The sequence below is a fragment of the Cobetia sp. MC34 genome (genome assembly GCF_018340035.1).
GTDB classification, from domain to species: Bacteria; Pseudomonadota; Gammaproteobacteria; order Pseudomonadales; family Halomonadaceae; genus Cobetia; species Cobetia amphilecti.
On sequence record NZ_JADPPY010000015.1, the window covers coordinates 1 to 57,671 of the forward strand.

At 63.6% G+C, this 57,671-nt stretch carries 46 protein-coding genes and 9 tRNA genes (1 of these 55 running past the window's edge); 35 read left to right on the forward strand and 20 right to left on the reverse strand.

Going from position 1 to position 57,671, the window contains the following annotated elements; translation table 11 throughout:
• Positions 1–200 precede the first annotated feature (200 nt).
• Positions 201–656 carry an Lrp/AsnC family transcriptional regulator gene (locus IZU87_RS09820; RefSeq protein ID WP_043334316.1) on the forward strand — a complete coding sequence of 152 codons (456 nt, stop codon included), beginning with the start codon at positions 201–203 and terminating at the stop codon, positions 654–656.
• Positions 657–710: 54 nt separating this feature from the next.
• Here the strand turns inward: IZU87_RS09820 and IZU87_RS09825 are convergent, their stop codons facing one another.
• Positions 711–1,739, reverse strand: a complete 1,029-nt coding sequence (locus IZU87_RS09825; protein WP_213114382.1) for a 2-hydroxyacid dehydrogenase — start codon at positions 1,737–1,739, stop codon at positions 711–713.
• Between the two features lie 444 nt (positions 1,740–2,183).
• Here IZU87_RS09825 and doeA point away from each other — a divergent pair, with 444 nt between their 5' ends.
• The 9 genes from doeA to IZU87_RS09870 all read left to right on the forward strand — a co-directional run bounded on the left by doeA (position 2,184) and on the right by IZU87_RS09870 (position 16,545).
• A complete protein-coding gene (doeA, locus tag IZU87_RS09830; protein ID WP_213114383.1) occupies positions 2,184–3,494 on the forward strand; it encodes an ectoine hydrolase DoeA in 1,311 nt (436 codons plus the stop codon).
• A gap of 45 nt (positions 3,495–3,539) precedes the next feature.
• Complete coding sequence (doeB, locus tag IZU87_RS09835) at positions 3,540–4,625, forward strand: N(2)-acetyl-L-2,4-diaminobutanoate deacetylase DoeB (protein WP_213114384.1); 1,086 nt, start codon at positions 3,540–3,542, stop codon at positions 4,623–4,625.
• On the forward strand, positions 4,622–5,125 hold the full coding sequence (locus IZU87_RS09840) for an Lrp/AsnC family transcriptional regulator (protein WP_213114385.1): 504 nt from the start codon (positions 4,622–4,624) through the stop codon (positions 5,123–5,125). Before doeB ends, IZU87_RS09840 begins: the two co-directional genes overlap by 4 nt.
• 107 nt (positions 5,126–5,232) lie before the next feature.
• Positions 5,233–6,246, forward strand: a complete 1,014-nt coding sequence (locus tag IZU87_RS09845; RefSeq protein ID WP_213114386.1) for a LysR family transcriptional regulator — start codon at positions 5,233–5,235, stop codon at positions 6,244–6,246.
• Positions 6,247–6,319: 73 nt separating this feature from the next.
• Positions 6,320–7,252, forward strand: a complete 933-nt coding sequence (gene murI / locus IZU87_RS09850; protein WP_213114387.1) for a glutamate racemase — start codon at positions 6,320–6,322, stop codon at positions 7,250–7,252.
• A gap of 207 nt (positions 7,253–7,459) precedes the next feature.
• Positions 7,460–8,590, forward strand: a complete 1,131-nt coding sequence (gene trmA / locus IZU87_RS09855; protein WP_213114388.1) for a tRNA (uridine(54)-C5)-methyltransferase TrmA — start codon at positions 7,460–7,462, stop codon at positions 8,588–8,590.
• Between the two features lie 357 nt (positions 8,591–8,947).
• Positions 8,948–13,786 (forward strand): NAD-glutamate dehydrogenase, encoded by a 4,839-nt coding sequence (locus IZU87_RS09860; RefSeq protein ID WP_213114389.1) that lies wholly within the window; start codon positions 8,948–8,950, stop codon positions 13,784–13,786.
• A 338-nt stretch (positions 13,787–14,124) separates the two neighbouring features.
• Positions 14,125–15,270 (forward strand): hypothetical protein, encoded by a 1,146-nt coding sequence (locus IZU87_RS09865; protein WP_213114390.1) that lies wholly within the window; start codon positions 14,125–14,127, stop codon positions 15,268–15,270.
• Between the two features lie 231 nt (positions 15,271–15,501).
• A complete protein-coding gene (locus IZU87_RS09870) occupies positions 15,502–16,545 on the forward strand; it encodes a quinone-dependent dihydroorotate dehydrogenase (RefSeq protein ID WP_213114391.1) in 1,044 nt (347 codons plus the stop codon).
• 833 nt (positions 16,546–17,378) lie between these two features.
• Here the strand turns inward: IZU87_RS09870 and rmf are convergent.
• The gene (rmf, locus tag IZU87_RS09875; RefSeq protein WP_043334308.1) at positions 17,379–17,588 is read right to left on the reverse strand and encodes a ribosome modulation factor; all 210 of its coding nucleotides are present in this window, start codon (positions 17,586–17,588) and stop codon (positions 17,379–17,381) included.
• Positions 17,589–18,075: 487 nt separating this feature from the next.
• Between rmf and rlmKL the strand changes: the two genes are divergently transcribed.
• Positions 18,076–20,292 carry a bifunctional 23S rRNA (guanine(2069)-N(7))-methyltransferase RlmK/23S rRNA (guanine(2445)-N(2))-methyltransferase RlmL gene (rlmKL, locus tag IZU87_RS09880; RefSeq protein ID WP_192837427.1) on the forward strand — a complete coding sequence of 739 codons (2,217 nt, stop codon included), beginning with the start codon at positions 18,076–18,078 and terminating at the stop codon, positions 20,290–20,292.
• Positions 20,293–20,295: 3 nt separating this feature from the next.
• Positions 20,296–20,646, forward strand: a complete 351-nt coding sequence (locus tag IZU87_RS09885) for a glutaredoxin family protein (RefSeq protein WP_213114392.1) — start codon at positions 20,296–20,298, stop codon at positions 20,644–20,646.
• 93 nt (positions 20,647–20,739) lie between these two features.
• Here the strand turns inward: IZU87_RS09885 and IZU87_RS09890 are convergent, their stop codons facing one another.
• Positions 20,740–21,018, reverse strand: coding sequence for a WGR domain-containing protein (locus IZU87_RS09890; protein ID WP_043334304.1), 279 nt, complete (start codon positions 21,016–21,018; stop codon positions 20,740–20,742).
• Positions 21,019–21,229: 211 nt separating this feature from the next.
• Between IZU87_RS09890 and pdxB the strand changes: the two genes are divergently transcribed.
• Positions 21,230–22,408 carry a 4-phosphoerythronate dehydrogenase PdxB gene (pdxB, locus tag IZU87_RS09895; protein WP_192837429.1) on the forward strand — a complete coding sequence of 393 codons (1,179 nt, stop codon included), beginning with the start codon at positions 21,230–21,232 and terminating at the stop codon, positions 22,406–22,408.
• Between the two features lie 303 nt (positions 22,409–22,711).
• Positions 22,712–24,268 (forward strand): Na+/H+ antiporter NhaC, encoded by a 1,557-nt coding sequence (gene nhaC, locus IZU87_RS09900; protein ID WP_064503312.1) that lies wholly within the window; start codon positions 22,712–22,714, stop codon positions 24,266–24,268.
• 98 nt (positions 24,269–24,366) lie between these two features.
• Here the strand turns inward: nhaC and argE are convergent, their stop codons facing one another.
• From argE to IZU87_RS09925, 5 genes are read right to left on the reverse strand one after another with little or no spacing between them, the layout of a single operon-like run.
• Positions 24,367–25,521: an acetylornithine deacetylase gene (gene argE, locus IZU87_RS09905; RefSeq protein ID WP_213114393.1), complete on the reverse strand. Its 1,155-nt coding sequence runs from the start codon at positions 25,519–25,521 to the stop codon at positions 24,367–24,369.
• An 8-nt stretch (positions 25,522–25,529) separates the two neighbouring features.
• Entirely contained in the window at positions 25,530–26,294 is a 765-nt protein-coding gene (locus tag IZU87_RS09910) for an ABC transporter permease (protein ID WP_213114394.1), read from the reverse strand.
• A complete protein-coding gene (locus tag IZU87_RS09915) occupies positions 26,287–27,012 on the reverse strand; it encodes an ABC transporter permease (protein WP_213114395.1) in 726 nt (241 codons plus the stop codon). Before IZU87_RS09915 ends, IZU87_RS09910 begins: the two co-directional genes overlap by 8 nt.
• A 44-nt stretch (positions 27,013–27,056) precedes the next feature.
• The gene (locus IZU87_RS09920; protein WP_213114396.1) at positions 27,057–27,830 is read right to left on the reverse strand and encodes a transporter substrate-binding domain-containing protein; all 774 of its coding nucleotides are present in this window, start codon (positions 27,828–27,830) and stop codon (positions 27,057–27,059) included.
• An 18-nt stretch (positions 27,831–27,848) separates the two neighbouring features.
• Positions 27,849–28,625 carry an ATP-binding cassette domain-containing protein gene (locus IZU87_RS09925; RefSeq protein WP_043334298.1) on the reverse strand — a complete coding sequence of 259 codons (777 nt, stop codon included), beginning with the start codon at positions 28,623–28,625 and terminating at the stop codon, positions 27,849–27,851.
• Positions 28,626–28,831: 206 nt separating this feature from the next.
• Between IZU87_RS09925 and IZU87_RS09930 the strand changes: the two genes are divergently transcribed.
• Together IZU87_RS09930 and IZU87_RS09935 are read left to right on the forward strand one after the other, a co-directional pair.
• Entirely contained in the window at positions 28,832–29,725 is an 894-nt protein-coding gene (locus IZU87_RS09930) for a dimethylarginine dimethylaminohydrolase family protein (RefSeq protein WP_213114397.1), read from the forward strand.
• 10 nt (positions 29,726–29,735) lie between these two features.
• Positions 29,736–30,359: a TetR/AcrR family transcriptional regulator gene (locus IZU87_RS09935; RefSeq protein ID WP_213114398.1), complete on the forward strand. Its 624-nt coding sequence runs from the start codon at positions 29,736–29,738 to the stop codon at positions 30,357–30,359.
• 111 nt (positions 30,360–30,470) lie between these two features.
• On the opposite strand, the gene htpX is transcribed toward IZU87_RS09935, so the two are convergent.
• From htpX to msrB, 4 genes are all read right to left on the reverse strand, one after another.
• On the reverse strand, positions 30,471–31,370 hold the full coding sequence (htpX, locus tag IZU87_RS09940; protein ID WP_107336103.1) for a protease HtpX: 900 nt from the start codon (positions 31,368–31,370) through the stop codon (positions 30,471–30,473).
• A gap of 208 nt (positions 31,371–31,578) precedes the next feature.
• Positions 31,579–32,817, reverse strand: a complete 1,239-nt coding sequence (locus IZU87_RS09945) for a pyridoxal phosphate-dependent aminotransferase (RefSeq protein ID WP_043334294.1) — start codon at positions 32,815–32,817, stop codon at positions 31,579–31,581.
• Between the two features lie 238 nt (positions 32,818–33,055).
• A complete protein-coding gene (ylqF, locus tag IZU87_RS09950; RefSeq protein WP_043334293.1) occupies positions 33,056–34,033 on the reverse strand; it encodes a ribosome biogenesis GTPase YlqF in 978 nt (325 codons plus the stop codon).
• A 232-nt stretch (positions 34,034–34,265) separates the two neighbouring features.
• Entirely contained in the window at positions 34,266–34,688 is a 423-nt protein-coding gene (gene msrB, locus IZU87_RS09955; RefSeq protein WP_043334292.1) for a peptide-methionine (R)-S-oxide reductase MsrB, read from the reverse strand.
• A 268-nt stretch (positions 34,689–34,956) separates the two neighbouring features.
• Between msrB and IZU87_RS09960 the strand changes: the two genes are divergently transcribed.
• From IZU87_RS09960 to IZU87_RS10040, 17 genes are all read left to right on the forward strand, one after another.
• Positions 34,957–35,032 (forward strand) — tRNA-Glu (locus tag IZU87_RS09960).
• A 26-nt stretch (positions 35,033–35,058) separates the two neighbouring features.
• Positions 35,059–35,133 (forward strand) — tRNA-Gly (locus tag IZU87_RS09965).
• A gap of 31 nt (positions 35,134–35,164) precedes the next feature.
• Positions 35,165–35,240: transfer RNA gene (locus IZU87_RS09970), tRNA-Glu, on the forward strand.
• Positions 35,241–35,277: 37 nt separating this feature from the next.
• A tRNA-Gly gene (locus tag IZU87_RS09975) sits at positions 35,278–35,352 on the forward strand.
• A 142-nt stretch (positions 35,353–35,494) separates the two neighbouring features.
• Positions 35,495–35,570: transfer RNA gene (locus IZU87_RS09980), tRNA-Glu, on the forward strand.
• A gap of 70 nt (positions 35,571–35,640) precedes the next feature.
• A tRNA-Gly gene (locus tag IZU87_RS09985) sits at positions 35,641–35,715 on the forward strand.
• A 31-nt stretch (positions 35,716–35,746) separates the two neighbouring features.
• Positions 35,747–35,822 (forward strand) — tRNA-Glu (locus tag IZU87_RS09990).
• 35 nt (positions 35,823–35,857) lie between these two features.
• Positions 35,858–35,932: transfer RNA gene (locus IZU87_RS09995), tRNA-Gly, on the forward strand.
• A gap of 368 nt (positions 35,933–36,300) precedes the next feature.
• Positions 36,301–37,269 (forward strand): ABC transporter ATP-binding protein, encoded by a 969-nt coding sequence (locus IZU87_RS10000; protein WP_213114399.1) that lies wholly within the window; start codon positions 36,301–36,303, stop codon positions 37,267–37,269.
• On the forward strand, positions 37,266–38,039 hold the full coding sequence (locus IZU87_RS10005) for an ABC transporter permease (RefSeq protein WP_213114400.1): 774 nt from the start codon (positions 37,266–37,268) through the stop codon (positions 38,037–38,039). The genes IZU87_RS10000 and IZU87_RS10005 overlap by 4 nt, the downstream gene beginning before the upstream one ends.
• Positions 38,040–38,172: 133 nt before the next feature.
• Positions 38,173–39,051 (forward strand): NADPH-dependent 7-cyano-7-deazaguanine reductase QueF, encoded by an 879-nt coding sequence (queF, locus tag IZU87_RS10010; protein WP_213114401.1) that lies wholly within the window; start codon positions 38,173–38,175, stop codon positions 39,049–39,051.
• A 150-nt stretch (positions 39,052–39,201) separates the two neighbouring features.
• Positions 39,202–39,762 carry an NAD(P)H nitroreductase gene (locus IZU87_RS10015; RefSeq protein WP_192837438.1) on the forward strand — a complete coding sequence of 187 codons (561 nt, stop codon included), beginning with the start codon at positions 39,202–39,204 and terminating at the stop codon, positions 39,760–39,762.
• 94 nt (positions 39,763–39,856) lie between these two features.
• The gene (locus tag IZU87_RS10020; RefSeq protein WP_339927408.1) at positions 39,857–40,444 is read left to right on the forward strand and encodes a YiiD C-terminal domain-containing protein; all 588 of its coding nucleotides are present in this window, start codon (positions 39,857–39,859) and stop codon (positions 40,442–40,444) included.
• Between the two features lie 216 nt (positions 40,445–40,660).
• Positions 40,661–40,748, forward strand: a tRNA-Ser gene (locus IZU87_RS10025).
• Positions 40,749–41,024: 276 nt separating this feature from the next.
• Positions 41,025–41,306: a peptidylprolyl isomerase gene (locus IZU87_RS10030; protein ID WP_043333877.1), complete on the forward strand. Its 282-nt coding sequence runs from the start codon at positions 41,025–41,027 to the stop codon at positions 41,304–41,306.
• A gap of 94 nt (positions 41,307–41,400) precedes the next feature.
• Complete coding sequence (locus IZU87_RS10035) at positions 41,401–42,990, forward strand: ABC-F family ATPase (protein WP_043333876.1); 1,590 nt, start codon at positions 41,401–41,403, stop codon at positions 42,988–42,990.
• Positions 42,991–43,171: 181 nt separating this feature from the next.
• Positions 43,172–44,368 (forward strand): BaiN/RdsA family NAD(P)/FAD-dependent oxidoreductase, encoded by a 1,197-nt coding sequence (locus IZU87_RS10040; RefSeq protein WP_153636450.1) that lies wholly within the window; start codon positions 43,172–43,174, stop codon positions 44,366–44,368.
• A gap of 28 nt (positions 44,369–44,396) precedes the next feature.
• Here IZU87_RS10040 and IZU87_RS10045 read toward each other — a convergent pair whose 3' ends face one another.
• The gene (locus IZU87_RS10045; protein ID WP_213114402.1) at positions 44,397–45,305 is read right to left on the reverse strand and encodes a LysR family transcriptional regulator; all 909 of its coding nucleotides are present in this window, start codon (positions 45,303–45,305) and stop codon (positions 44,397–44,399) included.
• 254 nt (positions 45,306–45,559) lie between these two features.
• Here IZU87_RS10045 and IZU87_RS10050 point away from each other — a divergent pair, with 254 nt between their 5' ends.
• Positions 45,560–46,756, forward strand: coding sequence for an MFS transporter (locus IZU87_RS10050; RefSeq protein ID WP_213114403.1), 1,197 nt, complete (start codon positions 45,560–45,562; stop codon positions 46,754–46,756).
• A 95-nt stretch (positions 46,757–46,851) separates the two neighbouring features.
• Here the strand turns inward: IZU87_RS10050 and IZU87_RS10055 are convergent, their stop codons facing one another.
• The 4 genes from IZU87_RS10055 to IZU87_RS10070 form a co-directional block, all read right to left on the reverse strand.
• A complete protein-coding gene (locus tag IZU87_RS10055; RefSeq protein WP_052384593.1) occupies positions 46,852–47,202 on the reverse strand; it encodes a YqjK-like family protein in 351 nt (116 codons plus the stop codon).
• 34 nt (positions 47,203–47,236) lie between these two features.
• The gene (locus tag IZU87_RS10060; protein WP_043333873.1) at positions 47,237–47,659 is read right to left on the reverse strand and encodes a phage holin family protein; all 423 of its coding nucleotides are present in this window, start codon (positions 47,657–47,659) and stop codon (positions 47,237–47,239) included.
• Positions 47,659–47,997, reverse strand: coding sequence for an ElaB/YgaM/YqjD family protein (locus tag IZU87_RS10065; RefSeq protein ID WP_082388358.1), 339 nt, complete (start codon positions 47,995–47,997; stop codon positions 47,659–47,661). Before IZU87_RS10065 ends, IZU87_RS10060 begins: the two co-directional genes overlap by 1 nt.
• 415 nt (positions 47,998–48,412) lie before the next feature.
• The gene (locus IZU87_RS10070; RefSeq protein WP_249330522.1) at positions 48,413–49,627 is read right to left on the reverse strand and encodes a phospholipase A; all 1,215 of its coding nucleotides are present in this window, start codon (positions 49,625–49,627) and stop codon (positions 48,413–48,415) included.
• A 425-nt stretch (positions 49,628–50,052) separates the two neighbouring features.
• On the opposite strand from IZU87_RS10070, the gene mscK reads away from it, so the two are divergent.
• Positions 50,053–53,598, forward strand: a complete 3,546-nt coding sequence (mscK, locus tag IZU87_RS10075) for a mechanosensitive channel MscK (protein ID WP_349305177.1) — start codon at positions 50,053–50,055, stop codon at positions 53,596–53,598.
• Positions 53,599–53,733: 135 nt separating this feature from the next.
• Here the strand turns inward: mscK and IZU87_RS10080 are convergent, their stop codons facing one another.
• From IZU87_RS10080 to IZU87_RS10090, 3 genes are all read right to left on the reverse strand, one after another.
• A complete protein-coding gene (locus tag IZU87_RS10080) occupies positions 53,734–55,005 on the reverse strand; it encodes an ABC transporter substrate-binding protein (protein ID WP_213114404.1) in 1,272 nt (423 codons plus the stop codon).
• 122 nt (positions 55,006–55,127) lie between these two features.
• Positions 55,128–56,852 carry a sensor histidine kinase gene (locus IZU87_RS10085; RefSeq protein ID WP_225996296.1) on the reverse strand — a complete coding sequence of 575 codons (1,725 nt, stop codon included), beginning with the start codon at positions 56,850–56,852 and terminating at the stop codon, positions 55,128–55,130.
• Positions 56,849–57,671 carry the 3' portion of a response regulator transcription factor gene (locus tag IZU87_RS10090; RefSeq protein WP_213114405.1) on the reverse strand. 11 nt of this gene lie beyond the right edge of the window, so the window shows 823 of its 834 coding nt (coding positions 12–834); its start codon lies beyond the right edge, outside the window; it ends in the stop codon at positions 56,849–56,851. The genes IZU87_RS10085 and IZU87_RS10090 overlap by 4 nt, the downstream gene beginning before the upstream one ends.

Consider the following 57,671-nt stretch of genomic DNA (forward strand, 5'->3'; position numbering starts at 1 on the left):
GTGATTAATTCCTGAACGTTATATAGATACGACAGAAGAGCAGCATTTGGGCATGATTCAGCGGGCCGTTACGGCGTAGATAGCGCCCCTGGTGCGAGAACCCAACGGCCAGCCACTTCAAGCCGCCTGATCAGGGCACTCGTGAATAAGGCGGGTTCATGGCAAGAATTCATTGCGAGGTGAGGGTAATGGAGAAAATAGTGCTCGATGCCACGGACCGCGCCCTGCTGCGGCTGCTGCAGCGCGATGCCAGCCTGTCGTTGGCGGCGCTGGCGGAAGCCGTGCATCTGACCACGTCTCCCTGCTGGAAGCGCCTCAAGCGCCTGGAAGAGTGTGGCGTGATCACCGCACGGGTGGCATTGCTGAATGCCGAGCTGATCGGCATGGGGCTGACGGCCTTCGTGCAGCTCAAGACCCGCGATCACTCGCGGGCCTGGTTCGAGCGTTTCGTGGCCATCGTCGAGGAGATCGAGGAAGTCACCGAGTTCTATCGCATGGCCGGTGACTACGACTATCTCCTCAAGGTGCAGGTCGAGGACATGAACGCCTACGACCGCGTCTACAAGCGGCTGGTCAACACCATCGACGAGCTGAGTGACGTGTCGGCCCGCTTCGCGATGGAGCGCATCAAGACGACCACCGCGCTGCCGCTGTGATGGCTGTCAGGCGGTGACGTCTGATCGCCGGTTGAGCACCGCGCGCCAGCGCGCTCAATAACCGTGCTCGCGGCTGATGCCTGTCAGCACTTCACCCCGCTGAATGCGGCGAATGTTGTCGGCCAGCTGGTCGGCTGCCTCGGCCACCGGGGTCGGCGCGGCGGCATGCGGCGTGATGATCACGCGCGGCTGGTGCCACAGCGGGCTGTCTTCGGCCAGTGGCTCGTGCTGGAAGACATCGAGCAGGGCGCCCCTGAGCTTGCCTTCCTCGAGCGCCGCGACCAGATCCTCCTCGACCACGCTGCTACCACGCCCCGGATTGATCAGCACGGCGTCGTCGGGCAGGGCCTGGAAGGCCTCGGCGTTCAGCACGTCTCTCGTGGCCGGCGTATTGGGCAACAGGTTGATCACCGCCTTGAGGCCGAGCGACTCGTCACCCAGCACTTGCTTGAGCGAGCGGCCGCCTTCGCCGGTCTCATGGTGGCAGGTCACGCCCTGCAACGTGTGGGCGCTGCGGCTGAAGCCATGTACCGGATAGCCGTCTGCCGCCAGTGATTCGGCGATCTGGCTGCCGATGGCGCCGAGCCCGAGTACCGCCACCGGGTACTGATGGGCGCGCACCACGCGGTGCGGGGCCCACTGGGTGTCCGCCTGCTGTCTGGCGTAACGGTCGAAGTCACGCCGAAAGTGCAGCAGGCCGTAGCGCACGTAATCCAGCATGTGGCTGGCCATGCCGGCATCGCTCAGCTTGAGCACCGGCACATCGTCAGGCAGTGCCGGGTTGTCGAGCAGGCTGTCGACGCCCGCGCCCAGATTGAGGATCGCCTTGACGTCGTGATTGCGGTGGCGCTCGAACAGCGCCGCGGGCGGCGCCCACACCACCAGCACATCGCCCAGCATCTCGCCGTCATCGGCAACGATTTCCAGCGGCGCTTGCTTTGCTGACGGTTCCGACGACTCGCCTTGCCGCGACCTCTTGGCGCCGGCGGCATCGCACAAGCGCTGACGCAGAGCATCGCACAAGCGCTGACGCAGAGCATCGCACCAACGTTCGGCGCGTTCATGATGTACCAGTATTCGCATGCTGTTCTCCTCTTCAGGGACGCTGGGTGGCGGGTCGGGATTGCTGCACTCTCCCGGCCTGTTCGCAGGCTCTGTTCGTGGCTCTGTTCAAAGGGTCTGGGGTTGTCACCTTGTCATGCGCCATTGCCTTTCGGGCATGGCCGGCTCGCGGGCGGCAATGGCGCAGGCCTTGCAAGGGCTCAAGCGAAGGGCGACAGTGCCAGAGTCGTCCTTTGACCCGTTGTTGGCAGAGTGACAGACTCGAATCCAGAGGGGAATTCGGATGTACGCATGTACGCCGACCCTGCCGACCCGCAGGGCGCATCGTTCGCTCGCGGCGCAGGCAGGTATTGTCAGCCCGGAGTGGCTGGCAGGTCGGCCACCCGCTGCCTGGCCCTGCGTATGGCCACTGGCTCCACCCCAACGTGCTGCTTGCCTCAAGGCCTGATCGAAAAGGAGCGCTGCATGAGTCAATTCCCGCCCCATACTGGTGCGCCCCAGCCAGCCTTCGCTGGCCTGGCCACCTTGCCCAGCAGCGAGGCACCGGCCACCGAGAGTGACTGGACGCCACGCGCGCTGTCCGCTGGCCGTCAGGCCTTCACCATCGGCGAGTATCGCGCGCGCATCCAGCGGGTGCGTGAGGCCATGGCGCGCGCCGGTATCGATGTGATGGTGATTTCCGACCCCTCCAACATGGCGTGGCTGACCGGCTACGACGGCTGGTCCTTCTATGTGCACCAGTGCGTGCTGCTGGGGCTTTCCGGCGAGCCGGTCTGGTATGGGCGCCGTCAGGACGGCAATGGCGCGCTGCGTACCTGCTGGATGGGCGAGGACAACATCCTGTGGTATCCGGATTACTACGTGCAGAATCCGGACATGCATCCGATGGAGTTTCTCGCCCAGTCCATCCTGCCGCAGCGTGGCTGGCACGATGGGGTCGTCGGGGTCGAGCTCGACAACTATTACTATTCGGCGCGGGCGCATCTGTCGCTGGTCAAGGAGCTGCCCCACGCGCGGCTGGTGGATGCCAACTCGCTGGTCAACTGGTGTCGCGCGATCAAGTCCGAGCAGGAAATCGCCTACATGCGCGTGGCCGGACGCATCGTCGAGCGCATGCATTCGCGCATTCTGGAGATGATCGAGCCGGGCCTGCCCAAGAGTGCGCTGGTCGCGGAGATCTACCGGGTCGGCGTCGAGGGCGTGATCGGCCCCGAGGGCGAGATTCTCGGTGGCGACTATCCGGCCATCGTGCCGCTGCTGCCCACCGGCAGTGATGCCGCCGCGCCGCACCTGACCTGGGATGACACGCCATTTCGCCAGGGCGAGGGCACCTTCTTCGAGCTGGCCGGCTGCTACAGGCGCTATCACGCGCCGCTGTCGCGTACCGTGTTTCTCGGCCGCCCGCCGCGCGATTTCGTGCGTGGTGAGTCTGCCTTGCTGGAAGGCATCGAGAGTGGTCTGGCCATCGCCAAACCGGGCAATCGCTGCTGTGACATCGCGCTGGCGCTGGGCGCGGCGATGGACAAGTACGGCTTCGACCGTGGCGGCGCACGCTGCGGCTATCCCATCGGCATCAGCTATCCGCCGGACTGGGGCGAGCGCACCATGAGTCTGCGCCCCAGTGACGAGACCGTGCTGGAACCGGGCATGACCTTCCACTTCATGCCCGGCATGTGGATGGACGACTGGGGGCTCGAGATCACCGAGTCGATCCTGATCACGGAAAACGGTGCCGAGCCGCTGTGTGATGTGCCGCGCCAGCTGTTCGTCAAATAGCCTGCCGACAAGTGTCAGCAGCCCGCCATAACAAGGAGTGGTGTCATGCGAGAGTCCCCCGTCAGTCTGACCATCGATCTGTTCGCCGATGGCGTTCAGCACGGTTTCTTCAAGCTGCCGATCTCGACTGACGAGTCGGCGTGGGGCGCGGTGATGACCCCGATCAGCGTGATCGCCAATGGTGAGGGGCCGACGGTATTGCTGACCGGCGGCAATCATGGCGACGAGTACGAAGGCATCACCGCGCTCTACAAGCTGGCGGCGCGTCTGACTGCCGAGGACGTGCAGGGCCGCGTCATCATCGTGCCGACCATGAATGCGCTGGCGGCCAAGGCCGGGCGGCGTTGTTCGCCTCTCGATGGCGGCAACCTCAATCGCAGCTTCCCCGGCAGCCCCACCGGCGGCCCGACCGAGCAGATCGCCGACTACTTCACCCGGGTGCTGGTACCGCAGTGCGACTATGCGCTGGACCTGCATTCCGGCGGTCGTACCCTGGATATCCTGCCGTTCGCGGCCGCGCACCGTCTCGACTATCTCGAGGAGTCGCTGGGCGTCGAGCAGTGTCGCCTGCAGGAAGCCGAGAGCCTGGCCGGGGCGCTGGCCTTCGGGGCGCCCTCGGCGATGATGATGTTCGAGCTGGACGCCGAGGCACTCTACGACACGGCGGTGGAACGCCAGGGCAAGGTCTTCGTCACCACGGAGCTGGGCGGTGGCGGTTCCACCACGCCGGAGCGTCAGGCGATCGCCGACCGTGGCGTCGACAACTTCCTCGCCTTCAGTGGTGTGCTGCGCGCGCGCAGTCGCGCGGATCTGGAGCAGGACATCGAGCGCCAGCGTGCCAGCCAGGCGGACGCGCCGCTGTTGATCGACATGCCGGATGCCAGCTGTTACGTGCAGAGTGAGCATGAAGGGCTGCTGGAGCTGTGCGTGGCACTCGGCGAGCAGGTCACGGCGGGGCAATGCGTGGCGCGGGTCTATCCGCTGGGGCGCGCCGGTCAGGCGGCGGTGGAATACCGCGCCGCCCGTGATGGTGTGCTGGTGGCGCGGCGCTTCCCGGCCCAGGTGAGTCTGGGCGACACCCTGGCGGTGATCGCGGAAGTCGTGGACGACCTGGCGCGAGAGGCCTCATGAGCGCGAGCCCCTCCCGCTCGCTGCCAGCGCCGAAACTGGATGCCTTCGATCTCAAGATTCTGGCGATACTTGAGCGTGATGGCCGCATCACCAAGTCGCGGCTGGCCGAGGAGATCAACCTGTCGGTCAGCCCGTGCTGGGAGCGGGTCAGGCGCCTCGAGCAGGCGGGCATCATCGAGGGCTATGCCGCCATCATCAATCAGCAGCGCCTGAGTGATCAGCAGGGTGGCGACTCCCAGGGGGCTGCCCCGCGCACGCCGGTGTGGGTCGAGATCCACCTCAAGCATCATGATGCCGGCAGCTTCCAACGCTTCGAGCGTGCCATGCGAGAGGCGGATGAGGTGATCGAGTGCGTCGCCGTCGGCGGCGGGGTGGACTACCTGCTGCGGCTGGAGACCGCCAGCATCGATGCCTATCAGCGTCTGGTCGATCACTGGCTGGTGTCAGAGCTGGGCATCGATCGCTATTTCACCTACATCGTCACCAAGCAGGTAAAATAGTCGCGCCGGGCGCGGACTTGTCGTCATCTTGCCGTCCCGCTTTTCAGGCTCACTTTCTTGACTCACTTTCCTTGCTCATTGTCCTTGATCGCAAAGGGGATCGCACGATGGATAGACTCACTGCCATGCAGGTGTTTCGCGCCGTGGTAGAGGAGGGCAGTTTTGCGGGCGGTGCTCGTCAGCTGGGGCTATCCAACGGCATGGTCAGCAAGCAGATCTCGCGCCTGGAAGCCGAGCTGGGCGTTCGCCTGCTGATGCGCACCACGCGCAGTCTGCAGCTGACCGCCGAGGGCGAGCATTACCCGGCGGGTGCCTGTCGTGTGCTCAATGACCTTCAGGCGCTGGAAGACAGTCTTGGCGAGCGTCAGGGCGAGGTTCGGGGGCGCTTGAAGATGTCGGCGCCGATGGATTTCAGCATCCAGTGTCTGATGCCGGCCCTGGCGCATTTCCGCCAGACCTACCCCTATGTCGAGCTCGACCTGCGCCTGGAGGATCGCCATGTCGACCTCATGGCCGAGGATTATGATCTGGTGATTCGCGCCGGTGCGCTGTCTGATTCCAGTCTGATCGCGCGCCGGCTGGCGGGCACCCAGGTCGGGGTCTATGCCAGCCCCGGTTACCTGGCCGAGAATGGCACGCCCGAGGTGCCGGAAGACCTGACCCATCACCGCTGCCTGAATTACACCCAGCAGCGCGAAGGGCCGGTGTGGAGTTTCATGGTCGACGGGCGGTCACGCAAGATCCGCCTGTCGCCGACCTTCAGCTGCGACAGCGGGCGCGGGCTGGTCGAGGCCGCTGCCCAGGGCATCGGCATTACCTGCAAACCGGATTTTCTGGTGGCCAATGACGTCGCCAATGGCCGCCTGGTGCCGCTGCTTGTCGACTACTGGTGCGCGCCGGTGGATATCCATCTGGTCTATGCCGAGCGCGACATGCAGCCGGCGCGCCTGCGGGCATTGATCGAGGTGCTGTGTGAGCACTTCGCGCGGATTGGCCATACGATGATGCCCGACGTGCTCGCCACGTCATCGACAGCCGTTCGCGACACCACGGCCGTGAATGATGCCGGGCAGCGCGATCCGTCACCGCTCGAGGCTGTGAAGCCGGGTCTGCGGCCGTGATAGACTCCGCGCCCTTGTCCCGTCTGTTCGAGTCGCCCGTCTCCATGATGATTGTCGCCAGCGGTATCTGCCGATGAGTCCTGCCTGCCCAGGCGACACGCCTGCCTTCGCTTCCCGTTCTTCCGCCCCGGTGCTGGTCTTCGATTCCGGTGTCGGCGGGTTGTCCGTCGCCGCCGAGATCCGCCGTCAGTGGCCGCAGCTGTCGCTGGCCTATGTCTGTGACAACGCCGCGCTACCCTATGGCACCAAGCCGGATGACTGGTTGATACCGCGCATCGTTCAGGTGTGCGTGGCGGCCGTCGAGGCAAGCGGGGCACGGGCGTTGGTGGTCGCCTGCAATACCGCCAGCACTCTGGCGCTGACGGCATTGCGCGAAGCGCTGTCGATTCCGGTGATCGGCACCGTGCCCGCCATCAAGCCGGCGGCGGCGTTGGCACGTGCGCGCCAGAGCGCAGCACGTCGTGAGAAGTGCGAGCCGCCGGTCTTCGCGTTGCTGGCGACATCCGCCACGGTGCGTCGCGCCTACACCGAGCAGCTGATCCGTGATTTTGCTGCCGACTGTCGCGTGATTCGCGTCGCCGCCGATCCGCTGGTCGCTGAGGCCGAGCGGCGTCTGCGCGGTGAGCCGGCGCGCCCCGAGGTGGTGGCGGCCAGTCTGGCTGATCTGGCGGCGGTCGAGGCGCTGGAAGTGGTGATTCTCGGCTGCACGCATTTCCCGCTGCTCGGCGCCGACATCTCGCAGGTGCTGGGCGAGTCTCGGGTGGCGCTGGTGGATTCCGGCGCGGCAATCGCTCGCCGCGTGGCGGAGGTGCTGGCGCTTGGCGCTGCGGCGCAAGCGGCGGATCAGCAAGTCGCCCAAGAGGCTGAACAGCTAGTCGCTCAAGCGGTTCAACCAGCACCGCATGAGCACATGGCGCTGGCGACGGATGCCCGGCAGCCGGGGCTGGCCACGGCGCTGGCCAGTCAGGGTTTCGCCGCGCCGCAGGCGCTGTCGTTCGACGACTGAGGGGCAGGGGCGTTGACTCTCACGGCCCTCTTGCACCTGCCTGCTCCCGCCTTGACCCGCCATTTGGCGCTTGAGCTTCGCGCTGCCGATGGTAGGCTAGCGCGCCCAACCTTTGAATGGACGTGATCGGCATGGTTCACCATGACGTCCCCGCGTCCCTTTGCTCATCGTTTCAGTGCTGCGGTATGCCCGCAGGCAGGAGTCAGTGTGGCCATCGCCGTCGTCGATCCCAGTCAGTATGAACAGCAGCTCGCCGAGAAGGCCGAGCAGACCCGCGCACGTTTCGCTGCCTTCGATGCGCCGGAACTCGAGGTGTTTCCCTCGCCGCCCAGCCATTACCGCATGCGTTGCGAGTTCCGGATCTGGCACGAGGATGATGACCTCTATTACGCGATGTTCGAGGTCGAGTTCGACGACGAGGGCAACAAGAAGAAGACGGTCGTGCGCATGGACGACTTCCCGGTCGCCAGCCAGCGCATCAATGAGTTGATGCCGCTGCTGCGTGAGCGCCTCAAGGCAAGCCCGGTGCTGCGCGAGCATCTGTTCCAGTGCGAGTTCCTCACCACCCTGAGCGGCGAGGCACTGGTCACGCTGATCTACCATCGCAAGCTCGGCGAAGACTGGGAAGCCGAGGCACGCGCGCTGGAAGAAGAGCTCGACATCATGATCATCGGGCGTTCGCGCAAGCAGCATATCGTGCTGACGCGCGATCACGTCTTCGAGCGTCTCGAGGTCGATGGCCGCGAGTACGTCTATCAGCAGGTCGAGAACAGCTTCACCCAGCCCAATGCCGAGATCTGCCGCTCGATGCTCAGCTGGGCACGAGACGTGACCCATCCTGACAAGGCGCAGGCGGAAGGCCGTGAGCAGGGCGATCTGGTCGAGCTCTACTGCGGCAACGGCAACTTCACCATCGCGCTGGCCGAGAACTTCCGCCGCGTGCTGGCCACCGAGATCTCGCGCACTTCCGTGGCCTCGGCGCAGGTCAACCTGGCGGCCAACGCCATCGACAATGCCCAGGTGGCGCGCATGTCGGCCGAGGACTTCTCACTGGCGCTGGCGGGCGAGAAGGCAGGTCGTCGTGTCGCGGAGATGGACCTCGACAACCACGACTTCCGCACCGTGCTGGTCGATCCGCCGCGTGCCGGCCTCGATGCCGACAGCTGCGAGCAGACCGCGCGCTACGAGCGCATCGTCTATATCTCCTGCAACCCGCAGACGCTGATCGACAACCTTGAGGTACTGTGCCGCACGCATCGTATCGAACGCTTCGCGCTGTTCGATCAGTTCCCGTATACCGACCACCTCGAATGCGGTGTCTATCTGGTTCGCAGATAAGCGCATCTTCACACCGACAGCCGATGTCACGCCTGCATGAACGAGGTATCGCGCCAATCGTTTGAAAAACCAGAGCCCCGTCGTCATCTACCTGTCAGGTAGGGGACGACGGGGCTTTTTTGCGCACATGACAGTCACTCGAATTAGACTTTCGTTTCATGTGCGGACCGCCAAGTCAATACCCGATGCACAGATGTAATGCTGCATGACCAATATGGAACAGGCATGGGGCAGAGGCGCAGACTGCGCTAGTCTGTGATGCACTGCATGAGTCTGTGCTGCAACGCCTTTTTGGCCGGCGCAGACTCTCTATGACTATTTTCCCTGATACATCCATCAGGTCAGTCGAGGTGATTGATGCTACACGTGGCGACGGACGGCAAGCAGGAATTTCTTGCGCAGCTCGAAGAGCAGCTGGACAAGCGACTTCCCAAGGACAAGGTGGACGTGATCGCGGCGTTTGCGCGCGACTATCACGCAACGGCCTCCTTCGAGGACATGGCCGAGCGCAAGCTGGATGACCTCTACGGTTCCACCCTGGCCGTATGGCACTTCCTGCAGAGCCTCGAGGCTCCCAAGGTGCGTGCCTACAACCCGGACTTCGAGAAGCATGGCTGGCAGTCGACGCACACCATCATCGAAGTGCTGCACCCGGACATGCCGTTCCTGGTCGATTCCGTGCGTATCGAGCTCAACCGTCGTGGCATCACCGTTCACGCCATCCACAACGCCGTGCTGGCCGTTGCACGTGATGATGCCGGCCAGCTGGAGCGCGTGACGGCACCGCGTGCCGAGAACGCCCCGCAGCACCGCGAGTCGCTGATCTACATCGAGGTCGATCGTCACAACGACGCCGAGACGCTGGAAGACCTCGAGACCAGCCTGCGTGAAGTGCTGGCCGAAGTGCGCGTTGCCGTCGCTGACTTCGACGCCATGCGCAGCCAGGGCGCCCAGGCGCTGCAGGAACTGCGTGACAACCGTCCGCCGACCGTCTCCGAGGCTGACCATCAGGAAGCCTGCGACTTCATGCAGTGGATGGGCAACGACCACTTCACTTTCCTGGGCTATGACGAGTACACCGTCGACGAGCAGGAAGACGGCACGCGCGTGCTGAACAAGGTCGAAGGCTCCGAGCTTGGTGTGCTCAAGCTGGACCTCGAGCGCTATCACGAGCAGTCCCGTCACCAGCAGAGCGTCAACAGCGATCAGTACGTGCTGATTCCGGAACTGCTGTCCTTCGCCAAGAGTGCCTTCCACGCCCGCGTGCACCGTCCGGCCTACCCGGACTACATCACCGTCGAGCGCTTCGATGAAGAAGGCCGCGTGATCGGCGAGCGCCGCTTCCTGGGGCTCTACACCTCCACGGTGTACAACCAGAGCCCGCGCAACGTGCCGATTCTGCGTCGCAAGGTGCAGGACGTCATGGAAGCCGCCGGCGTCAACCCGAAGGGCCACAACGGCAAGCACCTGCTGCAGATTCTGGAAGTCTATCCGCGTGATGACCTCTTCCAGATCTCCACGGACGAGCTGACCCGTACCGCCACCAGCATCCTCAACATCCGTGAGCGTCGTCGCGTGCGTCTGATCGTGCGTGAAGACCGCTTCGGCAAGTTCTTCTCGGTACTGGTGTTCGTGCCGCGCGACGTCTATTCCACCGACCTGCGTGTGCGCATCCAGAATCTGCTGTGTGAAGAGCTGAACGCCACCTTCGGTGACTTCACGCCGTATCTGTCCGAGTCCGTGCTGACGCGTATCCAGTTCATCCTGCGCTTCAAGGGCGATGAGCCGGGCCAGTACGACATGCGCGCGCTGGAGAACAAGATCGCTCAGCTGGCCCGCAGCTGGCGCGACGAGCTGCACGCCGCCATGGTCGAAGGCTTCGGTGAAGAGCAGGCCAACGAGCTGATGACTCGCTACCGTGATGCCTTCCCGGGCAGCTATCGTGACGACTTCTCGCCGCGCACCGCCGTCTATGACGTGGGCCACCTGCGTGCGCTGGACGAAGGCCAGGCGGTCGGCCTGAGTACCTATCGTCTGGTCGAGGACGACAACTCCGGCGTCAACCTGAAGCTGTTCCACAAGCATCAGCCGATTCCGCTTTCCGACGTGCTGCCGGTGCTGGAAAACCTCGGTCTGCGTGTCATCGGTGAGCGTCCCTACGAGATCACCCGCACCGATTCCTCCTGCTGGGTGCACGATTTCGACCTCGAGCATCACGGCAAGGGCGCGGTCGAACTCTCCGAAGTGCGCGAGAGCTTCATCGAAGCCTTCAAGAAGATCTGGTCCGGCGAAGCCGAATCCGATGCCTTCAACCGCCTGATCATCGGCTCTGGCCTGGACTGGCGTGAAGTGGCGATGCTGCGTGCCTACGCGCGTTACCTCAAGCAGATCCGCTTCGGTCTCTCCCAGGCCTACATCGCCAATGCGCTGGGCAGCCATCCGGACATCACCCGCGAGCTGGTGCAGCTGTTCAACCTGCGCTTCGACCCGCAGGGTCAGGGTGGCGAGGATGACGTCAACGCCTGCCGTGAGCGCATCAATGGTCTGCTCGACCAGGTCTCCAGCCTGAACGACGACCGCCTGCTGCGTCGCTACGTCGACCTGATGATGGCCACGCTGCGTACCAACTTCTTCCAGCCGGCAGAAGATGGCCAGGCCAAGGACTACATCAGCTTCAAGCTCGACACGCGCAGCATTCCTGACGTGCCGAAGCCGCGCCCGATGTTCGAGATCTTCGTCTACTCGCCGCGCGTCGAAGGTGTTCACCTGCGTGGCGGCAAGGTCGCACGTGGTGGTCTGCGCTGGTCCGACCGTCATGAAGATTTCCGCACCGAGGTGCTGGGTCTGGTCAAGGCACAGCAGGTCAAGAACGCGGTCATCGTGCCGGTCGGCGCCAAGGGCGGTTTCGTCTGCAAGCGCATGCCGGAAACCACCGACCGCGACGTGATCCAGAAGGAAGGTATCGCCTGCTACCAGATCTTCATCCGCGCACTGCTCGACATCACCGACAACCTGTCCGGTGGTGACGTGGTGGCCCCGACGGCCGTCGTGCGTTACGACGAAGACGACCCCTACATGGTCGTCGCGGCCGACAAGGGCACCGCGACCTTCTCCGACATCGCCAACGCCATCTCCAACGAGTACGGCTTCTGGCTGGGCGATGCCTTCGCCTCCGGTGGCGCCAACGGTTACGACCACAAGGGCATGGGCATCACCGCCAAGGGCGCCTGGGTCAGCGTGCAGCGTCACTTCCGCGAGATGGGCATCAACATCCAGGAAGACGAGTTCAGCGTGGTCGGTATCGGTGACATGGCCGGTGACGTCTTCGGCAACGGCATGCTGCTGTCCGAGAAGATCCGCCTGGTCGGTGCCTTCAACCACCGCAACATCTTCGTCGATCCGAACCCGGACACCGCGAAGAGCTTCGCCGAGCGCGAGCGTCTGTTCCGTCTGCCGCGTTCCAGCTGGGACGACTACGACAAGAGCCTGATCAGCGAAGGCGGCGGTCTGTTCTCGCGTGATGCCAAGACCATCGCCATCAGCCCGCAGATGAAGAAAGTCTTCGACATCAGTGCCGACCATCTGGCGACCAACGAGCTGATCAACGCGATGCTCAAGGCGCAGGTCGACCTGATCTGGAACGGCGGTATCGGGACCTACGTCAAGGCGTCCAGCGAGTCCCATGCCGATGTCGGTGACAAGGCCAACGATGGCTTGCGTATCGACGGCCGTGAGCTGCGCTGCAAGGTGGTGGGCGAAGGCGGCAATCTGGGTCTGACCCAGCGTGGCCGCATGGAAGCCGCGGCCCAGCAGGGCGTGCGCGTCAACACCGACTTCATCGACAATGCCGGCGGCGTGAACTGCTCGGATCACGAGGTCAACATCAAGATCCTGCTGGACGACATCGTCGCCCGCGGTGATCTGACCGACAAGCAGCGCAACCAGCAGCTGGCCGAGATGACCGACGAAGTCGGCGAGCTGGTGATCAAGGACAACTATCGCCAGACCCAGGCACTGTCGCTCTCCGAGCAGCAGTCCAAGGAAGGCATGGGTGTCTTCCGTCGCTTCATCAATGAGCTGGAAGCGGCCGGCACCCTGGACCGTGAACTCGAGTTCCTGCCGTCCGATGAAGCGCTGATCGAGCGTTCCAACGCCGGTGAAGCCCTGACCCTGCCGGAACTGTCCGTGCTGGTCTCCTACGCCAAGAGCGATCTCAAGACCAGCTTGATCGCCTCTGACGTGCCGGACGACAGCTACGTGCAGCAGCACCTCGAGCGCGCCTTCCCGCGCGTGCTGATGGAGCGCTTCCCGGAAGAGATGTACCAGCACCGTCTGAAGCGTGAAATCGCCGCGACCCAGATTGCCAATGACCTGGTCGACCACATGGGCATCGCCTTCGTGCGTCGCCTGGAAGACACCACTGGTGCCGACAAGGCGGAAATCGCGCGTGCCTACATCGTGGCGCGTGACAGCTTCAATCTGGAAGCGCTGTGGACCCAGATCGAGGCCCTCGATCACCAGGTGCCGGCAGAACTGCAGTACCGCATGATGGGCGACCTGATGCGCCTGATGCGTCGTGCCACTCGCTGGTTCCTGCGTCAGCGCAGCTCCATGAGCGTCAAGGAATGCATCGGCCACTTCGCACCGCGTCTGGCCCAGCTCTCCGAGAGCATCGGTGAGCGTCTCAAGGGCGAGGCTCGCGAGAACTGGGAAGCGCGTCGCGACAGCTATGTCGAGGCAGGCGTGCCGGAGGCCCTGGCCAGCACCATCGCCGCGACCTCAAGCCTCTATGCAGGGCTTGGCATCATCGAGGCGGCCAAGGCGACCGGCGAGAAGATCAATCGCGTGGCAGAAGCCTTCTACGGCATCGGCCATCGTCTGGAGCTGCCGTGGGTCGGTGACAAGATCAACGGCCTTGAGGTGCAGGACAGCTGGCAGGCGCAGGCACGTGAAAGCTTCCGTGACGATCTCGATCGTCAGCAGCTGGCACTGACCGTCAGCGTGCTCAAGCAGGACAACGCACCGCGCGAGATCGATGAGCGTGTCGACAGCTGGATGGCCAGCCATGAGAGTCTGGTCAGCCGCTGGTGCTCACTGCTCGGCGAGATGAAGGGCGGTGCTCAGCTGAGCTTCCCGCTGTTCGCGGTCGCCCTGCGCGAGCTGGTCGATCTGGCCGAGTCCAAGCGCGAAGCCTGATGCTTTCGGCCTTGGAGGCAGCAAGAGGCTGACGCAAGTGGCGAGTAGCTGATGACTCGCTGATAGAAGCCCTCACCATTGGTGAGGGCTTTTTCATGTCGGGAATGAATAAAAAAGTGATAGCTGAAGCCTGCGGTAAGGTAACTGTCGTCAGCTGTCTGGTATGCTGAATGGCGACCAGTGCAGAGACTGATACAGGCCCTGATGGTTGCATCCTTTTCTGCAGACCCTGTTTTCAGTCCTTGATTTTCAGACCCTCATTTCAAGTCTCGGAGTCGCTGCGGCGCTCGCTGGAGGCTTCTGTTTTCAAAGCATCAGTACAACAAGGCAGAGACACCATGTCACATCGTGCATTACCCCTCGCCTGCGCCCTCGCGCTCGGCCTGTCCACTCTGGCCTCCCAGGCCGTGCTGGCCGATGGCAGCCCCGCTCAGCAGCGTGCAGAAGAAGCGGCAGGCAAGCTGGACATCTCCAAGTTCCTCAAGCCGCGCAGTGATGCCCACAGCCAGAACTTCCTGTTCGGCGGCACCAGCGTGCACCAGTTCACCATCAAGGAAGCCGGACGCTACGAGATCGATGGCGTCGCCAGTTTCGATGTGACCGACCCCTACACCATGAAGGCCACGCTCGAGAGTGAGCAGGGTGAGGTCGTGGCCACTGCAGAAGGTGACAGGGCCTCCGATGGCTTGAACATGAATACCGAGCTTGAGCCGGGCGTCTACAAGCTGCGTGTGCGCGCCGACAAGCTGGGGGCTGGCAAGTCGGGCGGCAACACCTATGAAATCAACGTCGCAGGCCTGAGCGAGAGTGGCGAGAAGCTGTCTGCCGAGGAAAGCGGCATCGAGACCGGCAACGGCCTGGTCTTCCTCGACACCGATGGCGATGGCCGTCGTACCGCCTTCGTCGATGCCAACGATGAAGTCGCGACCATCAAGCCGGCCACCGTTGCCGCCGCCGAACAGGCCGCCCGCGAGAAGAAGGCTGCCGAGACAGGCAATGCGGCAGCTGAAGGCGCTTCCGCCACAGGTGCTGCCGCCGCTACGACTTCGGCAGCCGCGTCTGCTGCAGCCGAGACGTCTGCCGCTGTTGCCACGACCGCTGCTGCTACGGGTAGTGCAGCCGTGACGGAAACCGAGGCCGAAGCGGAGCCGGATCGTCGTTTCGACGAGATCGTCACCGATGTGCGCATTCTCGAGAAGGGCGAGGTCATGACCTTCGACGTCGCGGACCGCGGCACCGTGACCATCGACAGCGAGACCTTCCCGGGCAGCGAAGGCACCTACAAGCTGCAGATGCGCCTGCTCGACGAGAGTGGCAACACCGTCGCCAGCGACAAGGGCGAAGGCTTCCAGGGCGACTTCCACCTCAAGACCGTGCTTGAGCCGGGGCGTTACACCGTCTGGGTCAGCGGTCAGAAGTTCGGCTCCTCCATGCAGGGCGTCAACAACTACACCGTGCGCGTGCAGCAGCTCGACGTGAAATGATCTGCAGGGCATGACCCCGACATAGTCGGGTGTGACACAAGGGCGGCCCAGCGGGTCGCCCTTTTTTGTTGCCCTGAGCATGAGCAATGGTGTCGGCCTTGGCGTGAGCGATTCTATCGACAGCAGCGCGAGCGTGCCGGCGCGCAGTGTCTGTCCCCGCGGGCTTCGGGTATACTTCGCGCCCAGCTATGCTGTCGTCACGACCCTGCCGCCCGCTGTCTGGAGATCATCATGTACTCGTTTGCTCGCTCGCTTCTCTTCAAGCTCGACCCGGAAACAGCTCATGGTGTGACGCTGAGTGCGCTGGACATGGCACATCGCCTCGGCATGGCGCGCGGTCTGGGCGGTGAAGCGCCGCGTGATCCGGTCTCGCTGATGGGACTCGAATTCCCCAATCGCGTTGGCCTGGCGGCAGGTCTCGACAAGAATGCCGATCACCTCGATGCGCTTGCCGCTCTGGGCTTCGGCTTCGTGGAGGTCGGCACGGTGACGCCGAAAGGTCAGGACGGCAATCCGAAGCCGCGTCTGTTCCGGTTGCCGGAGCATCAGGCGATCATCAACCGCATGGGCTTCAACAATGCCGGGGTCGAGCATCTGGTAGGCAAGGTCAAGGCCAGCCAGGCGCGTGCTGCCTTTGGTGTCGTGCTGGGGATCAACATCGGCAAGAATCTGACCACGGCGGTGGATGATGCATTGAGCGACTATCTGGTCTGCCTCGATGCCGTGCATGCGCATGCCGACTACATCACCGCCAATATCTCGTCGCCCAATACCCCGGGGCTGCGCAATCTGCAGTTCGGTGATCATCTCAGCCAGCTGCTGGCCGGGCTTCGCCAGCGTTGCGATCAGCTCGATGCCGAGCGCGGCAGGAAGGTACCGCTGGTGATCAAGATCGCGCCCGACATGGACAGCGAGGAAATCCTGTTCGTGGCGCGGGCGTTGGCGGACAACGGCATCGATGGCGTCATCGCCACCAACACCACCATCGAGCGTACGGCGGTCGCGGGTAGTCCGCATGCGCAGGAGGCGGGCGGACTTTCCGGCGCCCCGGTGCGTGAATCGTCGACGCGGGTGATTCGTGGCCTGCGTGAAGCGCTGCCGAACATGCCGATCATCGGTGTGGGCGGTATCACCGATGGCGAGAGTGCGTGCGAGAAGATCGCCGCGGGGGCGGATCTGGTGCAGCTGTACTCCGGGCTGATCTACCGCGGCCCGGCATTGGTCGGTGAGTGCGCGCGCGCACTGGAGAAGGCCGATACCCTGATCAAGGTGTGACCCGGCCTGGGCTCCGTCGCGGCATGATGCTGGTATCTCCCACTCACGGCGCTTCAAGAGAGGGGCGAGTGGGGAAGGGCTGACACAGAAAAGCCGCCTCCTGACATCAGAAGGCGGCCTCGGTACCGGCGTGAATGATGATATGACAACGGCAGGGAAGTGATGCGTGATCTGCCGTTGTCGTGTTGGCTGCCATGTCCAGCCAGCGTGCACGATGCGAAGCGCTTTTGCCGTCAGAAACGGCGGTTGGGGGTTGGCCCCTTGAGCTCATCGGGTGCGTGGATGGTTGAAGCAGGCCTGGAAAGAACCTGCTGATGCAGTCAAGGTGAACGTTTGCCCGTGTCGTGCTCCGCGCTGGACCGTCGTCCGCGCAGGCCGTCGCCTGCTGCGCCTCCTCTTCTGGAGCCATACCACGATTGAAACGACACGAGCGCCAACATCTCGGCCTTTCAGGAAGTGAAGCGAGTCGGCCCCATTGCCTACTGCGTCTCTTGCCTGTCAGTGCCGCGCGTCATCAAGATAGAAATAAGGCGTTACCTCCCTGGTGATTTGACGTGTCGCTGGGCGACTTCCGTGGGATTTTCCGGGTGATGTCGCTAAACCGACTCACCGTGAACACCTCGAGTCCTCTCTGTACGTGCCAGCCGACCCTGTAACATGTCAGGAGCCGGTGGCGTGATGCCGGAGAATCCGCTTGGGCAGCGCATCAGGCTGCGTCGGCGGCGTGAAAGGCGCCAGGCGCCGTATTGCCAGTGTCATTCCGTGACGTGCCGCTTTCCTGAAATGGGATGACCTCCTGGTCGCGGATGATGAACCTTGGCGTCATGCGGTGCTCAGCTGAGCACCATGGGGTTCTTGTGGATGCCGGAGACGCCGGTCATTCCCGACCATTGGTCCCCGCGGCCTTCACGCCAGCCGCTCATCCAGAATTCACGTAGATTGACATCGATACTGGGACAATCATCACGGGAACGGCCGGTGACACCAGCCTTGTAGCCGTGAACATAGGCACGCTGAAAGCGATCACGTTTCTGTCTCTTCATGGATGACCTCTAAGTGAGAACCCATCGGCACTGTGTGTCAGTGATGGCGTGACGTACCCGGCGAGACCTTGTCTGGCCGCGGTTGTCCTGCCATTGGACATGCCGAGTGAGAGAGTTGGCCGATGCCCTGTCGGACACTGCCGGCCTCGTGCATCATCACCTCGCGTCGTTGGCCATTCTTGTCGGAAAAGGTCACGAGTGTGAGATGATGGAAGGTCTTGCCTGTATATGCTCGAGCGTGATGGTGAAAGAGCGACTGCCTTGCCGTGCCGGAAGTCCGATCTCCTGAGCGGCACAGGTAGGCTGCCCGAATGAGGCTCGTGTCCCTTGATCCTCTATTTCGCATGGCGTGTCACCTTTCCGAATTGCAGCTACACCTATAGTTTTTAGAACACTGCCTCTGGCTTGTCGACAGCCGTATAGGAATATCGCTAGTGCCAGAAGCCAACTCACAGGAATAAGTCCGGCACCTGCCGGTGAGAGATTCATGACTGATACGACCTCTGCGACTACACCCCGCGCGCCCAGCAACTCGCTCTCTACCTGGTTTGCGACCTGCCCGCGTGGCATCGAAACGCTGCTGGCCGATGAGCTGACGGCTCTGGGTGCCGAGGTGACTGGCACGACCGTCGCTGGCGTACACTTCAACGGTAGCCAGGAAACCGCCTACCGCACCATCCTGTGGTCGCGACTGGCCAACCGCATCATTCGTCTGCTCACTCGCGTGGGTGGCGTCGACACCGGTGAGCAACTGCGCAAGGCGAGTGCGGGTGTCGATTGGGCGATGGAATTGCCAGATCGTGCGTCCATCGCCGTCGATTTCCACGGAACATGGAAAGATATTCGTCACACCTTCTTCGGTGCCCAGACCGTCAAGGACGGCATCGTCGAGGCGATGTTCGAGGAAGGCCGCAACAAGCCGACCGTCGATGGCAAGAATGCAGATCTGCGCATCTACGCGCACCTGCACAATGGCTACATCACCCTGGGCATCGACCTCGTGGGGCGCAGTCTGCATCAGCGTGGCTACCGTCCTGATCTCGCCCATGCGCCGCTGAAGGAAAACCTGGCGGCGGCCCTGCTGATGCGGGCCGACTGGCCGGCGCGTGCGGCGCGTGGTGAGAGCCTGGTCGACCCGATGTGCGGCTCCGGCACGTTGCTGATCGAAGCGGCCTTGATGGCGGCGGATATCGCGCCGCAGTCGCTGAACCAGGACTTCGCCTGCCGCCACTGGGGGCGCCATGACGAGCGCATCTGGAAAGGCCTGTGGGAAGAGATGGAGCAGCGTGCCATTGCCGGGCGCCGCAAGGTCACCGCGCGTCTGTTCGGTCGCGATCACAGCCCGCAGGCGATTTCTGCCGCGCGCTCCAATGCCATGCGTGCCGGCATTCCGGCGCTGATCGAGCTGGAAGGCGCCTCCGTCGCCGAGCTGACCTGTCCCGAGGGCGCCACCACTGGCCTGGTGATGACCAACCCGCCCTACGGTGAGCGTCTGGGTGAGCTGCCGGCACTGGTGCCGCTCTACGCAAGCCTCGGTGAGCGCATGAAGCGTCACTTCGGCGGCTGGACGCTGGGCATGTTCACCGGCAATCCGGATCTCGGCCACCGCCTCGGCCTGCGTGCGCATCGCCAGTACGCCTTCCGCAACGGTCAGCTTGACTGCAAGCTGTTGATGATCGATGTGGCGGCGCGTGAGCGTGCGGTCGACGAAGACAGCGTGGCCGAAGATGCCCGCAGTCAGCCCGCGCTGAGCGAGGGCGGCCAGATGTTCGCCAATCGCCTCAAGAAGAACCAGAAGTCCCTGGCGCGCTGGCTCAAGCAGAGCGGCACCACCTGTTATCGCCTCTACGATGCCGACATGCCGGAGTACGCGCTGGCCATCGATATCTATGGCCGTCACGTGCACGTGCAGGAATACACGCCGCCCAAGTCCGTGGATGCCAGTCAGGCGCAGCGCCGCCTGATGGATGCACTGGCGGCGATCCCGCAGGTGCTGGGCTGCTCGCCCAACGATATCCATATCAAGCAACGCACGCGTCAGGCGGGCAAGGCGCAGTACACGCGCCAGGACAGCTCCGGTCAGCGTATCGAGGTGCAGGAAGGCGATGCCCGGCTGTGGGTGAATCTCAAGGACTACCTGGATACCGGTCTGTTCCTGGATCACCGTCCGGTGCGCAAGCTGCTGGGCAAGGAAGCGGACGGCAAGCGGGTGCTCAACCTGTTCTGCTATACCGCGACGGCCACCGTGCATGCGGTGCTGGGCGGTGCCAGCGAGAGCGTCAGCGTCGACATGTCCAATACCTATCTGGACTGGGGGCGCGAGAACTTCAAGCTCAACGGCATCAGCGAGAAACGCCATCAGCTGGTGCGTGCCGACTGCCTGAAGTGGCTGGAGCGCTCCCGCGAGGAGTTCGACCTGATCTTCCTCGACCCGCCGACCTTCTCCAACTCCAAGAAGATGGAAGGCACCCTGGATATCCAGCGTGATCACGCGCGCCTGATCGACCTGGCGATGGCCAGTCTGGCGCCGGGCGGCACGCTGATCTTCTCCAACAACCATCGTCGCTTCGTGATGGATGACAGCGTCAGCCAGCACCATGTGGTGGAAGACCTGTCGCGCAAGCTGCTGGACCCGGACTTCAAGCGTCGTCCGGATATCCACCACGTCTTCCGCATCCGTCGCGCCAGCGATGTGAAGGGCTGAGCGATGGCCAGCGTCCCGCTGTGGCTCTACACCACGGCGGGCTGTCATCTGTGTGCTCGGCTGGAAGCCACGCTGCAGGCGCTGAGGGCGGATGTCACGCTCACGCGGGTCGAGATCGCCTTCGACACGCAGCTGAGCGAGCGTTACGCGACCCGTATCCCTGTACTGGCGAGCGCCTCGGGTGCGGAGTATTCGCTGGCCGATGGCGAAGAGGTGTTGCCGGAGTGGTTGCGCGCGCAGGGCGTCGAGCAGCGCCTCGAGCAGGGTGTCGAAATGACGCCCCCAGCCGAGCACGACTCAGCCACTGAGCCGCAGGGCCCCGCCCTGCGCAACGGACGTCGCTTTCTGCGCTGAGCGGCGCAGACGTGTCGCTATAAGCTGGTGCAAAAAGACCGCCGCTACCTCAGGGTAGCGGCGGTCTTTTCGTGTCCGGCATCGTGCTGCGCGCTAGCTTTCCAGCAGCGACATCTGGCGCATGGCGTCTTCGGCTTCCGGGCTATCGGCCGTGGCCTCCAGCACCTTGGTGTAGCCGCGTGAGGCCTGAATGTGGGCGAGGTCGCTGACCCAGGTCATGGCCTGCTCGTGGCTTTCGGCGAGATCGTGCTTCAATCCGCCGAACTGGGTGCCGATCTGGCCCCATGAGCGGCTGACGATCCAGTCGCCGAACATGTCCTGATGCACATGGACCAGAACGTAATCGTGGTGGCTTTCCCAGCGGATGATCACGCGTGACTCCCGAGGCGAAACGATGGTGGCTGGACTCAATCATGAGCTTGTGACGCCCGTTGCGTGCGCCTAAGATGGCACGGCGGCGGGCAAGCAAGCATACCATTGTAATCTTCACGTGCCTTGCGGCAAGGTGTGAAGTCACTCAGGCGCTCATGCTGGCCCGTGAACCCGCAGCGACACTCATTGCCACAGCAAGGAAAGGCAACAGATGCACATCATCGTGGACGATAACGTCCCTCTGGCAGAGGAATTCTTCTCCGAACTGGGAGAGGTGACCTGCATGCCGACTCGCGAGATCACCAATGCCGTCCTCAAGGACGTCGACATGCTGATCTGTCGCTCTACCTTGCGCGTGGATCAGGCGCTGTTGGAAGGAACGCGGGTGCGCTTCGTCGGCTCGCCGATCATCGGCACCGACCATGCCGATCTCGAATGGCTCGCGGCCAACGATATCCACTTCACCAACGCGCCGGGCTGCAATGCCGACTCGGTGGTGGATTACGTGCTGTCGTCGCTGTGGCATCTGGCCGAGCAGGAAGGGCTGGATCTGCAGCTGGACCGCCGCTTCGGCGTGGTCGGGGCCGGTCAGGTCGGGTCACGGCTGGTCAAGCGTCTCGAGTCGCTGGGGGCCGAGGTGCTGGTCTGTGACCCGCCGCGCGCCGCGCTTGAGGGCCAGAGCGATGAGCGCCTCGAGAAGTCTCGCTTCGTGGACCTCGATGAGCTGGTCGCCGAGTGTGATGTCATCTGCGTGCACACCCCGATGGTCACCGGTGGCGAGCATCCGACCCATCATCTGATCAATGCCGAGCGCATCCGCGCCATGAAGCCCGGCAGCGTGCTGCTGAGTGCCGGCCGCGGTGGCTGTGTCGATACCGCGGCGCTCAAGCAGCGCCTCAAGGAGCAGGCTGATCTGCTGACCGTGCTGGATGTGTGGGAAAACGAGCCGGATATCGATGCCGAGCTGGCCGCACTGGTGGACATCGCCACGCCGCACATCGCCGGGCATAGCCTGGATGGCAAGATGCAGGGCACCGAGATCATCTATCAGCAGGCCTGCCGTCACTTCGGACTGCCGGCGCGCCGCAAGCTGGGTCAGCTCAAGCCGGACCCGTGGCTGCGCAAGCTGGTGCTGACGGGCTGGGCGCCGCCGGAAGAGGCGCTGGGGCTCTGCGTGCGCGCCTGCTATGACGTGCGCCGCGATGCGCTGGGCCTGCGTCGCTATCAGCGTCGGTTCGGCAATGCCGAAGGATTCGTGCGTTATCGACGGGAATATCCGCTGCGTCGCGAGTTCTCCACGCTGCGCGTCGAGCTCAAGAAGAATGCCCGCGAACTGCGAGAGGTGCTGGAGGGCTTCGGCTTCTCCCGCGTCAAGCTGGTCAGCAAATGATCACGGCGTGATTCGCAAGGCTCCCCGGAACGCCCCTGTCAGCCCTGCTGGCGGGGGCGTTCGCGTTGTGGAGGCCGCCTGGTGGACGACGACCTTGCTGCATGCCTGAATCCCTGACCGTTTCGGTCTTCGACCTTGGTCGATATAATGCGGCCCAGATCGCCTGGCGACACGCGCAGGGGGTGGCCTTGACGGCATGCCCCGCCTGACGCTGCGGCGTTGCTCCCCATTCTCCGTGTCTTCTGCCATGCCCGTCACCACGCGGCGTGTCGGCGTCCTCATTTCTTGAAGATGGTGTCTTGAATGCAACAACACCCTGATAACTCTGCTGAGGACAGCGGCTATCGTCCGCCTTCTCTGCTGGATGCCCTGATTCCCATCGTGCTGGTCATCGCCATGCTGGTGCTGGCGGTGGTGCTGTTCGGTGCCGATGCCTCCTGGGGGCCCAATCAGGTCGCGCTGCTGTCCGGCGCGATGATCGCGGGCCTGATCGGTCTCAAGAACGGCTATCGCTGGAGCGATATCGAAGAGGGGATCAACAAGGGCATCCAGATCTCGCTGGGCGCGATCCTGATCCTGCTGGCGGTCGGCGCGATGATCGGCACCTGGATTCTCGGTGGCACCGTGCCGGCGATGATCTACTACGGTCTGGACGTGATCGCGCCACAGTACTTCTATGCCTCCGCCTGCCTGCTGTGCGCGCTGGTGGCGTTGTCGGTGGGCAGCTCGTGGACGGTCGCCGGTACCATCGGCATCGGCCTGATCGGTATCGCCGATGGCCTGGGGCTGTCCGAGGCGATCACCGCCGGCGCGGTGATTTCCGGGGCCTACTTCGGTGACAAGCTCTCGCCGCTGTCCGATACCACCAATCTGGCGCCGGCAGCGGCCGGCACCACGCTGTTCGCACATATTCGTCACATGCTGTGGACGACCGTGCCCAGCATCCTGCTCGCGCTGGCAGGCTTTCTGTGGCTCGGCCATGACTCCGTCTCCAGCCTGCAGACGCCGGAGCAGGTCGCCAATCTGCGTGCCCAGCTGGGCGAGCAGTTCAACATCGGCCTGCACCTGCTGATTCCGCTCCTGGTGCTGCTGGTGATGGCCGTGCGTCAGATGCCCGCCTTCCCGGCCATCTTCATCGGCGCGGCGTTGGGCGCCGTCTTCGCGGTCATCTTCCAGCCGCAGGCGGTGGTAGGGCTGGCAAGTGTCACTGACATGTCCACCGCCATGGCGCTGCTCAAGGGCGTGTGGATGTCGATGTTCGATGGCTATGTTTCCCACAGCGGTGATGAGGTGATCGACTCGCTGCTCTCCAAGGGCGGCATGAGCAGCATGCTCAACACCGTGTGGCTGATCCTGTCGGCGATGACCTTCGGTGGCGTGATCGAACGCCTTGGTCTGCTGGAGCGTCTGGTGCAGAGCCTTCTGGGCGCCACACGCAACGCCGGTTCGCTGGTCATCACCACGCTGGGCACTTGCCTGGCCTCCAACGTGGTGACCGGGGATCAGTACATCTCGGTCATCCTGCCGGGGCGCATGTATCGCGCCGAGTTCCGTCGCCGCCGCCTGGCGCCGGTCAACCTGTCACGCGCGCTGGAAGACTCCGGCACCATCACCTCGCCGCTGATCCCCTGGAACAGCTGCGGTGCCTACATGGCGGCCACCTTGGGCGTTGCGACCTTGAGCTACCTGCCCTTTGCGCTGTTCAACCTGATCAATCTGGCGCTGGCGGTGGCCTACGCCATGGTCGGCTTCAAGCTGGAGCGCCTTGAGGAGGGCGAGGGAGCTGAAGGCGTGGAGCCAACGCCGCTGGCCGAGTCGCTGGTGCTGGATACGCCCCACGAGACCTCGGAGTCACGCTGACTCGATCCTGAGGGATAGACAAAAAAAGCCCACCACGTGGATCACGTGGCGGGCTTTTTTGCGGCTCAAGGTCAGGGCGAAGCCGTTGTTCTCATCGCTCAATCCGCGCACTGGTGCTGCATGAGGCGCGCGAGGAAGTCACGGTATCGCTCAAGTTCCGCCATCTCGATGTATTCGTCTGCCTTGTGGGCCTGCGCGATGGAGCCCGGCCCACACACGACGGTGGAGAAGCCGCGATCCTGGAACCAGCCCGCTTCCGAGCAGAAGCCGACGCCACAGCGTTCACTCTGTCCCGTCAGGGCGAAGGCCAGCGCCTCTGCCTTGCCGTCGGGTTCCGGGGTGAGTGCCGGCACCGAGGCATAGTCCTCCAGTGTCTGGATGCGGCAGTCGGCTGAATGCTGCTGCATCTCGCGAGCCAGTTGTGCGGTGAAGTCATCGAAGCGTGCACGCACCGCGTCAGGCGGGTCACTGGGCAGATTGCGCAGCTCCCAATGCAGACGAGCGTCCTTGGCAATGATATTGGGGGCATTGCCGCCCTGCATGGCGCTGACGTGCAGGGTGGAATAGGGCGGCTCGAACAGCTCTCCCCGGGTGGCATTGGTGCGCAGCTCGTTTGCCGTGCGCTCGAGTTCCGAGATGATGCGCGCGGCGTAGAAGGTGGCCGAGACGCCAAGGTCTGGCCGGCTCGAATGGGCCGGGACGCCCGTCACCTCCGTGCGCCAGGAGTGCACGCCCTTGTGCGCTGACACCACTCGGCCTTGCGTCGGCTCGCCGATGATGACGGCGGCGACCTCGGGCAGTGTCTCGCGCATGTGGTCGATCAGCGGCAGGCAGCCCATGCAGGTGCTTTCTTCGTCATAGGAGAAGGCGAGATGGATCGGCCGCTTGAGAGGCGATGCGAGAAACTGCGGCACCATCGCCAGACACAGCGCGATGAAGCCCTTCATGTCCACCGAGCCGCGACCGTACAGGCGCCCCTCCTTGAGCGTGGCCTGGTACGGGTCCTGCGACCAGGTCTGCCCCGTGACGGGCACGGTGTCGGTGTGACCGGAAAGCACCACGCCCCCGGCGACAGGCGGCCCTATCGTCGCCAGCAGTGAGGCCTTGTCGCCCTCGGCATTCGGCAGCACGGTCGCCTGGATGTCGTGCTCGGCCAGCAGATCACGCACGAAGTGGATCAACGCCAGATTGGAGCGGTCCGATGTGGTATCGAAGGCGATGAGGCGAGTGAGGATATCGAGGGTGCGTTGCATGTCAGGCCTCATGAAGCGTGGCGTTTCTCGAGTGTGCGAAAGCCGAGGGTGATCAGTCCCGCGATGACGAGATAGATCAAGGCCATCAGCAGCAGCGGCTCGTAGACGATATAGGTTTCCTGGCGGATACGCCCGAAGACGGCATAGGTATCGATGGCGGAAATGGTCGCGACCAGTGGCGTCGCCTTGAGCTGGATGATCAGCTCGCCATTCAGCGTGGGCAATACCCGTTGTACGGCTCTGGGCAGCCAGATGCGCCGAAGAATGCTGAAGGGAGACATGCCCAGCGAGCGAGCCGCTTCAAGTTCGCCGCGCGGTACGCCGGCAAAGGCGCCGCGCATGATCTCGCCTTCATAACCCGCGAACGACAGGGTCAAGGCACAGAAGGCGTAGATCCACGGATCTGCCAGCACCGGCCACAACCAGCTGCCACGCAAGCCGGGGATATACGGAAACAGAGACCCCAGTCCGTAGTAGAGAATCCACAGCTGCAGCAGCAAGGGGGTACCGCGAATCAGATTGCAGAACCCTCGCGCCAGCCACGCCAGCGGACGCGGCCCACGTGCCTGTGCCAGCCCCAGCGGGATGGCCAGCAGGAAGCCCGCCACACTGGTGGAGACCAGCAGTATAAGCGTCAGCAGTATGCCTTTGCCGATCTCGCCGCGGTACTGGGCGACCCACTCCCAGTGCATCTGGGTGCCGATCGCCACCAGGATGGCGACGACAATCGCGATCAGGATGAGGCGATGGGGCGGAAGTCTGGGCTCAGCCATGGTGGGCCCCCTTGTCCATGCGACGCTCCAGTGTCTTGAACAGCAGGTTGGAGGCAAGCGATACGATCAGGTAGAGCACCCCCGCGGCGCCGAGAAACAGCAGATAATGGCGGGTGGAACCGGCCGCCTGACGCGAGGCCAGTGTCAGTTCCGTGAAGCCCACGACCGCCAGCAATGCCGTGTCCTTGGTCGCGATCAGCCATAGATTGGAGAGGCCCGGCAGGGCGCCTGGCAGCAACAATGGCAGCGTGATGCGGCGCAGGATGGTGAAGGGTGCCATGCCATGCGCCAGTGCGGCCTCATGCATTCCCTTGGGGATGGCATTGATGGCGCCGCGGATGACTTCGGTGGCATAGGCGCCCTGCACCAGAGCGATGACGGCCACTCCGGCGACGAAGGGGCTGATCTCGAGGGGGCCGAGGCCGACGGCGCTCGCCAGATGGTTCAGGGCATCGGGCGCCGCGAAATACACCAGCAGGATCAGTACCAGCTCGGGAACCGCGCGTATCACCGTCGTATAGCCGCTGAGCAGATCGCGGGTGACGGGGCCACCCGAGATCTTGCCCGCAGCGCCCGCCATGCCGATCACCAGGCCAATCAGATAGCCGCTCGCCGCTACCTGCAGCGATAGCACCAGACCATCCAGCAGAGCGCCTCCCCAGCCCGGCGGCGTCAGCGACAGCAGCTCGCCGATGCTCATGTTGCGATAGTCAGCCATGCAATTTCCTCATGCGGTATGGCGAAGTCGAGACGAGGGCGGCTTCAATCTCCGTAGATGTCGAAGTCGAAGTACTGCTTGCTGATCTCGTCATAACGCCCGCTGGCACGAATCTCGGCGATACCGGCATTCAGGCGCTCCAGCAGCTCGTTGTCTCCCTTGCGCACGCCGAATCCAACGCCGGACCCCAGGATGCTCTCGTCGTGCGCGACATTGCCCTTCATGTCACAGCACAGTTCGCCATCGTCGCTCGCGAGATAGTCATCCAGCACGAGGATGTCGGCCAGGGTGGCATCGATGCGTCCGGCGAACAGGTCCTGATTGGCCTCATCCTGGGTCTGGTATTCACGCACTCGAGTGTCGGGGAAGTGGCGCTTGGCATAGGTCTGATGAATGGAGGCCGACTGCACACCCAGTGTCTTGCCGGCCAGTCCTTCTGGCGTCGGTGTGATCTCGTCGCCCTTGGCACCCATGACGGCAGCGCTGGTCTGGTAGTACTTGTCCGAGAAGTCGATGACCTTGCGGCGCTGCTCGGTGATGGAGAGTGAAGCGGCGATCGCATCGATCTTGCGCGTGGTCAGCGCCGGAATCAGGCCATCCCAGGAGGAGGTGACAATCTCGCACTCAAGCTCTGCCGCGGCGCAGACGGCATTGGCGATATCGACTTCCCAGCCGGTCACGCTGCCATCCGACTGCAGGGTGGCGAACGGCGGGTAGGGCTCGCTGGCGAAGCCGACACGTACGACGTCGGCCTGGGCGGTGGTGCTCAGGGTCAGGGCGATGGCGCCGAGAGATGCGATAGCGGACAGGGTTTTCATTGTTGGTCTTCTCCTGGTTCAGGTAATCGAGCCGATGAACTGCTTGAGGCGCTCGGAAGAGGGGGAGCGGAATATCTGGTCGGGGGTGCCCTGGGCCTCGATGTTGCCCTGGTCGAGGAAGATGACCTTGTTCGCGACATCAGCGGCGAACTTCATCTCATGGGTGACGATGACCATGGTGCGTCCTTCGGCAGCCAGATCGCGCATCACCTCGAGCACCTCGCCGACAAGTTCGGGGTCCAGTGCCGAGGTCGGTTCATCGAAGAGCAGCACCTCCGGCGACATGGCCAGGGCTCTGGCGATGGCGCCACGTTGCTGTTGGCCGCCGGAAAGCGTCCTCGGGTTGGCCTGGCGGTGGGAGTACAGCCCGACGCGCTCCAGCAGCTGGTGAGCATGCTCCCGAGCTTCTGCGCGGGACTGACCGAGCACCTGCATCGGCGCTTCCATGAGGTTCGCTTCGAGGCTCATGTGAGGCCAGAGATTGAAGTTCTGGAAGACCATCGCCAGGCGAGCTCGCAGCAGACGCAGCTGTCGGCGATTGACGGGTTCGAGTCGCTGACCGCGCCGCCGCAGCGCCACGTCCTCGCCCAGCAGGCGCAAGGACCCGTCGCTGGGTGTCTCGAGCAGGTTGATGCAGCGCAGCAGGGTGGACTTGCCCGAGCCGCTGCTGCCGATCAATGAGATCACGTCACCACGCTGGGCAGTGAGGTCGATGCCCTTGAGGACTTCGCGTCCAGCAAAGGATTTCCAGAGTCCGCGAATGTCGATGACGGCATCGTCATTCGTATCGGTCAACGGGGGGCAGGAGAGTGAGGCACGCGCGAGTCCTCTGACTGATCTTGTTGTTATGCACTCGGCTACAGACTATGCAGTTGCATAAAGTCATGTGCCTGTATAAAACTATGCATCTGTATAAAACTATGCATCTGTATAAAAATTATGCATCTGTATAACATTCGAGTCAATTGCGACAGACAGACCATCAAAATGAGGTTTCCTCCATGTCGAATACCCCCGTCTCCTCCCGGTTCGGTTGCCACTCAATGGCCGCTCGAATGACGCGTGTCCTGATGCGTCGTCCTGGCGACAGCCTGCGCAATGCCGATCCGGCGGTCTGGCATTACAACCACTACTTCAATGCCGAGAAAGCCATCAGTCAGTACCAGGCCCTGGTCGAGATGGTGGAGGAGAGCGGTGCCGAGATCGTCTGGATGGAGGACACCAATGACGGGCTGTCAGATGCCATGTTCACCCGCGATGCCTCGGTGGTGACGCGTGCCGGCGCCGTGCTGTTCCAGATGGGCAAGCCGCTGCGCAAGGACGAACCGAATCGGCATGGTCAGGTCTATGAGCAGGCCGGCATTCCGGTCATCGGTCGCCTGGAAGGTGAGGCGGCCATCGAGGGGGGCGACACCCTGTGGCTGGATGAGAACACCCTTGTCGTCGGCATGGGCTTCCGCTCCAATCGAGAGGGCGTGCGTCAGCTCAACGCGCTGCTCAATCCGCACGGGATCGAGGTGCTGGGCTTCGACCTGCCCGTCTGGGAGGGCGAGGCGGCCTGCCTGCATCTGATGTCGGTGATCTCGCCGCTGGCGGATGACACCTATCTGGTACATCCCAAGTTGATCCCTGCTGCACTCTGGACCTTGATGAAAGCGCGCGGTATCCGCTTCGTGATTGCCCCGGAAGAGGAGTTCCACCAGTCGCTGGGCCTGAGCCTCAATGTCATGCCGTTGGCGCCGAACGATTGCGTGATGATCGATGGCTTCCCCGGCACGCGTGCCGTGATGGAAGCCGCCGGCGTGCGTGTGCGCACTTTTGAAGGTGACGCCCTGTGCATGGCGTGCGAAGGTGGCCCCACCTGCCTGACCAATCCGATTCTGCGCGAGGGGTAATTCACGTTCCATGGCCAGTCGTCGAGACAACAATGCCCGAGAGGATGACCTGATCGAAGCGACCCTGACCTGCATTGCCAGCGAGGGAATCTCGCGCACGACAGTGCGGCGTGTCGCCGAATATGCTGGTGTCTCGAATGGGTTGATCCGCTTCTATTTCGAAGGCAAGGACAACATGCTCTACGCGGCCTATCGCCGCTTTCTGGAGCGCCTGCTGTCCGATGCCTCCGACACGATAGAAGGGCGAGAGCTGGCACCTCATGCGAGGTTGAAGGCCTTTCTTGAGGCTAATCTGTCACCGCCGATCGTGACGCCGCAGACGTTGTTGCTGTGGGCCAACTTTCTGCCGCTCACCTATGGCGACCCTCGCATGGCGGAGATTCGCCGCGAGGCCTATCGCGAAACGACCGGGCTGTTCCGTCATCTGGTGGAGGACGTTCTGGTGGCGGAAGGGCGTCAGGAAGACGAGACCCGGCTGCAGCATCTGACCATCGCGCTCAACGGGCTGGTCGATGGCCTGTGGATCGAGGGCGCCCTGCGGGGTGACTCGCTGAACGTGGGCGAGATGCAACAGATCGGCCTCGACGCTGCCGTGAATCTGCTGGGGCTGTCGGGGTGGGAAGCGTTGGCGTGAGGGGAGGCATGTCGAGCGGCGCCCACTGACAGAAAAGCCCGCCACGTGCATCACGTGGCGGGCTTTTTGCTGTCTGCAGGGGCCATTCAGGCCGTGCAGGATTGGCGCAGCTTACTTGTAGGCAGCGGCCTTGAGCGCGGCGATACGGTCATCCAGCGGCGGGTGGCTGGCGAACAGTTGCTCCATCAGCTTGCGGCTCTTGCCGGTAGTGATGGCGAAGGCGGTCATGGTGTCGGGCATCTGGTCCGGCAGCTCATGTTCCTGCTTGAGGCGAGCCAGGGCGTTGATCATCGAGCCGCTGCCCGCCAGGCCTGCGCCTGCGGCATCGGCACGGTATTCGCGCCAGCGCGAGAACCAGGCGACGATCATCGAGGCCACCAGGCCCAGCACCATTTCCAGCACGAACACGACCGCCATGTAGCCGAAGAAGCCCAGGCCGCCGTTCTCGTCATCGCGCTTGAGGAAGGCGTCGATGGCGTGTGCGGCGATACGCGCGAAGAACATCACGAAGGTGTTCACCACGCCCTGGATCAGCGTCAGCGTCACCATGTCGCCGTTGGCGACGTGGCCGATCTCGTGCGCCAGCACGGCGCGCACTTCCTCGGGACGCATGCGATTGAGCAGGCCGGCCGAGACGGCGACCAGCGCATCATTGCGGTTCCATCCGGTGGCGAAGGCATTGGATTGCTGCGCCGGGAAGATGCCGACTTCCGGCATCTTGATGCCAGCGTCGCGCGCCAGTTCGCCGACGGTGTCCAGCAGCCAGCGCTCGGTGTCGTTCTGCGGCTGTTCGATGATCACGGTGCCGGTCGAGGACTTGGCCATCGTCTTGGACAGGAACAGCGAGATCACGGAACCGGCCATGCCGATGATGAAGCAGAAGATTAGCAGCGCCGTGTAGTTGATGCCGTTGGCTTCCATGTAGCCATCGAAGCCCAGCAGGCGCAGCGTGACACTGGCCAGCAGCACCACCGCCAGGTTGGTGATCAGGAAAAGGGCTATCCGCATCATGGGGTCAGGTCTCCAATGCCAATATATCGGTAGGGCGCAATTATCTGCCCGCGATACTGACAGTGAGATGAATCACTGGCGGCAGCGCGGGCAGAATTTGCGTCGACAGTCTGCAAGGACGGTCTGCAAGGACGGTCTGCAAGGACAGCAAGGTATCACCACTGGAGGCGACCTGCGTAGCCCCTTGATCGCGGGGGCTGGGCCGACGTCAGGCCTTGCGACGTCGCGCCAGGAAGCGGCCGAGGCGTTCGATGGCTTCTTCCAGCTGGTCGGCGTAGGGCAGGGTGACGATGCGCAGGTGGTCCGGATTCGGCCAGTTGAAGGCGGTACCCTGCACCAGCAGCATCTTCTCTTCCAGCAACAGCTCCAGCACCATCTGCTGATCGTCCTCGAAGGGATACATCTCGGGGTCGAGCCGCGGGAACATGTAGAGCGCGCCCTTGGGCTTCACGCAGCTGACGCCGGGAATCTCGTTGAGCTTCTTCCAGGCCGCGTCACGCTGGGCCAGCAGGCGTCCGCCAGGCAGTACCAGATCATTGATCGACTGATAGCCGCCGAGCGCCGTCTGGATGGCGTGCTGCGCCGGCACATTGGCGCACAGGCGCATGCTGGCCAGCATGTCTAGGCCGGATATGAAGTCGGCCGCCGGGCGCTTGTCGCCGGAGAGAATCATCCAGCCGGAGCGGAAGCCCGCGCAGCGGTAGCTCTTGGACAGGCCGTTCATGGTCACGACCAGCAGGTCATCGGCCAGCGCGCCGGTGGAGACGTGCTCGGTGCCGTCGTAGAGGATCTTGTCGTAGATCTCGTCAGAGAACACCACCAGACCGAATTCGCGCGCGACCTGCAGGATGTCCTTCACCACCGCGGGCGGATAGACCGCGCCGGTCGGGTTGTTCGGGTTGATCAGCACGATGCCCTTGGTGTGGCTGGTCACCTTGGCGCGGATGTCCTCGATGGAGGGCGCCCAGTCCTGCGCTTCGTCACACAGATAGTGCACGGCGCGACCACCGGCCAGGTTGGCGGCAGCAGTCCATAGCGGGTAATCCGGCGCCGGTACCAGCAGCTCGTCGCCATCATCGAGCAATGCCTGCATGGCCAGCACGATCAGCTCCGAGACGCCGTTGCCGACGTAGATGTCCTCGATCCCGACACCTTGGATATCCTTGCGCTGGCACTCCTGCATGATCGCCTTGCGCGCAGAGTAAAGCCCCTTGGAATCACAATAGCCCTGCGCTGTCGGCAGGTTGCGCATCACATCCTGCAGAATCTCTTCCGGTGCCTCGAAGCCGAAGGGCGCCGGGTTGCCGATATTGAGCTTGAGAATGCGATGGCCCTCGTCCTCGAGACGCTTGGCGTGTTCGAGAACCGGCCCGCGAATGTCATAGCAGACGTTGTCCAGCTTGTGTGACTTGCGAATTTCGCGGGGCTTTCTTTGCTCGGTATCCATGATGCTTTCCGTAGATCTCCGTCACGTAAGGTGTAGGGGCGAGCGTCCAGCATATCGCGCCGCTGGCCTGCCGCGCCACGGCCAAGGGCCAATAGCGTGGTTAAATTTGTGGTTTGAGATGTTCAGGCAGAAAAAAATCCCGCCAGAGGTTTTCTGGCGGGATTTTCAACTGGCATTCAAGCGCCTCCCGCGGGCGGGAGTCAGGCGAGAGTCGCGTTAGCGCCTTGTTCTGGTAGCGTTATTCGCTCTCTTGCTCACGCGTTTCGGCTCCATCTTCCGTCTCGCCACTGGCTTCCGGGACCGGCTCGGCAGGAATGTCGGCGGGTGTTTCCAGTGTCAGGCGCCCAAGCTTGCCGTCGCGCAGTTCATGCAGCAGTACCTCGGCACCGCGGTGCAGGTCGATGATGCCACCGGCACGCAGGCCGCCGCGCTTGCTGGCGATCTCTTCCAGAATCGCGACCCCATTGAAGCCGGACAGCGCCATCAGATCGACCTTGCGCGGGCCATCACTCTCGACTCGCTCGGCGTCAGGGTTGGCGCTGTAGGCCGGCAGTGACTTCAGCTTGTAGCGTGCGGTCAGCTCCGTGGGGTAGCGCTTGGCCAGCTCCGCCGCGACGATCACCGCCACATCGGTGTAATCGATGGCGGTGTCGCGGATCGCGCCGCTGCCGGCCAGACGGTAGGCGCTGGCCTGGTCCTCGATCTTCGGCCACATCACCCCGGGGGTATCGATCAGAGCGATGCCACCGTCGATGCGAATCTTCTGCTGGCGCTTGGTGACGGCGGGCTCGTTGCCGGTCTTGGCGATCTTGCGACCCGCCAGGCCATTGATCAGCGTCGACTTGCCGACGTTGGGGATGCCCATCACCATCACGCGCGCATCACGATCGACGCGGATATGTCCGGCCATCTCGCGGCACAGGCGCGGAATCTGCTTGAGGTCACGCGCCTCAAGCGTGGTGATCGCCAGTGCACGGGTGTTGGGCAGGGCATCGAAATACTCGACCCATTCGCGCGTGCGTGCCGGGTCCGCCAGATCGGCGCGAGACAGCAGCTTGAGTACCGGCTTGTGGCGGGTCAGTTCGGACAGCACCGGATTGGTGCTGGAGTAGGGGAGGCGGGCATCGAGGACTTCGATGACCACGTCGATCTCGGGCAGCGCGTCCTTTATCTGACGGCGTGCCTTGTGCATATGTCCCGGATACCAGCCCAGCATGTCGCTTCTCTCCTGCCGTCAGGGGTATGACGGTTGTTCTGTCACCTCTGTCCTGCCTCCTTCTTCCCGCATGCCAGGGAAGGCGCTCATCCATCAGGGATGGCGCTACATGGCATGCGGGAGAGGAGGGGACGCGTATGGCGACGCATTCTATCAGAGGCGGCCTGGCCATGGAGGCGCGCTATCCGGTCATCACTGCCCAGCGCTCTATCGACTCTCCATGTCCCGGGCGTCAGGCGCGTATCGGCTTGAAGCGCAGCGCGACGGAGTTGATGCAGTAGCGCTGACCGGTGTCAGTCGGGCCATCTGGAAAGACGTGCCCCAGATGGGATTCGCAGCGACGACAGCGCACTTCCACGCGACGCATGCCATGGCTGGTATCGAAGTGCTCCTCGACGGCGGCATCGGCATAGGGGCGGTCGAAGCTCGGCCAGCCACAGCCGGAATCGAACTTGGTGTCGTTGTCGAACAGCTTGGCGTCACAGGCGATGCAGTGATAGGTACCCGGCGTCGGGCTGACTTCGTGATCGCCGGTGAAGGGGCGCTCGGTCCCGGCCTCGCGCGTCACCCGGTATTGTTCCGGCGTCAGGCGCTTTCGCCACTCCTCTTCACTGCGAATCAACTTGTCCTGAGTCTGCGGGTCTTGTTCGCTCATGATCTCTTCTCTCTATCTATGCGTTTCTCGAATGGCGCTCGTGTGAACCTGCAAGCAAGTTCTCCTGCGCGGCAATTCGAAAAGAGTGGCTGCCGGTCTTCACGCGAAACCCGGCACATACCCCAAGAATGCGGGCGTCAGGGCGTGACCACAAGCATGTGGTGGATGCACTTGGCCAACGCCGGAAAAATCCTGTTGAAGCAGGGGGTTGACGAAGGGGGAGGGTCTTTGTAATATACGCGCCACCTCGACGAGGCAAGAACGTTACGTCCCATTCGTCTAGTGGTCCAGGACACCGCCCTTTCACGGCGGTAACAGGGGTTCGAACCCCCTATGGGACGCCACTTTCTTGCAGCGTAGAGACCGGAGTGCGGGAATAGCTCAGTGGTAGAGCACAACCTTGCCAAGGTTGGGGTCGCGAGTTCGAATCTCGTTTCCCGCTCCATTTAGATCAGGCATGTCTTGTTCTAACGTGTGTCCCATTCGTCTAGTGGTCCAGGACACCGCCCTTTCACGGCGGTAACAGGGGTTCGAACCCCCTATGGGACGCCATATTCGGTCTTGTGTGGTCGCATGATCTGCTTGTGTTGCGGGAATAGCTCAGTGGTAGAGCACAACCTTGCCAAGGTTGGGGTCGCGAGTTCGAATCTCGTTTCCCGCTCCATTAGGAACAAGTGGTGCGACAAGGTCGCGAGCTGAACGTCAGCCCGGTCGAATCTCATCTCTCGCTCCAGAGGAAAAGGCAATGCGATAAGGTCGCGAGCTGGTTCGCCAGTCCGATCGAATCTCGTTTCCCGCTCCAGTACGTCCCATTCGTCTAGTGGTCCAGGACACCGCCCTTTCACGGCGGTAACAGGGGTTCGAACCCCCTATGGGACGCCATGCAGAGCATGATGGTGTGGCAAGCCAGCAGTAAGACAGATGTCGTGAGCACAGGTTCATGACACCCGGTGCGGGAATAGCTCAGTGGTAGAGCACAACCTTGCCAAGGTTGGGGTCGCGAGTTCGAATCTCGTTTCCCGCTCCATTTAGATTAAGCATGGCTTTTTCTAACGTGTGTCCCATTCGTCTAGTGGTCCAGGACACCGCCCTTTCACGGCGGTAACAGGGGTTCGAACCCCCTATGGGACGCCATTCTGTTTTACGCCGCAGTTTTTGTGTTTCGACAGGCGGGAATAGCTCAGTGGTAGAGCACAACCTTGCCAAGGTTGGGGTCGCGAGTTCGAATCTCGTTTCCCGCTCCAGTCGAATGTGACGTTGCAAGCTGAAGCATGACATAGCAGTACGCCATCGCCTGACAGACACGATCATCGTGTTACGTCACTGGCGATTTTTTTGTGCCTGAAATTCCTCTCCACCCTGTTCTGTGCCGCTCGCTGGTGCTGTCCCCGCGTGATTTTCTCCCTCTGCTTGTTTCCCGTGGCGCACTAATGCCTTTCTGCCGTGTGTCTGATGTGGCAGCGCCGAATGCGTTACCATGCGCATCCAATATCTTGCGTCTGATTTTCATGTTCGCGGACGGCGAAACGGTGCCATCACTGTTGCGCAATTGTTCTCAGATGCGTCTTTTCTGCTGTGCTGGCTGACAGCGTCAATCGATTACAGGTGTCCGATGTCACGACCTGCCTTGTCTATCCGTGGCCTGACCAAGGTCTACGGCAACGGTTTTGAGGCGCTCAAGGGGATTGATCTTGACGTCCCCGAGGGCGATTTCTTCGCGCTGCTGGGCCCCAATGGGGCCGGCAAGTCCACGACCCTCGGCGTGGTGAGTTCGCTGGTGCAGAAGAGCGCAGGCAAGGTCGAGATCTACGGAATCGATATCGACAAGGACTTCTCGAAGGCCAAGTATCACCTCGGCGTCGTACCGCAGGAGTTCAACTTCAATCAGTTCGAGAAGGTGCAGGACATCGTGATGACCCAGGCGGGTTATTACGGCATGCCGATGAAGGAAGCGCGCCCGCGTGCCGAGCGTCTGCTCAGGGATCTCGGGCTGTGGGACAAGCGCGACACCCCGTCACGCATGCTGTCCGGTGGCATGAAGCGCCGTCTGATGATTGCCCGTGCGCTGATCCACAAGCCGCGTCTGTTGATACTCGATGAGCCGACGGCCGGTGTGGATATCGAATTGCGCCGCTCGATGTGGGAGTTCATGCGCCGCATCAATCGGGAGGAGGGCACCACCATCATCCTCACCACGCATTACCTGGAAGAGGCCGAGAGCCTGTGCCGCAACATCGCCATCATCAATCATGGCGAGATCGTGCATAACACCAGCATGCGTGAGCTGCTCAAGGAGCTGGATGCGGAAACCTTCCTGCTCGACATTCGTGAGCCGCTGACCAAGGCGCCGGTGATTGCCGGGTTCGAGGTTTCCTTGAGTGACTCTCAGCAGCTGGCGCTCGCCGTGCGCAAGGGCCAGTCGATCAATACCGCCTTCGCGGCGCTGGATCGTGCCGGTATCACCGTGGTGTCAATGCGCAATCGTGCCAATCGTCTCGAGGAGCTGTTCGTCGACCTGGTCGAGCGTTCCAACGCCGAAAGCGGTATCGCCTCCAATGTTGCCAAGGAGATCACGCAGTGAACCCCCGTCAGCTATGGGTGGCTCTGGTCACCATCGTCGTCAAGGAAGTCCGTCGTTTCACGCGCATCTGGCCGCAGACGCTGTTGCCGCCTTCCATCACCATGACGCTCTATTTCGTCATCTTCGGCAATCTCATCGGCTCGCGCATCGGCACCATGGATGGCATCAGCTACATGGATTACATCGTGCCGGGGCTGATCATGATGTCGGTGATCACCAACTCATATTCCAACGTGGCCTCGTCATTCTTCTCCAACAAGTTCCAGCGCAGCATCGAGGAGCTGATGGTCTCGCCGCTGCCCTCGTGGATCATCCTGCTCGGCTACATCATCGGTGGCGCCGTGCGCGGGCTGGGGGTCGGCATCATCGTGACCGCCGTGGCCTTCCTGTTCACGGACCTCGATATCCATCACCCCTTCCTGACCATCATGGTCGTGGTGCTGACGGCGCTGCTGTTCTCCATCGGTGGCTTCATCAATGCGCTGTTCGCCCGCAAGTTCGATGACATCTCGATCATTCCGACCTTCGTGCTCACGCCGCTGACCTACCTGGGGGGCGTCTTCTATTCCATCCACATGCTGCCGGAATTCTGGCAGACGGTTTCGCTGGCCAACCCGGTCCTCTATATGGTCAACACCTTCCGTTACGGCATTCTGGGCGTCTCGGACATCAGCGTCGGCCCGGCGATGGCCGCCATCGTGGCCTTCATCATCGGCCTGTTCGCCTTTGCGCTGTGGCTGCTGGAGCGTGGCAAGGGCATCCGCAGCTGAAGATGTCGCCCAGACGATGATGGTAAGATGCGCGTTATCGCGCCAGTGCATGCAACGCCGGCTTCTGCCGGCGTTCTGCTGTCTGCGCCCCTGATATCGATGCTTTATTGGCCTATTTCACTGGAGTGCTGTCATGGCTCACCCCACTGCCGTCAACGTGCCCGACGAGGCGCGCCCCGAGACCCTCAAGGATGCCCCGCTCGGGCGAGAGTCCGCCTATCCCGAGCACTACGATGCCAGTCTGCTGTTCCCCATCGCGCGGGCAGCCAACCGTGGCCCCATCGGCATCGATGACGCGGCGCTGCCGTTCGTCGGTGAGGATGAGTGGCACGCCTTTGAAGTCTCCTGGCTGGATGAGGCCGGCAAGCCGTGGGTGCGCGTGGCACGTTTTCGCCTGCCGGCAGCCTCGCCGAACCTGATCGAATCCAAGTCCTGGAAGCTCTATCTCAACAGTCTCAATCAGAGCCGTTTCCCCGATCAGGCAGCGGTGCAGGCAACGCTGGAGCGTGACCTCGCCGCCGCGGCCGGTGCGCCGGTCGAGGTGCGTCTGTTGGAACTGGACGATGCCGAGCTGGACGTCGGGCGTCTGCCGGGGGAGTGCCTCGATGGCTTGCCGATCAGCGTCGAGCACTACACGCCGTCGCCGGAGCTGCTCAGCGCCGATGACGCCGACATCGTCAGCGAAGACCTGCACAGCCACCTGCTCAAGTCCAACTGCCCGGTCACCGGCCAGCCCGACTGGGGCAGTGTGTGGATCCGTTATCGCGGCCCGCGTATCGATCGCGAGCGCCTGCTGGCCTATCTGATCAGCTATCGCCAGCACCAGGATTTCCATGAGCACTGCGTCGAGCACCTGTTCGTCGACCTGATGGCGCGCGTGAAGCCTGAGTCTCTGCTGGTGATGGCGCGCTACGTGCGGCGTGGCGGCCTGGATATCAGCCCGTGGCGCGCCACGGCGGATCTCGAGGCCGAGGCCCGCGCCAGTCTGCCGCTGCGTCTCTCCCGGCAGTAGTCGTCTCTGTCACCTCGCCAACCAGATAGCGCCTTGCCAGTCAGGTAGCGCCTTGCCAATCAGGTAGATAGCAGCGAGTGATGAGACGGCGTACCGGCGACATGCTAGTGTGAGAATCATTCTTATCTTAAGTCTGTGACAGGAGAGACGATGGACGCGCTGACGTTACTGCATGAACGCAATTCCATGGGCAAGTTGATGGCGCCGGCCCCGAGCACTGAGCAGATGGAGGCCATCTATCAGGCCGCCCTGCGCGCGCCGGACCACGCCGAGCTGACGCCCTGGCGCTTCATCGAATTCACGGGTGGCGGGCTTGAGCGCCTTGGCGAGCTGTTCGCCGAGGCGGAGCGCAACAAGTCGCCGGCCGGTGACGAGGCCGCCCAGGCCGCTGCCAGCAAGAAGCCGCTGCGTGCGCCGATGGTGATCGCGGTGATCGCCAGGGTCACGCCGGACCACCCCAAGGTGCCGCGTGTCGAACAGGTGGTCAGCGCCGGCTGTGCCGCCCACGCCATGCTGTATGCCGCTCAGGCCCAGGGGCTCGGTGGCATGTGGCGCACCGGCGGCTACGCCTTTGACCCCATCGTGCACGCAGGGCTGGGCATGGACGAGCAGGATGAGCTGGTCGGCTTCCTCTACCTCGGTACTCCGGGCGGGCGCCTCAAGCCATTGCCGAACCGCAACAGTGCCGACTTCGTCGAACGCTGGCAGTGAAACGCTGAATGAGCGAGGCCCTTGGTGAGAAGCGCTGAGCGAGGGCCTGAATGAGAGAGGCGCTGAGCGAAGCCCTTGATGAGAGAGACGCTGAGTGAGTGAGACGCGAAATGAGCCGTCGCGCTTGAGTGGTGAGGCCTGGCCAGCGTTGCCTCTGCCGCGTGATGCGCAGGGGCAGCCGGGCAATCTCGCGGCGCCGGTCAGCGACGACCTGACACGGTTTCGTGGCTGGTTGACGCAGGCGATCCCGCTGGCCGCTCATCTGGGGCTTGTCGAGATGCAGTGGTCAGAGCCCGAGCGTGCGACGGGGCAGCTGAGCTGGCACCTGCGTCTGCCGCCCAATCTCAATGACAAGGGCACTGCCTTCGGCGGCGCCATGAGTCTCGAGGCGACCCTGTGTGGCTGGAGCTGGCTGACGCTCTGGCTGCGTGCCCGCGGTATCCAGCGCGATATCGTGGTGTCGCAGGCCAGTCAGCAGTTTCTGGCCCCGGTCAGTGGCGACTATCACATCATCTGCGCGCCGGATGACATGGCAGCGCTGGACGAGGTGGGCGAGCGCCTGACGGCAGGGCGGCGAGCGCGACTGTCGCTGACCCAGCAGCTGTGGTGTCAGGTCGAAGGGCAGTCCGCTCCGCGACTGTGTTTCGAGGCCCGTGGCGATTACGTGGTGCTGGGGCCGTGACGACGAGTGCGGCCTCGGCCCAGTGCGCGGGTTGAGAGCACAGGGTGCAAGCGCAGGGCGAGGGCGCATGGCCAGTGCGCAGGTTGAGAGCGCTGACGCTATCTATCTGAAAGTTTTTGGAAAAAAGGCTTGCGCCACTCGAAGGTTATCGATAATATACGCCGCGTTCTCAAGGGAAACACGACGCAGTCGGGTGACCAATGAGAGCACTGATCTGGAGGGGTGTCCGAGTGGTCGAAGGAGCACGCCTGGAAAGTGTGTAAGTCGAAAGGCTTCGAGGGTTCGAATCCCTCCTCCTCCACCAGATTCAGAAAAGCCCGCATCTCACGATGCGGGCTTTTCGCGTTTCTGAGGGGGCTATCGAGCTTGCACTGCAGCGTCTGTCATCCTGAGCTGTTATCATGCCCGCCTTCAGACTCACCCCATCGCCTGTCGAACCTTCCCCGAACGCCTGATCGAACGTCATGACGACTGTCATGTCGTCAGGGGCGTGCTCGGGTGACGTCGGGCCCGCCTCCGGAATGCCCGGGGCACGAGATGGTGTGAGGCAAGACCGATTCCGCCTGCAAGAGGACATGAGATGGCTCGTATTGCCATGGCACGCCACATTCTGGTGAAGACCGAGGCCGAGGCGCAGCGTCTCAAGCAGTCACTGGAGCGCGGCCAGCCGTTCGAGAAACTGGCCAAGAAGCACTCCACCTGTCCCTCCGGCAAGCAGGGCGGTGACCTGGGCGAAGTGCGCCCCGGCCAGATGGTCGGCGGCATTGATCGCGCCATCTTCAAGGGGCCGCTCAATACCCTGCAGGGGCCGCTGAAGAGCAAGTTCGGCTATCACCTGCTGGAAGTCTTCTTCCGCGGCTGATGCCTGCCAGGCCTTTGCGGCTCCCCGTATTTCCCGGCGCCAGCGTGACGCTTCGTCACCGCCCACCTTTTTCATTTCAAACGGATATTCCCTCGTGATCTCTACCGCCAATCTCACCATGCAGTTCGGTGCCAAGCCGCTGTTTGAAGACGTCTCCGCCAAGTTCGGGCGTGGCAATCGCTACGGCCTGATCGGCGCCAACGGCTGCGGCAAGTCGACCATGATGAAGATTCTCGGTGGCGATCTGGAGCCGTCCGGTGGTCACGTCATGCTCGAGCCCAACATCCGTCTGGGCAAGCTGCGTCAGGACCAGTTCGCCTATGAGGAATACACGGTGCTCGACACCGTCATCATGGGCCACGAGCGTCTGGCCGTGGTCAAGGCCGAGCGTGACCGCATCTACTCGCTGCCGGAGATGAGCGAGGAAGACGGCATGAAGGTCGCCGACCTCGAGGTCGAATTCGCCGAGCTGGATGGCTACACCGCCGAAGCGCGTGCCGGTGAGCTGCTGATGGGCCTCGACATCCCCATCGAACAGCACCTGGGGCCGATGAGTGAAGTCGCGCCGGGCTGGAAGCTGCGCGTGTTGCTGGCGCAGGCGCTGTTCTCCGATCCTGACGTCCTGCTGCTCGATGAGCCGACCAACCACCTGGACATCAACACCATCCGCTGGTTGGAAGGCGTGCTGACCGCGCGCTCCAGCACCATGATCATCATCTCGCACGACCGCCACTTCCTGAACAGTGTCTGCACCCACATGGCGGACCTGGATTACGGTGAGCTGCGTCTGTTCCCGGGCAACTACGACGAGTACATGACCGCCGCCACCCAGGCGCGCGAACAGCTGCAGGCCGACAACGCCAAGAAGAAGGCGCAGATCGCCGAGCTGCAGTCCTTCGTCAGCCGCTTCTCCGCCAACGCCTCCAAGGCCAAGCAGGCGACCTCGCGTGCCAAGCAGATCGACAAGATCCAGCTCAACGAGATCAAGCCGTCCTCACGCGTCAGCCCGTTCATCCGCTTCGAGCAGACCAAGAAGGTCCACAACAACGCGGTGATGATCGACAAGCTCTCCAAGGGCTTCGACGGCAACACCCTGTTCGAGAACTTCAGCTTCACGGTCGCCGCCGGTGAGCGTGTTGCCATCATCGGCCCGAACGGCATCGGCAAGACCACGCTGCTGCGCACCCTGGTCGGCGAGATGCACCCGGATGCCGGTGAAGTGAAGTGGACCGACGCCGCGGACGTCGGCTACTACGCGCAGGACCACGCCCATGACTTCGCCAACGACATGAGCCTCTATGACTGGATGGCACAGTGGACCGGCGGCGGCGAGCAGGTCGTGCGTGGCACCCTGGGTCGCATGCTGTTCTCCAATGACGACATCCAGAAGTCGGTCAAGGTCATCTCCGGTGGCGAGCAGGGCCGCATGCTGTTCGGCAAGCTGATCCTCAAGCAGCCCAACGTGCTGGTGATGGATGAGCCGACCAACCACCTGGACATGGAATCCATCGAGGCACTCAACCTCGCGCTGGAAAACTACCCGGGCACCCTGATCTTCGTCAGCCACGACCGCGAATTCGTCGGCTCGCTGGCCACCCGCATCATCGAGCTGAAGGCCGATGGCGTGGTCGACTTCTCCGGCACCTACGACGACTACCTGCGCAGCCAGGGCGTAATCGTCTGATACGCGCCGTGACTGGCTAGTCTGCCCGGTCTGACAAGACACCCTCATCGTCTCTGACGGTGGGGGTGTCTTGTTTCCCATCTCCGGCCGCTGGCTGCGGCAGGCTTCTGGTAGAATGCCGGCCCGCGTGTGTCTGCACAGCCGATTTCCTTTCCTTTCTTCGCTTCACGGAGTGTCCCGCATGGCCACATATGACGTCATCATCATCGGCGCAGGCGCGGCAGGCTTGATGTGTGCCGCCACGGCAGGCTATCAGGGCAAGCGCGTGCTGGTGCTGGACCACGCCAACAAGGCCGGCAAGAAGATCCTGATGTCCGGCGGTGGGCGCTGCAACTTCACCAATCTGGATGCCGGCCCAGCCAACTTCTTCTCACGCAATCCGCACTTCTGCATCTCGGCGCTCAAGCGCTACACGCCGCACCATTTCCTGGAACTGGTGGAGCGCCATGGGCTGGAGCACGTCGAGAAGAAGCCGGGACAGCTGTTCTGCGCCGATTCCGCCAAGGACTTGCTGGCGATCCTGATGACGGAGTGTGAGTGGGCCGGAGCGGAGATTCGTCTGAGTACGCGCATCACCTCGCTGGAACGCGCGGGCGAGGGCATGCGGGTCGAGACCAGCAATGGCACGCACACGGCGGGGCGCGTGGTGGTGGCCACCGGCGGCATGTCGATTCCGACGCTGGGCGCGACCGGCTTCGGCTACGACATCGCGCGCCAGTTCGGGCTCGAGGTCACCGATACCTACGCCGCGCTGGTGCCGTTCACGCTGACCTCGCAGTGGAAGGAGCGTCTGTCGCCGCTGTCGGGGCTTGCCTGTGACGTCAGCGTCACCGCCGGCAAGGGCCATTATCGCGAACCGATGCTGATCACCCATCGCGGGCTTTCCGGTCCGGCGATGCTGCAGGCCTCCAGCTGGTGGACACCCGGTCAGCCGCTGGACATCGACCTGCTGCCGGGCGTGGATGCCTACGCCGAGCTGCTCGCCCTGCGTGAGCAGCATCCCAAGCGCCAGATCGGCCCCTGGCTTGGCGAGCGCCTGCCCAAGCGCCTCGCCCAGTCGCTGGTCGAGTGGCAGGACGCCGACGCCGGTCGCATCAGCGAGCGCAGTCTCGCCGAGCTCTCCAACGCGCGTCTCGAGCAGCTGGCCAAGGCGCTCAATCACTGGCAGCTCAAGCCGGCGGGCACCGAAGGCTGGCGCACCGCCGAGGTCACCATGGGTGGCGTGGTCACCGATGCCATCTCGCAGAAGGACTTCAGCGTGCGCGATCTTCCGCAGCTGGCCTTCATCGGCGAGGTGCTGGATGTCACCGGCGAACTGGGCGGCTACAACTTCCAGTGGGCGTGGTCCTCGGCGGTGGCCTGCGGGCTGAACTGCTGACCGGCACCTTCTCGCCACTGGCTGCGTCTCACGCCATCTGCTGGCGGATGGCGGGCAGGCGCTGCTCGACCAGCGCGACGAAGGCCTCGATCACCGGGCGGACCGGTGTGGTCGGGTAGTGCAGCTCCAGCGGTACCGCGCCGAGTGCCGGGCGCAGGGGAATGAACTGGCAGCCATCACGTTGCAGGCGGCGAATGCAGCCGGGCGCGATGGCGACTCCCAGTCCCGCCGCCACCTCACTGAGCAGTGTCTGCATCAAGGCCGGTTGGCGCTGGATGCGCGGCGAGAAGCCGGCATCGCCGCAGGCACTGATGATCTGATCGAACAGCCCAGTCGCGTGCCCGCGCTGAAACAGCACGAAATCTTCCTGCGCAAGCTCGCTGAGGGCCAGTCGCTTGCGGTGCGCCAGACGATGCCCTTCGGGCACCACCGCCATCAGCCTATCCTCGTAGACCGCCAAGGCGGTCAGGCTGTCACGCTGCTCGCCGGGAAGCGGGCGCGACAGCCCAACGTCGATCTCGTCACGCGCGAAGGCATCCAGCTGCTGCTGGGCGCTCATCTCATGCAATGACAGGCTGACCTCGGGATGGTCGCTGGCGAAGTCGCGCATCAGTCCGGGTACGAAGCTTGCGCAGGCCGAGCTCATGTAGCCGATGCGCAGTGTGCCGGTCTGGCCGCTGGCAGCCATCGCCACGCGCTTGCGTGCCTGAGCCTCCAGCGCCAGCATGCGCTGCGCTTCTTCCAGCAACGCCTCCCCCGGTGCCGTCACCTTCACCTCCCGCGTATTGCGCCATAGCAGGCTGACGCCCAGCTCGGCTTCGAGATCGGCGATCTGGCGGCTGATGGCGGGTTGCACGGTATGCAGCTCGCGGGCGGCGGCCGAGAAGCTTCTGTGCGTCGCCACCGAGACGAAGGTTTTCAGTGTGCGGAGTTCCATGCCGGCCCTCGTGGCTGATTGATGTTCAGTCAGTATAAGTCATATCAAGTATTGTCATTTCTATTATAAGCCTGCACTCGCTAGTCTGAAGGCCTGCCAAACCTCCCTTCGTCAGTCTCTGCCGTTTCGCCTTGTCTCCTGTCTCTTGCTGCTTGCCGCTGGCTTTGCCTCGCAAGCACGCAAGCACGCAAGCAAGCGAGAAGGCGGGGCGCGTAGCGGCTGACAGGAGGGTTCTGAATTCGAGTGGAGCCAATATGACGACATCAACGAGTGGAGTGGCCGCGCAGGATACGCGCGGGCCCTCACAACCGCTTTCTGCCGGCGGCCGTTTCACGCTGCTGGCCATCGCCTGTCTGACCATCATGGTGGGAACCGTGGTCGCGCCGGGGCTTCTGAGCATCGCCTCGGCGCTTGAGGTGGAGAGCCATGCCAGCTGGCTGATTACCCTGCCATCGCTGGGCGCCGTGCTGTTCGCGCCCATCGCCGGGCGCATGATCGATCGTGTCGGTGCCTATCGCTCGCTGGTGGGCGGGTTGTTCCTGTATGGCGTGCTGGGCGCGGGCGGCGCACTGCTGGAAGGCACCGTCGTCGTGTTCGCCGATCGCATTCTGCTCGGCGGCGTGACCGCCGTGGTAATGGCGGGCGGCACCACGCTGATCTCCGAGTGGTATCACGGCCATGCGCGTCTGGCGATGATCGCCCAGCAGGGCATGTCCATCGAGCTTGGCGGGGTGATCTTCCTGTTCGTCAGTGGTGTGCTGGCGGGGATCGCCTGGCAGTGGCCCTTCGCCCTCTATCTGATAGCCTGGGTACTGCTGGCCATGCTGTGGATGATGGTGCCGAAGCAGTCGCCTGAAGCGCCTGCCGAGGAGAGCGGAAATGCCGGCGGTGAGGCCTTGTCCTCCTCGCTGACCAGCGTCTACCTGGCCGCGGCCATCTCGTTGACGCTGTTCTTCACCGCCATCGTCATGCTGCCGATGCGCTTGAATCTGCTGGGGCTGGATGAAGCGGCCACCGGTATCTTCCTGGCGGGCATTTCGCTGGTCGCGGTGGTCGCGGCGATGCTGATGCCGAAGGTGTCGCGTGCCCTTGGTGAGATGCCGACGCTGGTGCTGGCCTTCCTGCTCTATGCCGGCAGCCTGTTCCTCTTCCAGCAGGCCGAGAACATGACGCTGATGAGCGTCGGTGCCGTGTTGTCCGGCATGGGCTTCGGCTTCTCGATCCCCTTGCTCAACCACATGACGGTGGAGCGCAGCCACACCTCGGTGCGCGGTCGCAATCTCTCCTACCTGACGATGGCGATCTTCCTGGGACAGTTCCTGACGTCCTTCCTGGACTTCCTGCCCGGTGACGGCAGCAACGTCTTCGGTGCCGCCGCCGTGCTGGGGCTGATCTTCGCGGTGCTCTATCTGGGCGTGTATCTGCTCAAGCGTGACAGCCGCAGCACCTGATCGCGGCAGGGTTAACAGAACGACACGTCGCAATGACGAAAAAAAGCCCCGTCACCTGAATCCCAGGTGGCGGGGCTTTCGCTGTAATGCTGCGATCATTTGTCGAACAGTATTCTCAGACGACGAATCATCACCCAGCTCATCAGCCCGCGCTTGAGCAGGCTCAGGCCCTTCTTTGGCCTGAACCCGCCCCGCGCCGCGATCAGGCCGCCCACCAGCACCAACGGGCCACGGTATTGCTGGACCTTGGCCCAGCCGCGGTCGATGGGGGCGGTGGCCTCCTTGAGTTCGCGCATCGCATGGCTGACATCGAGGCGCTGCTGACTGATGCGTGCTTCGAGTTCCGCACGCCGAGCGTCACGCGGATGTGCTGACCGGCGTCCGTTCCCCTGCACGGGGGGCAGCGCCGGCTCGCGTCGCGCGAGGGACTGTCTGGAAGAACTCATCTCGCCTCCTTGGCAGGCACTGGCAGGCGGGGCATCAAAGGTTTTCGCGTTGGCGCTGGCGTTCCAGTGCGTCGGCTCGCACATCCTTGAGGCTGTCGCTGTCACGGCTCAGGTTGCTGAGCGTGGAACGCAGCAGGCTGCGCTGGGAAGCGATCACCTTGACGCGCCAGGCGATCAATCCCCCCAATGCCAGCAGGATACCGCCGCTCAGGGCGATGGCCAGCAGGCGGTGGGTATCCCAGAAGGCCACGACCACCAGCAGGATCGCCAAGCCGATGCCGAAGCAGATCAGCATCAGGGCGATACCCGACAGCAGCAGCATCACGAACAGCCGTTCGCGCTCTTCCTCGAGCTCCAGCACGGCGAGACGCAAGCGCGTCTCGCCACTCTCGACCAGGCTCGCAGTCAGACGTCGGATGGCGCCAAGTACGCGTTCAACCGGCCCTTGCTCCTGCATCAGCGACGGCCAAGCAGCATGCCGACGACGACACCGGCGGCCGCGCCGATACCGACACTGGTCCACGGGTTGTCGTGCACGTAGCGATCAGCGCAGTCCACGGATTCGCGCGCGCCGGCGGCGAGGCGATCGCCCTGGGCGCTGAGGCGGGCGCGGGTGGCTTCCAGGCGAGTCTGGGCGCGGGCGCGGGCTTCCTTCATGCTCTCGCGGGAATCTTCAGCCGAGGCGTGCAGCAGTTCCTCGACGGTCTGGGACAGATGGCGCAGATCTTCCTTCAGCTGGTCGGTGTTGGCACCGGTCGCGGAAGTGGTGTGATCGCCGATCTTTTGCATAGCCATGGTGTAACTCCTTCCCGTATGTCGAATCAGATTTCGCGAATGGTGAGCGCGGTGTTGTCTGCGCTTGACTCTCGAACTCTCTCTTCCCTGGGGCGCCGCAGGCGGCAGGGCATGACCTGAATCCACTTGCACGAGACTCTCTGCAAGCATCGTCAGCACGTCGTCATGACGCGTCTTGCGTGGTCATGCACAAGTCGTGGGGGTCGAACGCGACAAACACAAGGGCAAGATACGCACAGAGCACGATATCGCCATGTCACGTGCGGGAGGCTTGATCTGGATCATGGGCGTGCCACCTTGTCCACATGGTCGGTCCACATGAGAGCGGGGCATACTAAAGGCAGATGGCAAGACGGGCAGCCTGGGCTGCCCGTTGCGGGAGGGTCGTGCGAGTTCTTTTATCAGAGCTCTTTGATCAGGTCTCTGGTGAGCCGGCGAAGAAGGTATTGATCGAGAAGCCCAGGCCAAAGCGATTCACGCTGTGGTCGTAGTCGATCAGGCTCTCACCGTAGCCGTGGTAGTACTGCACGTAGCCACGTACCTTGCCGAACAGCGGGAAGGAGTAGTCGAGCTGGTTGCCGTAATTGCCCTTGGAAGGGTTGCCACGCACCATCCAGGTGACTTCGTGCTGATCGGAGGTATAGCCGACCGTGATGTCGCCGTAGCCGATGTAGTTGTAGAGGTCCGGGTTGTCATCCTCGTCGGACTCCTCCGGCACGCGCCAGTGCGGCGTGACCGCGATGGCCCAGTCGCCGTTCTGGAACATCATGTCGGCATAGACGCGGTTCCAGCTGCGCGACAGCGGGTCGGAACGGCCGTTGGACTGATGCGCGAAACCGATGCGGTTGCGGGTATTGGTCCAGCCGAACAGCTCATAACGATTGTCGAACTGCAGGAAGGCTTCCGGCTCGTAATTGGTCTCGCGGAACGGCGCCGACGCATCGGAGTTGTAGGCCTGCCACCAGCTGCGCTGGGTATAGGCGAAGAACAGGTCGCCATTGTCACCGAAGATGTCGTCCATCAGCTCGACCTTGAGGCTGAGCTGGTATTTCACCTCGGTCTTGTCCACCTCGCCTTCCTGGGTGACTTCGGCAAAGCCGTTGGCATCCGGGTTGGTGTTGTAGGCCCAGGGCAGCAGGTAATTGCGCTTGTAGGCGGTGATGGCCAGCGGATTTTTCTCGGCGTCGTTCTCCAGCACGACACGCTCCTTGGCGCGCTGCTGGGCCAGGCTTTCATCGAGGGGCGCATCGACGCTCTGGCCTTGTGCCTGCTCGGTCTCGGCCGCTTCCGCCGAGTAGCGCTCGTAATCCGCGTCTTCGCGGTTGGAGAGGAAGACCTGCTCGGTACGCGGGTCACTCTCGACGCCGTCCGCCGTGCCCGGTGCAGAGGCCGCCAGCTCGCGCCAGTCAGCCTGGCTCATGGCACCCGCGCGGGCCTGGGCGGCAGTCATGCCCAGTGCTTCGGGAGCGAAGCGCTTGCCGTTGGCCAGTACCATGCGTCCTTCGGCATCCATGGTGTAGGGCACGTCGGCCGCTGCCGGTGCGGCGGCACCCAGCAGTACTGTGGCCAGCACTCCCGAGAGGCGTGCAGGGACGGACCGGAATCCGATGGAGGCAAGGCGGAGGGGCATGGAAATATCCTGTCGGTTACGCCGCGGCGGGGGAGCAGCGCATTATGGAGCAATGTTCATGACATGTCTGCCATTCTACTGGCGGCGCAGTGTCCGGTTCCAGCACGAAGATTCCGACAAGTGCGTCGCCTCGATGCGACGATGAATGTCGCTCACGCTGGCCTGCAAGCACCGCTTTCTCGCCCCGTCACTCTTTGCTTCATCCCCCACTTCACTCTCTAGTTCATTCTCCACTTCATCCTTTGCTGAACGGCCGCCGGCGGACGTTTGCCGACAAGGATTGCGTGGGATGCAGCGCCAGTCGACAATGCGGCCCTTGCCTGCGCTTGCGGCCGGTCACGATGTCATCCTGCATGGCTGGTGGCGGCCTGGCGGGGCAGCAGAGCCGATGAAGAAGCGCGGTGGTGACCATTGAGGAGACAGCTGTGACAGGTAACAAGTCCTTGAGACTGATGATGTTGGCAGGCGCCTTGCTGCTGATGGTGCTGCTGGCCTGGGTGCCGGCCACGGCCAGTGCGGACGCCCCGAAGCGTGCTGATGTCCAGACTCAGCTTGAAGACCTGCAGAGCGTCGAGAAACCGGATGCCGACACCCGTCAGCGCATCGCGGACCTCAAGGATACCCTGACGGTGCTCGACGACCTCGCCGAGGCCACCAGCAGCCTGAATTCCCTCAAGAGTGAGGTCAAGGAGGCGCCGGCGGAGTTGGCGAAGGCGCAGGCCGAGCTGGCGCGCCTGCCTCAGGACTACACCCCGCCCAGCATCGCCTCGCTGGAAGGCGAGTCGGTCGAGGCGCTGGACAAGCGCATGACCTCGATTCTCGACTCGCTGCAGAACCTGCAGGACAAGCTGGCCGATACCAACCGGCGCCTGATCAATGCCCAGAGCCTGCCGGAGCGTTCACGCTCGACCCTGGCCGATGCACAGCAGCAGGTGCAGCGCCTGCAGACCCAGCTGGGTGGCAGCGGCGATGCCGACCTGTCCGGCACCGGGCGTGATCTGATCGAGGCCCGTCTGGCATTGGCCGAGACGCGTGGCGAGCTGAGCCATTCAGAGCTCAATTCAAGCTCCCTGCTGCGTGAGCTGGCCCAGGTGCGCAAGACTCTCTACAGCCGTCAGATCGCCAATCTGGAGCAGGACCTGGAGCAGGTCCAGACGCTGGTCAACGACAAGCGCCGCAACCAGTCCGAGCAGACCATCGCCGATGCCACCAGTGGCGAGAATGCCGCGCTGGCCGACAACCCCATCTTCCAGCAGGTGCTCAACCGCAACCGCGAGCTCAGCAGCCAGCTGCTGGCGATCACCGATCGCGTCAACGCCGTGATTCGCGATGGGCTGGAGGTGCGCACCCAGCTTGATCGCGTCACCCAGGTCGAGCGCACCATGAGCGAGCAGATCGAAGCCATCAAGGGCAGCGTCCTGCTGGCGCGTATCCTGCGCGAGCAGCAGAGTCGCCTGCCGCAGGTCGATGTGCGCAAGGACTTGAAGGAAGAGATCGCCGACCTGCGCCTCAAGCAGTTCGAACTCAACAAGGTGCGTGAGCAGCTCGCCGATATTCCGGGCTATCTCAATTCCTACGTGCTGGGCGAGGCCGCGGCGCTGGAACGCCCCGGCGGCAATGCCGATGTCAGCCAGATCAGCGCCGAGCTGCGTCAGGCGTTGATCGGTCAGCTGGAGGCGCGCAAGGAGCTGGTCGACAAGCTCGACAAGGAATACGACAGCCTGCTGGCACGCGCCATCGACCTGCAGCTCAACCAGCAGCAGCTGCTGGAAGTGTCAGGGCGTCTACGCCAGACCATCGAGGAGCAGCTGTTCTGGGTCGCCAACGGCAAGCCGCTGGATCTCGACTGGCTGTCGCGTACCCCGGAAATGCTCGCCGAGGAGCTCAGGCCCAACGTCTGGCGTGGCGTGGTGGCAGGGCTGTCCAAGGGCTTTCAGCTCAGTGACCTGTGGGTGGCGCTGCCGGGCTTGCTGCTGCTGATCTTCATCACCTGGAAGCGTTCGCGCATCCGTGCGCGCCTGGCGGACCTGCACGCCCAGATAGGGCGCCTGAAGCAGGACACCCAGCTGCATACGCCGCGCGCCATTCTGCTCAACGTCCTGCTGGCCATCCCCGGTGCGCTGGCGCTGGCCTTGATTGGCGGCGTGCTGTCGCTGGGCGAGGGCATCATGCTGTGGGCGCTGGGCCAGGCACTGTTGAAGCTGTCGCTGGCGTGGGGCATCTTCGCCATCTTCCGCCGCCTGCTGGTCAAGGACGGCGTCGCCGAGCGTCACTTCCAGTGGCCGGCCAACTACGTGGCGGAGCTGCGCCGTCATATCTGGTGGCTGGGCTTCGCGCTGCTGCCGGTGGTGCTGACCACCAACATCATCAGCGAGGCGGACCTCAACCTGCTCGAGCGCCCGTTGGGGCTGGCCATTCTGTTCGTGGGCCTGATGGCGATGAGCTTCTGTCTGTCGCGACTGATTCTGGCGCATGTCCCCTTCTTCGGCCTCAAGCTGTTCCGACTGATTCTGGGCCTTGCGATGGCGCTGGTGCCGGTGGCGCTGGGCGTGCTGATCTGCCTCGGCTACGAGTACACCGCGCTGCGCCTGTGTGGCCGCTTCATCACTACCATCTTCCTGTTCGGGGCCTGGATTCTGGTGGAAGCCACCGTGGTGCGCGGGCTGGCAGTCGCCGCGCGGCGTCTGGCCTATCGTCGCGCCGTAGCGCGTCGCCGCGCCCAGGTGCAGGAGGGCGCCGAAGGCGGTGTCGAGGTGGTGGAAGAGCCGCCATTGGACATGGAGCAGGTCAACTCCCAGTCACTGCGTCTCTCGAAGCTGATTCTGGTCATCAGCTTCCTGTCGATCTTCTATGTGGTGTGGGCCGATCTGCTCAATGTGCTCAGCTATCTCGACAGCGTGGTGGTGTGGGAAATCGCCGCTTCCGTCGAGGGCGATTCGGCGACGCCCATCTCGCTGGCGGACCTGATCGCGGGCATGATCACCCTCGCCGTGGCGGTGATGATGGCGCGCAACCTGCCGGGGCTGCTGGAGGTCTCGATCCTGTCGCGGCTCGAGCTCAAGCAGGGCTCCAGCTACGCGATCACCTCGCTGCTGTCCTACGTGATCATGGCCACCGGTTTCGTGATGACATTGGGCAGCATGGGCGTCAGCTGGGACAAGCTGCAGTGGCTGGTGGCGGCGTTGAGTGTCGGGCTGGGCTTCGGTCTGCAGGAGATCTTCGCCAACTTCATCTCGGGTCTGATCATCCTGTTCGAGCGGCCGGTGCGCATCGGCGACACCATCACCATCGGCAACCTGCATGGCACGGTCAATCGCATCCGGATCCGCGCCACCACGGTGACGGATTTCGATCGCAAGGAGATCATCATCCCCAACAAGGTGTTCGTCACCGACCAGCTGATCAACTGGTCGCTGTCGGACAACGTCACGCGGGTGGTGCTCAATTTCGGTGTCGCCCATGGCAGTGATCTGGATCTGGCGCATCGTCTGCTGATGCAGGCCGCCCAGGAAAACAGGCGGGTGCTCAAGGACCCGGAGCCGCTGGTGTTCTGCTTGACCTACAACCAGGACAACTTCGGTTTCGAGCTGCGCATCTACGTCAATGACCTGACCGATCGCCTCTACGCCACCGATGAGATCAACCGCTGGGTGGATGCACGCTTCCGTGAGCATGGCCTCAAGGTCGCCTTCCAGCAGATGGATGTCTGGCTGCATCGCGACGATGGCACCGAGCGCCTCGTCGAGCAGCGCAGCGCCTCGGCGGAGCCGTTGCGCCCCGCCAGCGGCTCACCGGAAAGCAGCGAGTCGGAAAGCACGGAGTATCAGAGCAGCGAGCACCGGGAAGGTGGTGCGCTGATCGCGCGTCGCAAGCCCGCCGAGGGTCTGGCAGGCCGTGAGGACGCCGGGCTGCGCGAGGCCGCACCGGACGCCGGTGGCGGTGACGGCGGCGGAGATGCCGGCGGTCGCTGACGCTGAATCCTCTCGCTCATCTCATTGAATGCCGCATGGCATCACGCACAAGGCGCCCCGCGGGGCGCCTTGTGCGTGATGGGCTCTCCAGTGCGTTTACAGAACGGAGGGGCTAGCCAGCCCTGACGCCACGCATCATTGGTTCAATTCGGGCTGCGTGGCTGACGGGGCCTGCCCCTGACCCTGACCCTGACCCTGACCCTGACCCTGACCCTGACCCTGACCCTGACCCTGACCCTGACCCTGGCTCGCCTCACCGGCAAAGGGAGCAGGGGCCTCGAATTCCAGCACCCAGCGGCTCAGGAAGCTGGCCTGCTTGAGGCGATCGAGTGTCGCCAGCAGGCCAGGGCCGATCTCGATCGGGCGCAGCGCATCGCCCAGTTGCTCGCGCATATGCTGAGCGCTGCCCTCGCCACTCACCTCGGGATGCAGTGCGCCCAGCTGGCTGTCGCTGGCCACCGCCTGCTGACCTTCCAGACTCAGCCACCAGTCGAGAAAGGCCTCACCGGCCTCGGGGTGAGGTGCCTGCTGGGGGACGAAGGCTAGCCGGCGCTGAATCAGCACGTAGTCTTCCGGCACGATCACCACCAGCTCCGGATGGGCGCGGGCAAAGGTCACCGCGTAGGGGCCGACCAGGTTGTAGGCGATGTCCACCTCGCCGCTGGCCAGAGCCTCGAGCATGGCGCCGGTGGTGCTGACCAGTCTGGCATCGGCCTGCCCCATGGCGCGCACCAGCGTCCAGTAGCGCGGCGATTGACGGGCGTCTGACACGGCATAGGTAAAGCCGGAGCCGCTGCGGCGCGGGTCGTAGCTGATGATGCGGCCGCGCAGCTGCTCGCGGCGCGACTCGAGCAGGTGCCAGAAGTCGCGATGGCTGCGCAGCACATCGAGGGGATTGCGCAGGCCGTCGAGGTCCGCCAGGCGCTTGAGCGCATCACGTCGCGCCACCATCACGATCGGCTCGAAGCTCATCGCATACAGCTCATTGCGCCAGCGTGAGTTGGCCGGCCAGGCGGCCAGATTGGGGGCCTCGAGTGCCAGGGCGTGGCCCTGATTGGCGAGTCGGTACTGCAGCCCCATGGCCGAGGAAATCATCAGATCGGCCTGCGGTGTCAGCGGCGCCTGCAGGTACTGTGCTTCAAGCCCGAGGGCGGAGCGGTTGACGTAGTGCAGCACTCGCTCAGGATGCTGGCGGCTGTAACGCAGCAGCAGCGGGCGAATCTCGGGCAGGTCCAGCGCAGCGTGAATGGTCAGGTCGGCCGCGAGGCTGGCGTCGCTGTCAGGCGCGGGCGGCGTGACTGGCTGACCGCCCTGCAACCACAGCGATTGATGCTCTTCGAGCAGCGGGTCAAACGCTGCCTGGGTCGCCGCCCGGGTCGCCGCCTGACTGACGGGGCTCAGAAGCACGGCCAGTGCCAGGCAGGCCGTCAGCCGTCCAGCGCGCTGTCTGCCCGGGCGGTGATGATCCGGGCGGTGATTGTCATGACCGTGATGGTCAGGGCGCTGCTGCTTGGTTGGCGGTCGTCTCGCTAGCATGCTGTGCCCCCTGTCTTTGCAGGCTTGCCGGCCTGTGCTGATTCATCATCCCCACCCACTCTCACCTCAGGCGCTGCACAGGGCGCCAGATGCAGACTGACGCATAGCCCGCAGGACGCGCCTGTCTCGTCTGTGCCGTTTGCGTCGGCTGCGCGAGTTGCATCGTCTGTGCGGGATGCAGAGTCAGCAGCCTGCGTCACGCTGCGTGCTGTCGCGTCGCTGAGCGTCAGGCGCGCGTCGTGATGTCGCGCGATGCCATCGACGATCGCCAGCCCCAGTCCGGCGCCTTCGTGATGCTTGAGCTCATCGGGCTGCTGCGCCGGCGCCTGATCATGACTGTCGGGCTGGGTGTTGCGGTGGAAGGGGCGCAGTACCAGCAGGCGTCGCTCGGCGTCGATGCCCGGGCCGTCATCCTCGACACTCAGCCGCCAGCGGCCCGCCAGTGCGGCGCTGTCCGGTTGCGTGAACGTGGCATCGCTCGGTGCCGCCATCCGGCTCAGGGTGAGTGTGACGGTGCGCGCGCCGTGCTTGCAGGCATTGTCGATCAGGTTGGCCAGTGCCTCCTCGAGCTGCCACTCGACGCCTAGCGTCCAGGCGGCGCCATCGATGTCCGGGGCGATCTCGAGGCCGAGGTCCACCCCGGCGCGATCACAGCGCAGGAACAGCCGGCTGACGGTGGCGCGCGCCAGCGCCGACAGCTCCAGCGGCACGCGCGGCGGCTGCACTTCCGGGTTGTTGAGGCGTGTCAGCGACAGCAACTGATTGGCCAGGTGGGCGGTATGGCTGGCGGTGGCCTGCATCTGGCCCAGCGCGGCATGCCAGGCGCTGGGGTCCTGCTGGCGCAGTGCCAGCTCGGCGTGCGCGGAGAGTCCCGCCAGCGGGGTGCGCAGCTGGTGCGAGGCGTCGCCGATGAAGCGCTCCTGATTGGCGCGCACGCGGCGCATGCGCGCCAGCAGGTCATTGATGGTGTGCTTGAGTTCCTCGAGCTCGCGCGGCAGGGGCAGGTTGAGCGGCGCCAGACTGCGCGAGTCGCGTTCGCGAATGGCGCGGCGCAGGCGGGTCAGCGGCGATAGCGCCAGCCGTACGCCGATCAACACCACCAGCAGTGCCAGCGTGGCCATGCCCGCCAGGCGCACCAGCGAGCCACTGAACAGCTCACGCGTCAGGGTGTCTCGCCCCTCGCGGGTATGGGCGACGCGAATGCTGTAACGCTGGCCGTGGCGTGGGTCATCGCCCCAGCCGCCCAAGCGGGTATCGAGGCTGCCCAGCCGCAGTGCCTGTCCCTGCCAGGCGATATCGCGAAACGACAGCTCGCCGCTGCGTCCAAGCGATTCCTGCGGGGCCAGGCGACCATTGGCGGCGCGATTGGCATCCGGCAGGTGGGTATTGCCGGTGACCTGCTCGCCATCGGCGTCCACCAGGCTGTAGAAGACGCGCTCCTGGGCGTCGGTGGCCAGCATCTCGAGGGCGGCGGGCGGCAGGTCGAGCCACAACTGGCCATCCTGCCATTTGACCTGCTCCGCGATGGTGACCAGCGAGGCTTCGAGCAGCCGGTCGTAGGCGCGGTCCGCTGCCTCACGCGCCGACAGGAAGGCCTGCACCAGCAAAAGTGTGCCCAGCGCCAGCAGAGGCAGCAGCAGCCAGCTCAGCAGGCGCCGATAGAGGCTGATGCTGCGTTTTGCCTCTGTCTGTGGGCGTGGTGAGGGTGCGGAATTCAAGCGCTGCCGTCCGTGGTCTGTTCCAGTAGATAGCCAAGGCCCCGGATGGTGCGCAGATTGACGTCGCTGCCTTCCAAGCGCTTGCGCAGGCGATGCACATAGACCTCGATGGCATTGTCGCCCACGGCTTCCTCCTCGCCGAAGGCCTCACGGGTCAGACGCGCCTTGTCCACCGGCTCGCCGGCATGCTGGATCAGGCAACCCAGCAGGCGCTGTTCACGGGGCGGCAGCGCCAGCGGGGCATCGGCGAGCAGAAAGCGTGCATTGAGTGGCTCGAAGGCCAGGCTGCCGAGGGTCAGGCGTGGGGCGATGCCAGGCGAGGGCGTCGGCTGCTGGCTGGCCTGCTGACTGGCCTGAAGAGTGGCATGGCGGCGCAGCAGGGCGCGCACGCGGGCTTCCAGCTCATCGAGCACGAAGGGCTTGGCAAGATAGTCATCGGCGCCCAGGTCCAGCCCGCGCACGCGATCTTCGATGGCGCCGCGCGCGGTGAGAATCAGCACCGGGGTCTGGCGGTCGTGCTGGCGCAGCGCGGCGAGAATCTCGAGCCCGGAAGCGCCGGGCAGGTTGAGGTCGAGCACGATCAGCGCGAAGCCGTGATCGTGGCGGGTCGCCAGGCGGGCAAGCGCCGCGGCACCGTCGGCCAGGTGGGTGACCGCAAGGCCCTCGGCGGAAAAGACGCTGCACAGTGTGCTGGACAGCAGGGCGTCGTCCTCGACCAGCAACAGGGCCGGGGGCGGTGCGGTGGCTAGGCCATGCGCTGAAGCGTCAGCCGCTGAGGCGTCAGCCGCTGATGCGTCAGCCGCTGAGGGGAGTGAGTCG

Excerpts from the sequence above, each read along its gene's own strand:
- IZU87_RS09825 (WP_213114382.1), bottom strand. The coding sequence starts at position 1,739 with ATGCGAATACTGGTACATCATGAACGCGCCGAACGTTGGTGCGATGCT.
- doeA (WP_213114383.1), top strand. The coding sequence starts at position 2,184 with ATGAGTCAATTCCCGCCCCATACTGGTGCGCCCCAGCCAGCCTTCGCT.
- doeB (WP_213114384.1), top strand. The coding sequence starts at position 3,540 with ATGCGAGAGTCCCCCGTCAGTCTGACCATCGATCTGTTCGCCGATGGC.
- IZU87_RS09840 (WP_213114385.1), top strand. The coding sequence starts at position 4,622 with ATGAGCGCGAGCCCCTCCCGCTCGCTGCCAGCGCCGAAACTGGATGCC.
- IZU87_RS09845 (WP_213114386.1), top strand. The coding sequence starts at position 5,233 with ATGGATAGACTCACTGCCATGCAGGTGTTTCGCGCCGTGGTAGAGGAG.
- murI (WP_213114387.1), top strand. The coding sequence starts at position 6,320 with ATGAGTCCTGCCTGCCCAGGCGACACGCCTGCCTTCGCTTCCCGTTCT.
- IZU87_RS09860 (WP_213114389.1), top strand. The coding sequence starts at position 8,948 with ATGCTACACGTGGCGACGGACGGCAAGCAGGAATTTCTTGCGCAGCTC.
- IZU87_RS09865 (WP_213114390.1), top strand. The coding sequence starts at position 14,125 with ATGTCACATCGTGCATTACCCCTCGCCTGCGCCCTCGCGCTCGGCCTG.
- IZU87_RS09870 (WP_213114391.1), top strand. The coding sequence starts at position 15,502 with ATGTACTCGTTTGCTCGCTCGCTTCTCTTCAAGCTCGACCCGGAAACA.
- rmf (WP_043334308.1), bottom strand. The coding sequence starts at position 17,588 with ATGAAGAGACAGAAACGTGATCGCTTTCAGCGTGCCTATGTTCACGGC.
- rlmKL (WP_192837427.1), top strand. The coding sequence starts at position 18,076 with ATGACTGATACGACCTCTGCGACTACACCCCGCGCGCCCAGCAACTCG.
- IZU87_RS09885 (WP_213114392.1), top strand. The coding sequence starts at position 20,296 with ATGGCCAGCGTCCCGCTGTGGCTCTACACCACGGCGGGCTGTCATCTG.
- pdxB (WP_192837429.1), top strand. The coding sequence starts at position 21,230 with ATGCACATCATCGTGGACGATAACGTCCCTCTGGCAGAGGAATTCTTC.
- nhaC (WP_064503312.1), top strand. The coding sequence starts at position 22,712 with ATGCAACAACACCCTGATAACTCTGCTGAGGACAGCGGCTATCGTCCG.
- argE (WP_213114393.1), bottom strand. The coding sequence starts at position 25,521 with ATGCAACGCACCCTCGATATCCTCACTCGCCTCATCGCCTTCGATACC.
- IZU87_RS09910 (WP_213114394.1), bottom strand. The coding sequence starts at position 26,294 with ATGGCTGAGCCCAGACTTCCGCCCCATCGCCTCATCCTGATCGCGATT.
- IZU87_RS09915 (WP_213114395.1), bottom strand. The coding sequence starts at position 27,012 with ATGGCTGACTATCGCAACATGAGCATCGGCGAGCTGCTGTCGCTGACG.
- IZU87_RS09920 (WP_213114396.1), bottom strand. The coding sequence starts at position 27,830 with ATGAAAACCCTGTCCGCTATCGCATCTCTCGGCGCCATCGCCCTGACC.
- IZU87_RS09930 (WP_213114397.1), top strand. The coding sequence starts at position 28,832 with ATGTCGAATACCCCCGTCTCCTCCCGGTTCGGTTGCCACTCAATGGCC.
- IZU87_RS09935 (WP_213114398.1), top strand. The coding sequence starts at position 29,736 with ATGGCCAGTCGTCGAGACAACAATGCCCGAGAGGATGACCTGATCGAA.
- htpX (WP_107336103.1), bottom strand. The coding sequence starts at position 31,370 with ATGATGCGGATAGCCCTTTTCCTGATCACCAACCTGGCGGTGGTGCTG.
- IZU87_RS09945 (WP_043334294.1), bottom strand. The coding sequence starts at position 32,817 with ATGGATACCGAGCAAAGAAAGCCCCGCGAAATTCGCAAGTCACACAAG.
- ylqF (WP_043334293.1), bottom strand. The coding sequence starts at position 34,033 with ATGCTGGGCTGGTATCCGGGACATATGCACAAGGCACGCCGTCAGATA.
- msrB (WP_043334292.1), bottom strand. The coding sequence starts at position 34,688 with ATGAGCGAACAAGACCCGCAGACTCAGGACAAGTTGATTCGCAGTGAA.
- IZU87_RS10000 (WP_213114399.1), top strand. The coding sequence starts at position 36,301 with ATGTCACGACCTGCCTTGTCTATCCGTGGCCTGACCAAGGTCTACGGC.
- queF (WP_213114401.1), top strand. The coding sequence starts at position 38,173 with ATGGCTCACCCCACTGCCGTCAACGTGCCCGACGAGGCGCGCCCCGAG.
- IZU87_RS10015 (WP_192837438.1), top strand. The coding sequence starts at position 39,202 with ATGGACGCGCTGACGTTACTGCATGAACGCAATTCCATGGGCAAGTTG.
- IZU87_RS10030 (WP_043333877.1), top strand. The coding sequence starts at position 41,025 with ATGGCTCGTATTGCCATGGCACGCCACATTCTGGTGAAGACCGAGGCC.
- IZU87_RS10040 (WP_153636450.1), top strand. The coding sequence starts at position 43,172 with ATGGCCACATATGACGTCATCATCATCGGCGCAGGCGCGGCAGGCTTG.
- IZU87_RS10045 (WP_213114402.1), bottom strand. The coding sequence starts at position 45,305 with ATGGAACTCCGCACACTGAAAACCTTCGTCTCGGTGGCGACGCACAGA.
- IZU87_RS10050 (WP_213114403.1), top strand. The coding sequence starts at position 45,560 with ATGACGACATCAACGAGTGGAGTGGCCGCGCAGGATACGCGCGGGCCC.
- IZU87_RS10055 (WP_052384593.1), bottom strand. The coding sequence starts at position 47,202 with ATGAGTTCTTCCAGACAGTCCCTCGCGCGACGCGAGCCGGCGCTGCCC.
- IZU87_RS10060 (WP_043333873.1), bottom strand. The coding sequence starts at position 47,659 with ATGCAGGAGCAAGGGCCGGTTGAACGCGTACTTGGCGCCATCCGACGT.
- IZU87_RS10065 (WP_082388358.1), bottom strand. The coding sequence starts at position 47,997 with ATGGCTATGCAAAAGATCGGCGATCACACCACTTCCGCGACCGGTGCC.
- IZU87_RS10070 (WP_249330522.1), bottom strand. The coding sequence starts at position 49,627 with ATGCCCCTCCGCCTTGCCTCCATCGGATTCCGGTCCGTCCCTGCACGC.